Annotated in this window: 43 protein-coding genes (1 of these 43 cut by a window edge); 29 read left to right on the forward strand and 14 right to left on the reverse strand. The window is 62.7% G+C overall.

Annotation, left to right across the window (positions count from 1 at the left end; genetic code table 11):
- On the forward strand, window positions 1-289 hold the 3' end of the coding sequence (gene waaF, locus CHU94_RS03970; RefSeq protein WP_255033832.1) for a lipopolysaccharide heptosyltransferase II. The gene continues 701 nt to the left of window position 1, outside the view; only the last 289 of its 990 coding nucleotides appear in the window; its start codon lies off the left edge, out of view; its stop codon occupies window positions 287-289.
- Window positions 290-598: 309 nt separating this feature from the next.
- Here waaF and CHU94_RS03975 read toward each other — a convergent pair whose 3' ends face one another.
- Complete coding sequence (locus tag CHU94_RS03975; protein ID WP_094476990.1) at window positions 599-1,243, reverse strand: nucleoside/nucleotide kinase family protein; 645 nt, start codon at window positions 1,241-1,243, stop codon at window positions 599-601.
- 133 nt (window positions 1,244-1,376) lie between these two features.
- Here CHU94_RS03975 and CHU94_RS03980 point away from each other — a divergent pair, with 133 nt between their 5' ends.
- From CHU94_RS03980 to CHU94_RS03995, 4 genes are all read left to right on the forward strand, one after another.
- Window positions 1,377-2,363: a sugar ABC transporter substrate-binding protein gene (locus CHU94_RS03980; protein WP_094476992.1), complete on the forward strand. Its 987-nt coding sequence runs from the start codon at window positions 1,377-1,379 to the stop codon at window positions 2,361-2,363.
- A 131-nt stretch (window positions 2,364-2,494) separates the two neighbouring features.
- Complete coding sequence (locus CHU94_RS03985) at window positions 2,495-3,454, forward strand: ABC transporter permease (RefSeq protein WP_094476994.1); 960 nt, start codon at window positions 2,495-2,497, stop codon at window positions 3,452-3,454.
- Complete coding sequence (locus tag CHU94_RS03990; RefSeq protein WP_094476996.1) at window positions 3,454-4,242, forward strand: ATP-binding cassette domain-containing protein; 789 nt, start codon at window positions 3,454-3,456, stop codon at window positions 4,240-4,242. Before CHU94_RS03985 ends, CHU94_RS03990 begins: the two co-directional genes overlap by 1 nt.
- A 64-nt stretch (window positions 4,243-4,306) precedes the next feature.
- On the forward strand, window positions 4,307-5,557 hold the full coding sequence (locus CHU94_RS03995) for an ROK family transcriptional regulator (RefSeq protein ID WP_094477095.1): 1,251 nt from the start codon (window positions 4,307-4,309) through the stop codon (window positions 5,555-5,557).
- A 10-nt stretch (window positions 5,558-5,567) separates the two neighbouring features.
- Here CHU94_RS03995 and CHU94_RS04000 read toward each other — a convergent pair whose 3' ends face one another.
- The 3 genes from CHU94_RS04000 to CHU94_RS04010 form a co-directional block, all read right to left on the reverse strand.
- The gene (locus CHU94_RS04000; protein WP_094476998.1) at window positions 5,568-6,842 is read right to left on the reverse strand and encodes a HAMP domain-containing sensor histidine kinase; all 1,275 of its coding nucleotides are present in this window, start codon (window positions 6,840-6,842) and stop codon (window positions 5,568-5,570) included.
- Between the two features lie 104 nt (window positions 6,843-6,946).
- On the reverse strand, window positions 6,947-7,663 hold the full coding sequence (locus CHU94_RS04005; RefSeq protein WP_094477000.1) for a response regulator transcription factor: 717 nt from the start codon (window positions 7,661-7,663) through the stop codon (window positions 6,947-6,949).
- A 104-nt stretch (window positions 7,664-7,767) separates the two neighbouring features.
- Window positions 7,768-9,108 carry an MFS transporter gene (locus tag CHU94_RS04010; protein WP_094477002.1) on the reverse strand — a complete coding sequence of 447 codons (1,341 nt, stop codon included), beginning with the start codon at window positions 9,106-9,108 and terminating at the stop codon, window positions 7,768-7,770.
- Between the two features lie 18 nt (window positions 9,109-9,126).
- Here CHU94_RS04010 and CHU94_RS04015 point away from each other — a divergent pair, with 18 nt between their 5' ends.
- Entirely contained in the window at window positions 9,127-9,963 is an 837-nt protein-coding gene (locus CHU94_RS04015) for a M48 family metallopeptidase (RefSeq protein WP_094477004.1), read from the forward strand.
- Between the two features lie 27 nt (window positions 9,964-9,990).
- Here the strand turns inward: CHU94_RS04015 and CHU94_RS04020 are convergent, their stop codons facing one another.
- On the reverse strand, window positions 9,991-10,782 hold the full coding sequence (locus CHU94_RS04020) for an exodeoxyribonuclease III (RefSeq protein ID WP_094477099.1): 792 nt from the start codon (window positions 10,780-10,782) through the stop codon (window positions 9,991-9,993).
- Here CHU94_RS04020 and pyrE point away from each other — a divergent pair.
- Both pyrE and CHU94_RS04030 read left to right on the forward strand, forming a co-directional pair.
- Window positions 10,766-11,476, forward strand: a complete 711-nt coding sequence (pyrE, locus tag CHU94_RS04025) for an orotate phosphoribosyltransferase (protein ID WP_094477097.1) — start codon at window positions 10,766-10,768, stop codon at window positions 11,474-11,476. The two genes, CHU94_RS04020 and pyrE, sit on opposite strands and share 17 nt — an antisense overlap.
- Window positions 11,473-12,123 (forward strand): DUF4124 domain-containing protein, encoded by a 651-nt coding sequence (locus tag CHU94_RS04030; protein WP_255033827.1) that lies wholly within the window; start codon window positions 11,473-11,475, stop codon window positions 12,121-12,123. The genes pyrE and CHU94_RS04030 overlap by 4 nt, the downstream gene beginning before the upstream one ends.
- A 38-nt stretch (window positions 12,124-12,161) precedes the next feature.
- On the opposite strand, the gene gatB is transcribed toward CHU94_RS04030, so the two are convergent.
- Genes gatB through gatC form a run of 3 tightly spaced genes read right to left on the reverse strand, consistent with a single transcriptional unit; the run spans window position 12,162 to window position 15,480 of the window.
- On the reverse strand, window positions 12,162-13,649 hold the full coding sequence (gene gatB, locus CHU94_RS04035; RefSeq protein WP_094477008.1) for an Asp-tRNA(Asn)/Glu-tRNA(Gln) amidotransferase subunit GatB: 1,488 nt from the start codon (window positions 13,647-13,649) through the stop codon (window positions 12,162-12,164).
- A gap of 2 nt (window positions 13,650-13,651) precedes the next feature.
- Entirely contained in the window at window positions 13,652-15,169 is a 1,518-nt protein-coding gene (gene gatA, locus CHU94_RS04040) for an Asp-tRNA(Asn)/Glu-tRNA(Gln) amidotransferase subunit GatA (protein ID WP_094477010.1), read from the reverse strand.
- A gap of 11 nt (window positions 15,170-15,180) precedes the next feature.
- Window positions 15,181-15,480, reverse strand: coding sequence for an Asp-tRNA(Asn)/Glu-tRNA(Gln) amidotransferase subunit GatC (gene gatC, locus CHU94_RS04045; RefSeq protein ID WP_094477012.1), 300 nt, complete (start codon window positions 15,478-15,480; stop codon window positions 15,181-15,183).
- A 202-nt stretch (window positions 15,481-15,682) separates the two neighbouring features.
- On the opposite strand from gatC, the gene CHU94_RS04050 reads away from it, so the two are divergent.
- The 4 genes from CHU94_RS04050 to mrdA all read left to right on the forward strand — a co-directional run bounded on the left by CHU94_RS04050 (window position 15,683) and on the right by mrdA (window position 20,242).
- Window positions 15,683-16,726: a rod shape-determining protein gene (locus CHU94_RS04050; RefSeq protein WP_094477014.1), complete on the forward strand. Its 1,044-nt coding sequence runs from the start codon at window positions 15,683-15,685 to the stop codon at window positions 16,724-16,726.
- A 21-nt stretch (window positions 16,727-16,747) separates the two neighbouring features.
- Complete coding sequence (mreC, locus tag CHU94_RS04055; RefSeq protein WP_094477016.1) at window positions 16,748-17,668, forward strand: rod shape-determining protein MreC; 921 nt, start codon at window positions 16,748-16,750, stop codon at window positions 17,666-17,668.
- Complete coding sequence (gene mreD / locus CHU94_RS04060; protein ID WP_094477018.1) at window positions 17,665-18,195, forward strand: rod shape-determining protein MreD; 531 nt, start codon at window positions 17,665-17,667, stop codon at window positions 18,193-18,195. The genes mreC and mreD overlap by 4 nt, the downstream gene beginning before the upstream one ends.
- A 91-nt stretch (window positions 18,196-18,286) precedes the next feature.
- Window positions 18,287-20,242, forward strand: coding sequence for a penicillin-binding protein 2 (mrdA, locus tag CHU94_RS04065; protein WP_094477020.1), 1,956 nt, complete (start codon window positions 18,287-18,289; stop codon window positions 20,240-20,242).
- Between the two features lie 10 nt (window positions 20,243-20,252).
- Here mrdA and CHU94_RS04070 read toward each other — a convergent pair whose 3' ends face one another.
- Both CHU94_RS04070 and CHU94_RS04075 read right to left on the reverse strand, forming a co-directional pair.
- Entirely contained in the window at window positions 20,253-21,017 is a 765-nt protein-coding gene (locus CHU94_RS04070) for a TSUP family transporter (protein WP_094477022.1), read from the reverse strand.
- A gap of 290 nt (window positions 21,018-21,307) precedes the next feature.
- Window positions 21,308-23,014 (reverse strand): GMC family oxidoreductase, encoded by a 1,707-nt coding sequence (locus CHU94_RS04075; protein ID WP_094477024.1) that lies wholly within the window; start codon window positions 23,012-23,014, stop codon window positions 21,308-21,310.
- Window positions 23,015-23,190: 176 nt separating this feature from the next.
- Here CHU94_RS04075 and CHU94_RS04080 point away from each other — a divergent pair, with 176 nt between their 5' ends.
- The 5 genes from CHU94_RS04080 to CHU94_RS04100 all read left to right on the forward strand — a co-directional run bounded on the left by CHU94_RS04080 (window position 23,191) and on the right by CHU94_RS04100 (window position 27,429).
- Window positions 23,191-24,285 carry an ABC transporter permease gene (locus CHU94_RS04080; RefSeq protein ID WP_094477026.1) on the forward strand — a complete coding sequence of 365 codons (1,095 nt, stop codon included), beginning with the start codon at window positions 23,191-23,193 and terminating at the stop codon, window positions 24,283-24,285.
- Window positions 24,282-25,073: an ABC transporter ATP-binding protein gene (locus tag CHU94_RS04085; protein ID WP_094477028.1), complete on the forward strand. Its 792-nt coding sequence runs from the start codon at window positions 24,282-24,284 to the stop codon at window positions 25,071-25,073. The genes CHU94_RS04080 and CHU94_RS04085 overlap by 4 nt, the downstream gene beginning before the upstream one ends.
- Window positions 25,074-25,085: 12 nt before the next feature.
- Window positions 25,086-26,045, forward strand: a complete 960-nt coding sequence (locus CHU94_RS04090) for an MlaD family protein (RefSeq protein ID WP_094477030.1) — start codon at window positions 25,086-25,088, stop codon at window positions 26,043-26,045.
- Between the two features lie 112 nt (window positions 26,046-26,157).
- Entirely contained in the window at window positions 26,158-26,757 is a 600-nt protein-coding gene (locus CHU94_RS04095; protein ID WP_255033828.1) for an ABC-type transport auxiliary lipoprotein family protein, read from the forward strand.
- A 15-nt stretch (window positions 26,758-26,772) separates the two neighbouring features.
- On the forward strand, window positions 26,773-27,429 hold the full coding sequence (locus tag CHU94_RS04100) for an LON peptidase substrate-binding domain-containing protein (protein ID WP_094477034.1): 657 nt from the start codon (window positions 26,773-26,775) through the stop codon (window positions 27,427-27,429).
- Window positions 27,430-27,436: 7 nt separating this feature from the next.
- Here CHU94_RS04100 and CHU94_RS04105 read toward each other — a convergent pair whose 3' ends face one another.
- Window positions 27,437-28,069: a MarC family protein gene (locus CHU94_RS04105; protein WP_094477036.1), complete on the reverse strand. Its 633-nt coding sequence runs from the start codon at window positions 28,067-28,069 to the stop codon at window positions 27,437-27,439.
- 123 nt (window positions 28,070-28,192) lie between these two features.
- On the opposite strand from CHU94_RS04105, the gene CHU94_RS04110 reads away from it, so the two are divergent.
- Entirely contained in the window at window positions 28,193-29,107 is a 915-nt protein-coding gene (locus tag CHU94_RS04110) for an amidohydrolase family protein (protein WP_176451919.1), read from the forward strand.
- Between the two features lie 13 nt (window positions 29,108-29,120).
- Here the strand turns inward: CHU94_RS04110 and CHU94_RS04115 are convergent, their stop codons facing one another.
- A complete protein-coding gene (locus CHU94_RS04115; protein ID WP_094477040.1) occupies window positions 29,121-29,867 on the reverse strand; it encodes an SDR family oxidoreductase in 747 nt (248 codons plus the stop codon).
- Between the two features lie 42 nt (window positions 29,868-29,909).
- Between CHU94_RS04115 and CHU94_RS04120 the strand changes: the two genes are divergently transcribed.
- The 3 genes from CHU94_RS04120 (at window position 29,910) to CHU94_RS04130 (ending at window position 32,355) form a co-directional block, all read left to right on the forward strand.
- Window positions 29,910-30,656, forward strand: coding sequence for an MgtC/SapB family protein (locus tag CHU94_RS04120; RefSeq protein ID WP_094477042.1), 747 nt, complete (start codon window positions 29,910-29,912; stop codon window positions 30,654-30,656).
- 77 nt (window positions 30,657-30,733) lie between these two features.
- Window positions 30,734-31,669 (forward strand): Bug family tripartite tricarboxylate transporter substrate binding protein, encoded by a 936-nt coding sequence (locus tag CHU94_RS04125; protein WP_255033833.1) that lies wholly within the window; start codon window positions 30,734-30,736, stop codon window positions 31,667-31,669.
- On the forward strand, window positions 31,666-32,355 hold the full coding sequence (locus CHU94_RS04130) for a dienelactone hydrolase family protein (protein ID WP_094477044.1): 690 nt from the start codon (window positions 31,666-31,668) through the stop codon (window positions 32,353-32,355). The genes CHU94_RS04125 and CHU94_RS04130 overlap by 4 nt, the downstream gene beginning before the upstream one ends.
- 15 nt (window positions 32,356-32,370) lie before the next feature.
- Here CHU94_RS04130 and CHU94_RS04135 read toward each other — a convergent pair whose 3' ends face one another.
- The gene (locus tag CHU94_RS04135; RefSeq protein WP_094477046.1) at window positions 32,371-33,492 is read right to left on the reverse strand and encodes a magnesium transporter CorA family protein; all 1,122 of its coding nucleotides are present in this window, start codon (window positions 33,490-33,492) and stop codon (window positions 32,371-32,373) included.
- 74 nt (window positions 33,493-33,566) lie between these two features.
- Complete coding sequence (hemB, locus tag CHU94_RS04140) at window positions 33,567-34,580, reverse strand: porphobilinogen synthase (RefSeq protein ID WP_094477048.1); 1,014 nt, start codon at window positions 34,578-34,580, stop codon at window positions 33,567-33,569.
- Between the two features lie 479 nt (window positions 34,581-35,059).
- On the opposite strand from hemB, the gene CHU94_RS04145 reads away from it, so the two are divergent.
- The 8 genes from CHU94_RS04145 (at window position 35,060) to fusA (ending at window position 42,255) form a co-directional block, all read left to right on the forward strand.
- Entirely contained in the window at window positions 35,060-35,488 is a 429-nt protein-coding gene (locus CHU94_RS04145; RefSeq protein ID WP_094477050.1) for a CopD family protein, read from the forward strand.
- An 8-nt stretch (window positions 35,489-35,496) separates the two neighbouring features.
- Window positions 35,497-36,591 (forward strand): VanZ family protein, encoded by a 1,095-nt coding sequence (locus tag CHU94_RS04150; RefSeq protein WP_094477052.1) that lies wholly within the window; start codon window positions 35,497-35,499, stop codon window positions 36,589-36,591.
- A 9-nt stretch (window positions 36,592-36,600) separates the two neighbouring features.
- Complete coding sequence (locus tag CHU94_RS04155) at window positions 36,601-36,951, forward strand: ferredoxin (RefSeq protein ID WP_094477055.1); 351 nt, start codon at window positions 36,601-36,603, stop codon at window positions 36,949-36,951.
- Window positions 36,952-37,020: 69 nt separating this feature from the next.
- On the forward strand, window positions 37,021-37,650 hold the full coding sequence (locus tag CHU94_RS04160) for an alpha/beta hydrolase (RefSeq protein ID WP_094477057.1): 630 nt from the start codon (window positions 37,021-37,023) through the stop codon (window positions 37,648-37,650).
- A 25-nt stretch (window positions 37,651-37,675) separates the two neighbouring features.
- Window positions 37,676-38,860, forward strand: coding sequence for a D-alanyl-D-alanine carboxypeptidase family protein (locus CHU94_RS04165; RefSeq protein WP_176451921.1), 1,185 nt, complete (start codon window positions 37,676-37,678; stop codon window positions 38,858-38,860).
- Window positions 38,861-38,975: 115 nt separating this feature from the next.
- Window positions 38,976-39,353, forward strand: coding sequence for a 30S ribosomal protein S12 (rpsL, locus tag CHU94_RS04170; protein WP_011466063.1), 378 nt, complete (start codon window positions 38,976-38,978; stop codon window positions 39,351-39,353).
- 179 nt (window positions 39,354-39,532) lie between these two features.
- Window positions 39,533-40,006, forward strand: a complete 474-nt coding sequence (gene rpsG / locus CHU94_RS04175; RefSeq protein ID WP_094477103.1) for a 30S ribosomal protein S7 — start codon at window positions 39,533-39,535, stop codon at window positions 40,004-40,006.
- Window positions 40,007-40,152: 146 nt separating this feature from the next.
- Window positions 40,153-42,255 (forward strand): elongation factor G, encoded by a 2,103-nt coding sequence (gene fusA, locus CHU94_RS04180; RefSeq protein WP_094477061.1) that lies wholly within the window; start codon window positions 40,153-40,155, stop codon window positions 42,253-42,255.
- Window positions 42,256-42,407: the final 152 nt, after the last annotated feature.

Raw genomic sequence — 42,407 nt, forward strand, 5'->3', positions numbered from 1 at the left:
GGACCAGGCGATTGCGCTGATTGCCTCGTCCAAGGCCATGGTCAGTAACGATTCGGGCCTGATGCACGTGGCTGCCGCCTTTGGCGTGCCGCAGGTGGCGGTGTTTGGGTCGTCCAGCCCGCTGCACACGCCGCCACTCAGCGACCGGGCTACCGTACTCTGGCTCAAGAACGACCCCAGCTACCAGCCGCCGCTGGACTGCGCCCCCTGCTTTGCGCGCGACTGCCCGCTGGGCCACACGCGCTGCCTGAACGACATCACACCGGCCAGGGTGCTATCGGCTTTATAGCTGCTTGCGCAGTATCCATGAGGGCTGGATGCCAATTTGGCGCTCAAACTGAGCCGAAAAAAAAGCCACCCGAAGGTGGCTTTGTAAAGTCCCCGAAGGGACGTCGTTGGAACCTGTTGAAGGAAACCTATTGGCTGGTTTCGCTTCGATCCTTGTGAACTGTGACAGCAGCTGGGATGAATTTTCAGCCTTGCCCGGAAAAAGCGGTATCCCCCATTCGGGTGAATTTGCAGTCTTTTTTGCAAAAAAATCGCAGTTTTTGGCCTGCGCCGCCGATTTGGGGTCGCCAAATCGCCCCAATCCTGCCGGTCATCCCGAAATTGCAGCATCCGCCCGGTGCCGGCTGGCTTCAATGCGCCGTGCATTGGGTTCGTCGGTCTGCGCCATCCACTGCAGGGCCTGTTCGCGCGTGCGGCCAAACTGCATGTGGCGTGTCAGCAGGCGTTGCTGGCGCACGGCAGGGTCTACGTCCAGGTACCAGACCTCGTCCAGCAGCGCACGTGCGCCCGCCCAGCCATCGTCTTCCAGCAGCAGGTAATTGCCCTCGGCAATGACCAGGGGAATGTCGTGCGCAATGGGAATGGCACCCGCAATCGGCTCTTCCAGGGCGCGGTTGAAGTCGGGGGCATAGACCGTTTCCCCTGCGGGTTGGTGACGAATGCGCTGCAAGAGGGCGATGAAGCCCGCGCTGTCAAAGGTGTCGGGAGCACCCTTGCGCTGGGCGCGGCCCAGGCGTTCCAGCTCGGCCTGCGCTAGGTGGAAACCGTCCATGGGCAGGTACTGGCTCTGACCGGCGTTTTGCGCCTGCAATGCTTGGGCCAAGGTGGATTTGCCGGCCCCCGGTGGCGCCACGATGCCCAGCACCTTGCGCTGCCCGGTGGCGAGCAGGGCGCTTAGGCGCTGCTGGGTATCAGCGGGGGATAAAAAAAGTACCGATGGCTTAGGGTTTTCCATAATTAAAGTAACTTGATTTAAATAAATGAATGGAACTATAGTCCAGCCACGCCGTGAGAGAGCGTACTTTCCCAGGGGCCTGTTCCCCTGACCAACCAGCACAAAAAGGTCGCGCAGACCGAGGAGAACCCTGATGAAGAAGTCCACCCCCCTGATCTTGTCCGCATTGGCTTTGGCCGCATCCAGCGCCTTCGCGGCCGGTGAGCCCGTGATTGGCCTGATCACCAAAACCGAGACCAACCCCTTTTTCGTGAAGATGAAGGAAGGCGCTGAAGCTGAAGCCAAGAAACTGGGCGCCAAGCTGATGAGCGCTTCGGGCAAAAAAGACGGCGACACCGCTTCGCAAATCGCCGCGATCGAGAACATGACCGCACGCGGCGCCAAGACCATCCTGATCACCTCCTCTGGCGATGCCATCCTGCCCGCCGTGAAAAAGGCCCAGGAAAAAGGCGTGCAAGTGATCGCGCTGGATAGCCCCTTTGAAGGCGCTGACGCCCTGTTTGCCACCGACAACTACAAGGCCGGCGAGCTGATCGGCCAATACGCCAAGGCCGCCCTCGGAGGCAAGCCCGCCAAGATCGCCATGCTGGACCTGTTTCCCGGCCACCCCGTGGGTGCCCAACGCCACAACGGTTTCATGAAGGGCTTCGGTCTGCAAGCCAACGACGCCAAATCCAATGAACTGTCCAAGACTGCGGAAACCGTGTGCGCGGCCGATACCGACGGTAATCAGGCCAAGGGCCAAACAGCGATGGAAAACTGCCTGCAGAAGGACCCCGCCATCAATGTGGTCTACACCATCAACGAACCCGCCGCTGCCGGTGCGTACAACGCGTTGAAGAAGGCTGGCAAGGAAAAAGGCGTGTTGATCGTGTCGGTGGATGGCGGTTGCGCTGGCATTGCCGACGTGGGCAAGGGTGTGATTGCCGCGACCTCGCAGCAATACCCGCTGAAGATGGCCGCCATGGGCGTGGCCGCGGGTGTGGACTATGCCAAGGGTGGCAAAAAAGCCTCTGGCTACGTGGACACCGGTGTGACCCTGATTGCAGGCAAGGCCGTGGCCGGTGTGGACAGCAAGGATGTGAAGACCGGCACAGACCTGTGCTGGGGCAAGAAGTAAGTTGTCTCCAGGCTGGCACGCCGGTGCCAGCCTCTGCGGGGTCCGGTGTGCGTTGCGGCGTTCACCGGGCCCTTGCAACCGTTTCGATCTCCCGTTTTTCTGCGCATCTGCGCGCCAATCGGTAACTCCCCATGGCTACGAATTCTTCCAAACCTATCCCGTGGGCCCTGCTGGGGCCTTGGCTGGCCCTGCTGGCAGCTTGCGTGTTCTTTGCCACGCAGTCTGATCGCTTCCTCACAGGAGAAAACCTCTCTCTGGTACTGCAGCAGGTCATGGTGGTGGGCTTGTTGGCCATCGGTCAGACCCTGATCATTCTGACCGCCGGTATCGACCTGTCCTGCGGCATGGTGATGGCGCTGGGCGGCATTGTGATGACCAAGTTCACCATGGACCTGGGGCTTCACCCCGCCGTGGCCGTGCTGTGTGGCATTGGTGTCACCGCGGCCTTTGGTTTGCTCAACGGTCTGCTGGTCACGCGTGTCAAGCTGCCCTCCTTCATCGTGACGCTGGGCACCATGAACATAGCGTTTGCGATCACCCAGATTTACTCCGAAGCCCAAACCGTGGGCAACCTGCCCGAGAGCATGACGGTGTTGGGCAACACCTTTTCCCTGGGCGGCACCTCGGTCGCTTGGGGCACCGTAGTCATGCTGGGCATGTACCTGCTGGCCTGGCACCTGTTGCGCGACACCGCGGCCGGACGCCACGTCTACGCAGTGGGCAACAACCCCGAGGCCGTTCGCTTGAGCGGTATTTCTGTTGAGCGTGTTTTGCTGGGTGTGTATGTCTTGGCCGGCGTGCTGTACGGCATCGCAGCGCTACTGTCTGTCGCCCGTACCGGCGTGGGTGACCCGCAAGCCGGGCAAACCGAAAACCTGGACGCCATCACTGCAGTGGTGCTGGGCGGGACCTCGCTGTTTGGTGGGCGCGGCATCATCCTAGGTTCCTTGGTCGGCGCGGTCATCGTGGGGGTGTTCCGCAACGGCCTTACCTTGATGGATGTGGCCTCGGTCTACCAGACCCTGATCACCGGCATTCTGGTCATCCTGGCGGTGGCCGCAGACCAACTCTCACGCAAGGGAGCCCGCTGATGGCTAAGCCCCAAATCATTCTCAAGGCTTCGGGCCTGGTCAAGCGCTACGGCGGCGTCACCGCGCTGGACGGGGTGGACTTTGAATTGCGTGCCGGAGAGATCCTGGCTGTCATTGGCGACAACGGTGCGGGCAAGTCCAGCCTGATCAAGGCCTTGTCGGGCGCGGTGGTGCCGGATGAGGGCAAGATGGAGCTGGACGGCAAGCCCGTGCAGTTTCGCTCGCCCATCGACGCGCGCCGCCATGGCATCGAAACGGTCTACCAGGACTTGGCTGTGGCACCTGCCATGTCGATTGCCGAAAACCTGTTTTTGGGCCGTGAGTTGCGCCGCCCCGGTGTGTTGGGTAGTGTGTTCCGCTCCCTCGACAAAAAGAAGATGTTGGAAGAGGCCATCAGCCGGATGAATGACCTCAAGGTCGGCATCCGCTCCATGACGCAGGCGGTAGAGACGCTCTCGGGTGGTCAGCGCCAATGTGTGGCGGTGGCGCGTGCAGCGGCCTTTGCGCAGCACGTAGTCATCATGGACGAGCCCACCGCCGCATTGGGCGTGAAAGAGGGCAATATGGTGCTGGAGCTGATCCGTCGCGTGCGCGACAAGGGCCTGCCGGTCATCCTGATCAGCCACAACATGCCACATGTTTTTGAGATCGCAGACCGCATCCATATCCAGCGACTGGGCCGTCGGGCCTGCGTGGTCAACCCCAAGGCGATCAGCATGAGCGACACCGTAGCAGTGATGACGGGCGCCAAAGCAGTGGAAGACCTGCCTGCATCCGCTTTGGCCTGACTCGCAGCGGGCATCCAAAAGTTTTTGGCATGCGGGGGGCTTCATGGGTCAAAATCGCCCCACCATGAACCTTGCTGATAACGCACCCGCCACCCGCGCCGATACGGCAGGGGTGGTATCACCCCCGGTCTTGCGGCCCCGTGGCTCCAACCATGTGGGCATGCGCCAGTTTAATGAGCGGGTAGTGCTCCATGCCATCCGCCTCAATGGCAGCCTGCCCAAGGCCGACTTGGCGCGACTGACAGGCCTGACCGCGCAGACGATTGGTCTCATCACCACCCGGCTGGAAGACGATGGCCTGCTGATCAAGCAGGAGCGGGTGCGCGGCCGCATTGGCCAGCCCTCGGTGCCCATGGCGCTGAACCCGGATGGCGCGTTTGCTTTGGGCATCAAGATAGGCCGGCGCAGTGCGGACTGGTTGTTGGTGGACTTTACGGGCAAGGTGCGTGTACGCGAGACGCTGCCCTATGCCTTCCCGGATGCGGAAGCCCTGCTGCCCGAAGTGCAAACGCGCATGCGCGCCATCCAGGATGGCCTGGGCGCATTGGCGCCGCGGTTGGTGGGTGTTGGCGTCGCAGCGCCTTTCAATCTGGGCGGATGGCACAAAATGCTGGGCCTGTCCGAGGCGGTGTCGGACCAATGGAACCACATCGACCTGTGCGCGCAAGTGCAGGCCATGACGGACGCGCCAGTGAGTTTCGCCAAGGACACCTCGGCGGCCTGCGTGGCCGAACTGGTGGCCGGTCGCGGACGCGACCTGAAAAGTTTTCTGTATTTGTTTGTGGACACCTTTGTTGGCGGCGGACTGGTGCTCAATTCGCATCTGCACGGCGGTATTCATGGCAATGCAGGCGCAGTGGCCTCGCTGCCGCTGCAAGTGGCAGCGGCGGGCGGCGTACCTGAGCAGCTGATTGCCCATGCCTCGCTGTGGGAACTGGAGCAGCACTACCAAGCCGCAGGCTTGGACCCCAGCGCAGCCTATGACGACCGTGCAATGTCGGCTCCCTTTGTCACCTACACCGACGCCTGGATCCGCAGCGCCGCACTCGGTCTGGCCCAGTGTGTGGTCAGTGGTACCGCATTCCTGGACATTGATGCAGTGGTGATTGACGGCTCGTTTTCGCGTGCCATGTTGCAACGCCTGATCGAAGAAACCGGCCAGGCCTTGCGCCGCTACAACTGGGAAGGCCTGTGGCCTGCCACGGTGATTGCGGGCAGCATGGGCTCGGATGCGCGGGCGCTGGGCGGCGCGCTACTGCCCCTGCACGAGAACTTCGCTCCTGACCGGGACCTGTTCCTGAAAGCGGCGTCCTGACGGTCTGATCTCAGCCGGTCATGGACCGTTTCTCCAAAGGCAGGCGAATTTCAAAGCAGGCGCCTCCTTCGGGTCGGTTGCGGCAGCTCACCGTGCCGCCATGGCGTTGGGTGATCGATTTGACCAGAGCCAACCCCAAGCCAACGCCCCCTTCTCGCTCCGAAGCGCCGGGCAGGCGATAGAAGGGCTCGAAAATCCGCTCTTGCAGGGCCTCGGGTACGCCAGGACCACGGTCGCACACTTGCAGGGTGGCGTGTGTCGCATCTTGGCTCAGCACCAGCGTGACTTCACCCGCGCCGTAACGGCGTGCGTTCTCCAGCAGGTTGCGCACGGCACGGCGCAGCAGCTTGGCAATGCCAGGCACTCCCAGTGTGGCGGTGGCCGTGTCCAGGGTGGCTTGGGTGCGCGCGCACTCTTCGGCAGCCAGGCCTACCAGGTCAACCGATTCCACCGTGCCCATATCGGCGTCTTTGGCGTCCAAGCGGCTGGCCAGCAGAATTTCCTCGATCAATTGGTCCAGCTCGCTAATGTTGCGGGCGATCTCGGCTTTGAAGGTGGGGCTGGGGCTGCTGCCCATCAGCTCCATGCCCATGCGGATGCGCGCCAGTGGAGAGCGCAGCTCGTGCGAGGCGTTGGCCAGCAAGGACTTTTGGGACGCCAGCAGGGCCTCGTGCGATTGCACCAAGCTCTGTACCTGCTGGGCCGCGTGGTTGAAGCGGGTGGCCAGGAAGCCCACCTCATCGTCCCCACCCAGCGGAACGCGTGTGCTGAGGTCTCCATCACCCCAGCGCTCCACGCCTTGGCGCAGTGTTTCCAGGCGCCGCGTCAGGCGGCGCACGATCGGGTAGGTACCCAGCGCGACCGCGATGGCCACCAGGCCCAGTGTCCAGAAGAAGCCAAACGGCGCTTTCAGGCTCGATGCGGGAGGGCGTGGCAGGTGCATGTGCACGGTTTGGCCATCCTGCATGTGGACCAGAAATTCCGGACCCCGGCCGAAACGGCCTGGCAGGTCGTCGTCGGGGGGGGCATCCAGATCTGGCGGTGGAGGAGGCGGTTGGCCCATGTTGTCCGGGCTTGCATTGCCCATGCGCTCGCTGCGTTGCTGGGGGCGGCGCAGGCGTGCGTGGCCACTGCCAATGACCTCACCGGCCTCATTGCGCACCACCACTTCGCGCAGCGGGGGCTCGGTGGTCAGGCGCCAGGCCCAACCCACCAGCAGGGTGAGCACGGCCACGGCCAGCACCACGGCCAGCCAGATACGCACATACAGTTTGTTGAAGAACATTTTGGTGCGCAAGGACTAGTTCGCCGCCGGGCCGCCCCAAGGCGAACGGAGGCCTCCTTGGGGGGCAGCGACCCGCGCAGCGGTGGAGCGTGGGGGGCACATATTTAGTCTTGTTGCCGCGCAAACACATAGCCCACGCCGCGCACCGTGAGAATGCGTTTGGGGTCCTTGGCATCGGCTTCGATGGCGGCACGGATGCGGCCCATGTGCACGTCGATGGAGCGGTCGAACGCTTCGAGTTCGCGGCCCCGCACGGCCTCCATGATTTGGTCCCGCGTGAGCACGCGCCCGGCCCGCTCGGCCAGGGCGACCAGCAGGTCAAATTGGTAGGACGTAAGCTCGCAAGGTGCTCCTGACACTGTCACGGTGCGCGCATCGCGGTCAATTTCCAGGCTGCCAAAGCGCAAGGTCTTGCCGCTGGGCGCACTGGCGTCGGTTTTGCGGCGCAAGATCGCGCGGATGCGGGCCAGCAGCTCGCGCGGTTCAAACGGTTTGGGCAGGTAGTCATCGGCGCCGAGTTCCAAGCCGATGATGCGGTCCATGGCGTCGCCCTTGGCGGTGAGCATGAGCACTGGCACGCTGGAGGCGGGCGCGGGCAGGGCACGAATGCGGCGGCACACTTCCAGCCCGTCGATGTCGGGCAGCATCAGGTCCAGAATGACCAGTTCGGGCATGGCCCCGGCGGGGGGCTGGGTCAGGTGGCCCAAGCCACTGAGGCCGTCGCCGCAGTGGCTGACAGCAAATCCCGATTGCTCCAGGTACTCTGCCACCATGGTGGCGAGGCGGGCATCGTCTTCGATCATGAGCAAGTTTTGGCGCATGGTCGCAGTCTATCGCCAGGTCCTGCGTGCCGTATACCGACAGCTTGTCGGGCCGGTAAAGTTAGGTAAAAATCACTACAAAAATGATAGCTGCTTGCGCAGTGTCAACGGGCGTCAGATGCCATTTTGATGCGTGAAGCCAGCCACACCAGTAGTAAGACCGGAAGCCCCAAGCAAGCGGTGGCGGCGAAGAAGCTGGGGTAGCCAAAGTGGTCTACAAACTGCCCCGAGAAGCCCGCCAGAAACTTGGGCAGCAGCAGCATCATGGAGCTGAACAGGGCGTACTGCGTGGCCGAGTACTGCACATTGGTGAGTGAGGACAGGTAAGCGATGAAAGCGGCGCTGGCAATGCCGCTGGACAGGTTGTCCGCCGAAATCACCAACACCAGGGCACTCAGGTCGTGGCCGCGCGTGCCCAGCCAGGCAAACAGCAGGTTGCTGGCCGCACTGAGCGCGGCGCCCAGCATCAGCACACGCATCACCCCCAGGCGCAGGGCTAACGCCCCACCCACGAAGGCGCCCAGCAGGGTCATGACCACCCCAAAGCCTTTGCTGATGGCAGCCACTTCGTCTTTGCTGAAGCCCATGTCCACATAAAACGGGTTGGCCATGATGCCCATCACCACGTCGCTGATGCGGTAAGTGGCAATCAAGGCGAGGACGAGTGCCGCATGCCAGCGGTAGCGGCCTACAAAATCGGTGAAGGGGGCAATCAGCGCGCCTTGCAGCCACTCAGCGGCGTTGCGGGCGGGTGGTAGCGGTGCACGCGCGGGTTCTCGCGAGAACAGCACCGTCAGTACGCCCGGCAACATGCTGGCCGCCATTACGAGGTACGCCGTGCGCCAGGCGCCATATTGGTAGAGCGCGGCGTTGGGGACTTCAGCGCGTGCCGCAATCCACAAGGCGCCAGCTCCCGCCCAGATCATCGCCAAGCGGTAGCCCGCCTGGTAGGTGGCGGCCAATGCAGCTTGGTGTTCGGTGTCTGCGGACTCAATGCGGAAGGCGTCCAGCGCAATGTCCTGCGTGGCGGAGCCAAAGGCCACCGCCACTGCGCAATACACCATAGGGGCCAGTGCGAGGGTTGGGTCGGTCAGCGCCATCATGATCAGGGCCGCCATGATCATGGCTTGAGACAACAAAAGCCAGCTGCGCCGCCGGCCCAGCAGGTGCGTGAGCACGGGAATGGGCAAACGGTCCACCAGCGGTGACCAGACCCATTTGAATCCATAGGCCAGCCCAACCCAGCTCAGGAACCCGATGGTGGTGCGGTCCACGCCCGCCTCACGCAGCCAAAAGCTCAGCGTGCCGAATACCAACAGCAAGGGCAGTCCAGCCGAAAAGCCCAGGGCCAGCATGCGCAGTGATGCCGGTTCAGCATACACCTTGAGGGTTGCAAGCCAAGCAAGGGGTGCTGGGGTAGGGGGCGTGGAGTGCGGCGCAGTCATGCGGGAATAATAGCGGCCATGACCTTGCGTACTTCTCACCACCTCCTGGGGGCCTTGCTGGGCCTGTCCCTGTCTTTGGGTGTCGTCTGTGCCACAGGAGCGCAGACGCGTGAAGGGGTGAATGTGGGGGGCAACTCGGCATTCAGCAAGCTGGTGCCTGCTGCGCAAGTGGAGCAGGCCGCCGCCCAGCAGTATGCCCAGATGCTGGCCAAGGCCCGCGCACAGAATGCGTTGGCCGGCGCCAACGACCCACAGCTGCGGCGCCTGCGTGCGATTGCAGCCAAGATCACCCCATTTGCTGCGGACTGGAACGAACGCGCAAAGGGCTGGAAGTGGGAAATCAATCTGATTGGGGCCAACCAGATCAATGCCTTTTGTATGCCGGGTGGAAAAATCGCTTTCTACACTGGCATCCTCGATGTGCTCAAACTCAGCGATGACGAGGTCGCCATGGTCATGGGCCACGAAATTGCCCACGCCTTGCGCGAACATGCACGCGAGCGCATGGGGAAGAACGCCGCCACGGGCCTGGGCGCCAACCTGTTGAGCCAGGTGCTCGGCTTGGGCGATATCGGCCAGACCGTGACCCAATACGGTGCCCAGTTGCTAACCCTGAAGTTTGGCCGCGAGGATGAATCCGAAGCGGATCTGGTGGGGATGGAGTTGGCGGCCCGTGCGGGCTACAACCCGCGCGCAGCGGTCAGCCTGTGGCAGAAAATGGGCGCTGCCAACAAGGGCGCTCCGCCCGAATGGTTGTCCACCCACCCCTCGGGTAATGCCCGTATTGCGCAAATCGAGGCCCACTTGCCCCAGGTCATTCCCTTGTACGAGCGGGCTCGCAAGACCAAGCCCTAAGCGGCCAGTCCGGCCTGTGCCGCCAGGCTAGAGCGTGAAGGCGTAGTCCAGCGTGATCGGCGCGTGGTCCGAAAACTTCTCGGTCTTGTAGATCTGGTGGCCGCGCGCCAGGCTTGCCAGTGCGGGAGTGGCCAGGTGGTAATCCAGCCGCCAGCCCACGTTCTTGGCATAGGCCTGGCCGCGGTTGCTCCACCAGGTGTAGCAATCGTCGGTGGCCGTGGGCTCCAGCTGGCGGTACACGTCCACCAGGCCGCCGTCCGTCAGCAAGGTACTCATCCAGGCACGTTCTTCGGGCAGGAAGCCGGAGTTCTTCTTGTTGCCTTTCCAGTTCTTCAGGTCGATTTCCTGGTGTGCAATGTTCACGTCGCCACAGAGGATGAATTCGCGCTCGGCGCGCAGGCGCTGCAGGTGCGGGTAGAACTCCGCCAGAAAGCGAAACTTCGCCTGCTGCCGGTCTTCGCCCGAAGATCCGCTGGGGAAGTAGGCGCTGATCAGCGAGAGCTTGCGCTGGGGCGTGTCAAAGCGCAGCTCGACATAGCGCCCTTCCGCATCAAACTCCGCCGATCCGTAGCCCACCCGCACATCGCTGGGCGTGTGGCGCGTGTAAATCGCCACACCCGAGTACCCTTTTTTCTCTGCAAAATGGAAATGGCCTTGGAGGCCACTGAGCTGCTCGAACTTGCCCGCCACATCAGCAGCCTGGGCCTTGACTTCTTGCACACAAATACAATCGGGCCGCGCTGTGGCAAGCCAAGCCTCCAGCCCTTTGCTGGTGGCGGAGCGAATGCCGTTGAGATTGAGACTGCTTAATTTGAACAAGGAAACCCCCATGTCGGACCGTGACCCATTGGCCCTGGAATTTGTGCAATTTGCCGTGGAATGCGGGGTGCTGCGTTTTGGCGAGTTCAAAACCAAAGCCGGGCGCATGAGCCCCTATTTTTTTAACGCGGGCCTGTTTGACGATGGAGCCAAACTGGGGCGTCTGGCGGAATTCTATGCCCAGCGTCTGCTTGCCAGCGGCATTGAATTCGACATGGTGTTTGGCCCCGCCTACAAGGGCATTCCCCTTGGGGCTGCAGTAGCCATCGAGCTGGCACGCCGGGGCCGCAATGTGCCCTTTGCCTACAACCGCAAAGAGGCCAAGGACCATGGCGAAGGTGGCACCTTGGTTGGTGCTCCACTCAAGGGCCGTGTGCTGGTCATCGACGATGTGATGTCTGCGGGCACCGCGGCACGCGAGTCGATTGCCATCATCCAAGCTGCAGGCGCCACGCCGCATGCGGTGTGCATCGCCCTGGATCGCCAAGAAAAAGCCACTGAAAATGGCCAGGATGTGCCCTACAGCGCCGTGCAGTATGTGCGCAAACAGCTAGGCTTGCAGGTGTGTGCAATTGCGAAACTGGGCGATTTGATGCAGTATCTGGCGGCGCGCAATGCCTCGGGTTCGGATGCAGACCACCAGCGTGTGCTGGCTTACCGTGAGCGTTACGGTGTTGATGAAGGAGATGCATGAGGATTTACCACTGTGTGACTGCAGGTGCCATCGTTGCTTGGATGGCATCGGCGGCCTGGGCCCAGCCCGCACCCCTGCCCGGCGGGGTCTATACCTGCGTCGATGCGAAGGGACGCAAACTCACGGCAGACCGCCCCATCGTGGACTGCATCGATCGTGAACAGAAAGTGCTAAACCCCAGCGGCACCGTGCGTGCCAAGGTGGGCCCCTCGTTGACGGCCCAGGAAAAGGCGGAGCAAGAGCAGAAAGAAAAGCGCGAGGCGGAAGAGCGTGGCCGTGTCGCAGAAGAAAAACGTCGCGATCGTGCACTCTTGACCCGCTACCCGAACAAGGGCGTGCACGACCAGGAGCGCGCAGAGGCGCTGGCCCAGATTGAGGCGGTTGCCAAAGCCGCCACCACGCGTTTGCAAGAACTCGCGCGCCAGCGGGTGGCGATTGACGAAGAAATGGAGTTTTACAAGAAGGACCCGAGCAAAGCGCCAGCCTACGTGCGCCGCCAGCAGGAAGAGAACACCCAAAGCCAAAATGTGCAGAAGCGCTTCATTGCCGATCAAGATGCGGAAGCGCGCCGCTTGAATGCGCGTTTTGACGATGAGTTGGTGCGTTTGCGCCAGTTGTGGGCGCAAATGGCGCCCGCCGGAAAATAAAAAAGGCCTCGCAAGAGGCCTTTTTTATTGGGGGTGGCTCACGCCAGCTTTTTGCGCAGCAGTTCGTTCACCTGCTGCGGGTTGGCCTTGCCTTGGCTGGCCTTCATGATTTGGCCGACCAGCGCGTTCAGCGCCTTGTCGTTGCCGGCCTTGAACTCGGCTACGTTCTTTTCGTTCTTGTCGATGACCTGCTGCACGATGGCTTCGAGCGCGCCGGTGTCGTTCATTTGTTTGAGGCCCTTGGACGCGATGATGGCATCAACATCCGTGTTACCTTCCCACAGCGCGTCAAACACCTGCTTGGCAGCGCTGTTGGAAATGGTGCTGTCGGCAATGCGCGTGACCAGTTGCCCCAGAGTTTGCGCAGACACGGGCGATTGCTCGATGCCCAGATCTTGGCCATTGAGGCGGCGTGCCAGTTCCCCGGTAATCCAGTTGCTGGCCAGCTTGGCCTGGCCGCTGGCCTTGGCTGCCGCTTCAAAGTAAGTCGCCAGTGCCAAGCTCTGGGTGAGCTGCGTGGCGTCGTATTCGCTGAGGCCATAACCGGACTGAAATCGGGTTGCCATGTTGCGAGGCAGTTCGGCCATTTGCGCCCGTACTTCCTGCACCCATTGATCCGAAATACATAGCGGAGGCAGATCTGGGTCGGGGAAGTAGCGGTAGTCCGCTGCGTCTTCCTTGGTACGCATGGCGCGTGTCTCGCCCGTGTCGGGGTTGAACAGCACGGTGGCTTGCTGGATTTCGTGGCCGTCTTCGATCTGCTCGATCTGCCAGCGCACTTCATAGTCGATGGCCTGCTGCATGAACTTGAAGCTATTCAGGTTCTTGATCTCTCGGCGCGTGCCCAAGGGCTGCCCCGGCTTGCGTACAGATACGTTGGCATCGCAGCGGAACGAGCCCTCCTGCATGTTGCCGTCGCAGATGCCGATCCAGGTCACGATTTTGTGCAGCTCCTTGGCATAGGCCACGGCCTCTGCGCTGGAGCGCATGTCGGGCTCGGTCACGATTTCCAGCAGTGGGGTGCCGGCGCGGTTCAGGTCAATGCCGGACTGGCCAATGAAGTCTTCGTGCAGGGACTTGCCCGCGTCTTCCTCCAGGTGGGCGCGCACCAGGCGCACCGCTTTCTTTTCGTCGCCGAGGAAGAACTCCACGGCGCCACCTTGTACCACCGGAATCTCGAACTGGCTGATCTGATAGCCCTTGGGCAGGTCGGGGTAGAAGTAGTTCTTGCGCGCAAAGATGCTGCGCGGCGCGATGTGCGCACCAATCGCCAAACCAAACTGGATGGCGCGCTCAACCGCGCCCTTGTTCATCACCGGCAGGGTGCCGGGCAGTGCCAGGTCCACGGCGCATGCTTGGGTGTTGGGCTCGGCACCAAAGGCGGTGCTGGCGCGACTGAAGATCTTGCTGTTGGTGGACAGCTGGGCGTGGGTCTCAAAGCCAATGATGACCTCGTACCCATGCACTAGCGGGCCGGTCGGGCGGCCCTGTTGTTGTGCTTCAAATGTGTTCACGGTCTCGCTCATGGTCAGAATCCTGCGGGCTTGGCCAGGTGGTAGTCGGTGGCTTGCTGGAAGCGGTGCGCGGCGTTGAGAATGCGCGCCTCTTGGCAGTAGTTGCCCAGCAGTTGCATGCCGATGGGCAAGCCCTTGTCGGCTTCTGCACTGGCAAAGCCCACGGGAATGCTCATGCCGGGCAGTCCGGCCAGCGAGCCGGACAGCGTGAAGATGTCGGCGAGGTAGTTGGCCACGGGGTCATCGGATTTTTCGCCAATCTTCCAGGCTACGGTGGGCGCCACCGGGCCGGCAATCACGTCGCATTCCTTGAACGCATTCTGGAAGTCGTCGGCAATCATGCGGCGGATTTTTTGCGCCTGCAGGTAGTAGGCGTCGTAGTAGCCATGGCTCAACACATAGGTGCCGATCATGATGCGGCGCTTCACCTCGTCGCCAAAGCCTTCGGCACGCGTTTTCTTGTACATGTCGGCCAGGTCGCCGTACTCTTTGGCGCGGTGGCCGAACTTCACGCCGTCAAAGCGGCTCAGGTTGCTCGACGCTTCGGCGGGCGCAATGATGTAGTACACCGGAATGGACAGCTCGGTGCGCGGCAAGGTGATGGGGACCAGCTTGGCGCCCAGTTGCTGGTACTGCTTGAGCGCAGTGTCCACAGTGGCGCGCACATCGGCACTCAGACCTTCGCCAAAGAACTCCTTTGGTACGCCAATCCGCAGGCCTTCAATGGAGTCGTTGAGTTTGCGCGCAAAATTCTCGGCCGGCACGTCCAGCGAAGTGGAGTCGCGGTCCGCGTCGGGGCCGCACATGGCGGAGAGCAGCAGGGCGCAATCTTCGGCGCTGCGGGCCATGGGGCCGGCTTGGTCCAAGCTCGATGCAAAGGCCACCATGCCGTAGCGGGATGCGCGGCCATAAGTGGGTTTGATGCCGGTGATGCCGCAGAAAGACGCGGGCTGGCGGATGGAGCCGCCGGTGTCCGTGCCCGTGACGGCGGGTGCCAGGCGTGCAGCCACAGCGGCTGCGCTGCCGCCGGACGAGCCGCCCGGAATGCGGTCGGTGTTCCAGGGGTTGCGCACGGGTACCACAGCCTCTCCACCCATGGCGGCGATGGCGGTGTTTTCGTTGCTGGAGCCCATGGCGAACTCGTCGCAGTTGAGTTTGCCCAAGGTCACGGCACCCGCTTGCGCCAGTTTGTCGACCACGGTGGCGTCAAACGGCGAGCGGTAGCCCTTGAGCATGCGCGAGCCTGCCGTGGTAGCGAAATCGCGGGTCACAAAGATGTCCTTGTGCGCCAGCGGCAGGCCTTCCAGTGCGCCCGCGGTGCCAGCGGCAATGCGTGCATCTGCGGCGCGTGCCTGGCGCAGCGTGGCGTCTTCGTTCACGTCAACGTAGGCGCCCAAGTTCGTGTGGGTGCGGCCACGTTGCAGGAAGTGCTGGGCGGCTTCGACGGCCGACACCTGCTTGGTCTGCAGTGCCTGGGTGAGTTCTTGCACCGAAAGGTCGTGCAAGGCAGTGTGGGAGAGGGGAGTCGTCATGGGGCTACGGATTACTCGATGACCTTGGGAACCAGAAATAGGCCGCGTTCGACCGCGGGAGCACTTTGCTGGTTGGCTTCGCGCTGGTTGGGCTCTCTGACCGCATCGTCGCGCAGGCGCAGGGCGATGTCCTGGATGGCTGCGACGGGGTGGGCCAGGGGTTCCACGCCGGTGGTGTCAACGGCCCGCATGGTTTCCACAATGCTGAAAAAATCATTCATTTGGGTTTGCAGGCGCGCGGTCTCGGCGGGCGCCAGCTCCAGGCGCGCCAAATTGGCGAGGCGGGCGATATCGGAAGATGTCAGGGACATGGGTGTAGAAGAGTTGAAACCAAGGGTAAATCGTGTCTGGACGCAGGCTTTTGCACGAGTTATTCACAGGCGATGGGGTATTATCCTGCCTTTGGTAAAAGTGCCGCGGCAACGCGGAATTTGACGCCAAACTGACAAACTGAACTGAAAAAACCATGGCGACGGACGGCCGAAGCGCCCTCCGTGCCCGAGAGGAACCGTAATGCTTGGAGCTTTCCGTCGGTACTTTTCTACCGACCTGGCGATTGACTTGGGTACTGCAAACACGCTGATTGTGGCGCGCGGCCAAGGCATCGTTCTCAATGAACCCTCGGTGGTGGCCATTCGCCACGAAGGCGGCCCCCAAGGCAAGAAGACCATCCAGGCTGTGGGTGGCGAGGCCAAGGCCATGTTGGGCAAGGTGCCTGGCAATATCGAGGCCATCCGCCCCATGAAAGACGGTGTGATCGCAGACTTCACCGTCACTGAGCAGATGCTCAAGCAGTTCATCAAAATGGTGCTGCCTCGTGGCGTGCTCAAGCCCAGCCCGCGCATCATCATTTGTGTGCCCTGCGGCTCCACCCAGGTGGAGCGTCGCGCGATCCGTGAATCGGCTCTGGGCGCTGGTGCCAGCGATGTGTACCTGATTGAAGAGCCCATGGCCGCTGCCATTGGTGCCGGCCTGCCGGTGTCGGAAGCCTCGGGCTCCATGGTGGTCGATATTGGTGGCGGCACCACGGAAGTGGGCGTGATCTCCCTGGGCGGCATGGTCTACAAGGGCTCCGTCCGCGTGGGCGGCGACAAGTTCGACGAAGCGATCATCAACTACATCCGTCGCAACTACGGCATGCTGATCGGTGAGCCCACCGCAGAAGCCATCAAGAAGCAAATCGGTTCCGCCTTCCCTGGCTCCGAAGTCAAGGAAATGGAAGTCCGTGGCCGCAACCTGTCTGAAGGTGTGCCGCGCAGCTTCACCATCTCCTCCAACGAAATTCTGGAAGCGCTGACGGATCCGCTGAACAACATCGTGTCGGCTGTGAAAAACGCGCTGGAACAAACGCCGCCCGAGTTGGGTGCCGACATTGCCGACCGCGGCATGATGCTCACCGGTGGTGGCGCCCTCCTGCGTGACCTGGATCGCCTGTTGGCCGAGGAAACCGGCCTGCCAGTGCTTGTGGCCGAAGACCCGCTGACCTGTGTGGTGCGCGGTTGCGGCATTGCCTTGGAACAGATGGAGCGTTTGGGTTCCATTTTCACCAGCGAATAAACCACACGACCGGACACAGCGATGCCACTCGGTACGCTGGACAGAGATCCTCCCCCCTTCTTCCGTCAGGGCCCTTCGGCCCTGTCCAAGTTGGCCGTCTGCAGCGCTCTGGCGCTGTTTCTCATGGTGGCAGATGCCCGCTTCAAGGTGATGCAACCCTTGCGCGTGGTCTTGGCCTCTGCGCTGTACCCGGTGCAGTGGTTGGCCCTGCAGCCAGTTGCCCTGGTGCAGGCGACTGCCACCTACTTCACGACCGTGGCGTCTGCCGAATCGGCGCAAGAAGAAGCACGCCGAAAACTCAGCCTGCAGTCCCTGCGTGCCAACCAGGTCGAACAACTGGAGCTGGAGAATTTGCGCTTGCGCAAGCTGCTCGATCTCTCGCCGCGGCTCACAGCACCCGCCAAAGCCGCTCAGGTCTTGTATGACGCTGCGGACCCCTTCACGCGCAAAGTGGTCATCAACAAGGGACTGATGCACCAGCTGACCTTGGGGTCGCCCGTTCTGGATGAAATGGGGGTCATCGGGCAGGTCACACGGGTGTACCCCGCCATGAGTGAAGTCACCCTGATCACGGACCGCGACCATGCAATTCCTGTGTTGAACGCGCGTACCGGGGCCCGCGGGGTCGCATTTGGCGATACATCCACCCACGCCGACGCCCTGGAGCTACGCTACATGGCCGCGAACGCGGACGTTGCTGTGGGTGACCTGCTGACCACCAGTGGGGTGGACGGTGTCTACCCACCGGGTCTGCCGGTGGCCCGTGTGGAGAAAGTCGAACGCCAGGTCGACGCTGTGTTTGCCCGCATTTACTGTGTGCCACTGGCCATGGTATCTGGCACCACCCATGTGCTGGTGCTGGACCCGCTGTCTGACCAGTTGCCTGCCCGGCCCAGTGCCGATGCTTTGGCGACATCTCCCAAAGGGGCGGGCTTGCGATGATCATGCGTCCTGGTCAGCAGCTCTTGCTGCCTGCCAACCCCCTATTCATTTGGGGAAGTTTGGTGGCGGCACTGCTCCTCAACATGGTCAACAACATGGGCCTGTGGGGTCGTGCAGCCTGGGCGCCGGATGTGCTGGCAGTCGTACTGGTATTCTGGACCGTGCACCAACCCCTGCGCGTCAGCATCGGTGCAGCCTTTGTCTTCGGACTGTTGATGGATGTGCACCAGGGTGGTTTGCTGGGTCAGCATGCGATGGCCTATACGGTGCTGAGTTTCCTCGCGATTACCGTGCACCGCCGATTGCTATGGTTTACCGTGCCGTCGCAAGCCGCCCAGGTGCTCCCCCTGTTTGTGGTGGCCCATGCCCTGGAGTTGTTGCTGCGCTTGCTGGGTGGTGGCACATTCCCGGGGTGGTGGGTGTTGTTGGCGCCAGTGTTGGAGGCCGCCCTGTGGCCGGTGGCCAGCATCGTGCTGTTGGCCCCGCAACGCCGCGCGCCCGACCCGGACGCCAACCGACCTCTGTAGAGATGGCCCCCGCGCTCTTCGCCTTGCGTAATTCGCTGCCCCCCAAGGGGGCGTGCACGCCTTGGGGCGGCCCGGCGGCGCGCCATTGCGCATGACGGAGCTGCGCAATGTCCAGGCCGACTTGGCCCGTTTTCGCACCCGTGTGTTCGTGGTCAGCGTGGTGGTGGTGTGCTGCTTTCTGCTGCTGGCCTTGCGTGTGGCGTATTTACAGGTGGTGCGCCATGATGACTTGCGTGCCCAGGCCGAGAGCAACCGCACCTCCATCGTGCCCATCGTGCCCAACCGCGGGCTAATCGAGGACCGCAACGGTGTGGTGCTGGCCACCAATTACTCGGCGTACACGTTGGAGGTCACGCCTTCCAAGACCGGTGGTGTTGAAAAAACCATCGACGAACTGGCCAGCGTGATTGACATCACCCCGCGTGACCGGCGCCGTTTCAAGAAGCTCATGGAGGAGTCCAAGAACTTCGAGTCCCTGCCCATCCGTACCCGCCTGACCGATGCCGAGGTCGCCCGTTTTGCGGCGCAGCGGTTCCGGTTTCCCGGCGTGGAGATCAAGGCGCGCCTGTTTCGCAGCTATCCGTATGGCGAACTGGCCAGTCACGTGATCGGCTACATCGGGCGCATCAACCAGTCCGAGAAAGAAAAGATCGAAGACAGCGAGGACCAGGCGAACTACCGGGGGACCGAGTACATCGGCAAGCTGGGCGTGGAGCAGAGCTTTGAGTCCACCCTGCATGGTGTGACTGGGGTGGAGCGTATTGAGACATCGGCCGGCGGGCGCGCGGTGCGCAAGCTCGCCAGCAATCCGTCCACGCCGGGCAATGTGGTGGTGCTGTCCATCGACATCAAGCTGCAGAAGCTGATCGAAGACATGTTTGGCAGTCGCCGCGGTGCCTTGGTGGCGCTGGACCCCAAAACGGGGGAGGTGCTGGCCTTTGTCAGCAAACCCACGTTTGACTCCAACCTGTTTGTCGAAGGCATAGACCAGGAAAACTGGCAAATGCTCAACGAGTCCATCGACAAGCCCTTGCTCAACCGCGCGCTGCGCGGCACCTATCCGCCAGGCTCCACTTACAAGCCTTTCATGGCGCTGGCTGCGCTGGAGACGGGTGCGCGCACGCCGCAGACCCTGATCAATGACCCCGGCTTTTACATGTTCGGCGGCAACCGGTTTGGCAGCCCAGAAAACGAAAAGGGCGGCATCATGGACATGCGCCGAGCCATCGTGGAGTCCAGCAACGTCTATTTCTACTCCCTGGCCAATGAGCTTGGGGTAGACACGATGCACGACTTCATGAAGCCCCTGGGCTTTGGCCAGCACACCGGCATCGACATCCACGGCGAAGTGCGCGGCGTGCTGCCCAGCCAGGAGTGGAAGCGCAAGTACTACAAGCGTCCCGAGCAGCAAAAGTGGTACGCCGGTGAAACGATCTCGCTGGGCATTGGCCAGGGCTACAACAGCTTCACCATGCTTCAGCTGGCACAGGCCGTGGCCACCGTGGCCAACAACGGGGTGAAACACAAGCCGCAACTGGTTATCGCCACCCAGGACGCAACCACCCGCATACGGACTCCGCTTCCCCCAGAGCCGCCGGTGGACCTGGGCTACAAGCCCGAGAACGTGGCGGTGATCCGTGACGCCATGGTTGGGGTCACGCAAGGCGGAACCGGCACCCGTGTGTTTGCAGGTGCGGGCTATGTGAGCGGTGGTAAAACCGGCACGGCGCAGGCCGTGAGTCTGGGCAAAAACCAGAAGTACAACGCATCGGCCATGGAGGAGCATCAGCGCGACCACTCGCTGTATGTGGCGTTTGCCCCGGCGGCAGACCCCAAGATTGCATTGGCGGTGATTGTGGAGAACGCCGGCTTTGGCTCCGCTTCGGCTGCACCGATTGCGCGCCGCGCCTTCGACTACTGGTTGATGGGCCAGTACCCTAGCGAGGAAGACCTGGCTGCCGTGAGCAAAGGCCAGGCCACAGCCCCCATCGGCAAGCCCCGCGTGGCGGCCGATCTGCCCTGGCCGCCGGTGGCCCCGGCGCGCTGAGCGCCGTGGCCTAAAGGCCGCGCAAGAATGCGTCGTAGCCGGTCTTGAGGATCAAAGCCGACACCACCACGATAAACATGGTGCGCACAAAGCCCGTACCGTGCTTGAGTGCCAAGTGGGTCCCGGCCAGGCTACCTACAACATTGGCCACCGCCATCACCACCACAAAGTGCCACCAAACATGGCCCTTAAGCGTGAACAGGATGAGCGCTGCGAAGTTGGAGGCGGTGTTGAGCAGCTTAGCGCTGGCCGAGGCATTGAGAAAATCGTAGCCCAGCACCCGCACCAGCAGGAAGACAAAAAAGCTGCCGGTACCCGGCCCAAAAAAGCCGTCGTAAAACCCGATGGTGGCACCAATCGCACAGGCCACCATTGTCTCGTGCTGTCCGGCAAAACGCGGGGTGTGGTGGCGACCCAGGTCTTTCTTGGCCAGGGTGTAGGCCAGCACCAACACCAGCACCACGGGCAGGGCCTTGCGCAGATGCTCTGGCGATACCACCGTGACCAGCCAGGCCCCGCCCAGCGAGGCCAGAAAACACACGGCGGCGGCAGGTGCAATAGCGTGCCACTGCATGTGCACACGGCGCTGGTACTGCACGGTGGCAAAGGCGGTGCCCCAGACCGAGGCGCCCTTGTTGGTGCCGAACAGGGTGGCGGGGTGCGCGTTGGGGAAGGTGGCGAACAGGGCGGGCGTCAGAATCAGGCCGCCGCCGCCCACAATCGCATCGACAAAACCGGCCAGCAGCGAGGCCAGCGTCACAACAATCATTTCCATGGGGCCATTGTCGCATCCGGCCTGGCGCTCAATTTGCTATGAATTTAGGAGCTGTTGGCGCAGATTTTATGAACCTTGGAGGCCCCAAAGGCAAAAAAAAGCACCGGCAACGCCGGTGCTTTTGTAAATCTGCATCGTGGTGTGCAGGGTTTGTTGTTGGTTTTAGCCGTCTCCTCGGCGTCGTTTCAAGCTTGGTCTTGCTAGACCTCGCAGTTGCTGTCAGGTCTGCGTTGCTATGCACTGTAGCCGTCCAGCGGAGCCTGCGGCATCGGGACAAACCCTCTAGCGCTTTAGGGGGCCGCATCCTCCGCAATCCATTGCGCTGCCTTCTCGGCAATCATCAGGGTGGGCGAGTTGGTGTTGCCGCTGGTGATGAGCGGCATCACACCGGCGTCCACCACGCGCAGGCCGGCCACGCCACGTACTTGCAGTCGGCTGTTGACCACCGCGCTGGCGTCATCGTCCCGGCCCATCTTGGTGGTGCCAACGGGGTGGAAGATGGTGGTGGCAATGTCTCCGGCCAGTTGGGCCAGCTCGGCATCGCTCTGGAACTGCGTGCCGGGTTTGTATTCCTCGGGTTGGTACTTGGCCAGCGCGGGCTGGGCCACGATGTTGCGTGTCACACGCAGCGAGTCGGCGGCAATCTTGCGGTCTGCGTCGGTGCTCAGGTAGTTGGGCGCAATCGCGGGGGCGTCTTTGAAGTCGTTGGTCTTGATCTGCACCGTGCCACGGCTGGTGGGGTTGAGGTTGCAGACGCTGGCGGTGAAGGCATTGAAGGTGTGCAGGGGCTGGCCAAACGCATCCAGGCTCAGCGGCTGCACGTGGTACTCCAGGTTGGGGTGGGGCTGGCTGGCGTCGCTGCGCGTGAAGGCGCCGAGCTGGCTGGGCGCCATGCTCATTGGGCCGCTGCGTTGGAGCGCGTACTCCAGACCGATCTTGGCCTTGCCCCAGAGGCTGTTGGCCTGGGTGTTGAGTGTGGGCGTATTCTTGACCTTGAAAACCGCACGGATCTGCAGGTGGTCCTGCAGGTTGGCGCCCACGCCAGGGGTGTCTTGGAGCACAGGCACGCCACGCGCCTGCAGCAGTGCTGCCGGGCCCAGGCCCGAGAGCTGCAGGATCTGTGGGCTGGCCACAGCGCCCGCGCACAGCAGCACCTCGGCGCGGGCCGTGGCCGTCACTAGCTCGCGGCCATCCCACACCTGCACGCCGGTGCAGCGCAGGCCTGCCCCCTCGGCTTGCGGCTCCACCACCAGTTTGGCCACCTGGGCGCTGGTCCACAGCTCAAAGTTGGGGCGGGCGTAACACATGGGGCGCAAAAAGGCCTTGGCCGTGTTCCAGCGCCAGCCGGCCTTCTGGTTCACCTCGAAGTAGCCCACGCCCTCGTTGTTGCCGCGGTTGAAATCGTCGGTGGCGGGGATGCCGGCTTGGGTCGCAGCCTGCGCAAACGCGTCCAGCACATCCCAGCGCAGGCGCTGCTTCTCAACGCGCCACTCGCCACCGGCCTGGTGGTGGCGCAGCACGCGGCGGTAGTCGGTGCCGCTGTCGTGCAGCAACGGAGACGGGGTGCCGCGAGCACCATGCATCGCGTCGGCGCCCTTGTAATGGTCTTCGTGCAGCTTGAAATAGGGCAGGCTGTTTTCCCAGGTCCAGTTGGCGTCGCCGGTTAGCTGGGCCCACTGGTCGTAGTCGCGTGCCTGGCCGCGCATATAGATCATGCCGTTGATACTGGAGCAGCCGCCCAGGGTCTTGCCGCGTGGGTAGCGCAAGCTGCGGCCGTTCAGGCCCGCCTCGGCTTCGGTGTTGAACAGCCAGTCGGTGCGCGGGTTGCCGATGCAATGCAGATACCCCACCGGGATATGGATCCAGTGGTAATCGTCCTTGCGGCCCGCCTCGATCAGCAGCACGCGTTTGGAGGCATTGGCACTCAGGCGGTTGGCCAGCAGACAGCCGGCCGTGCCAGCGCCAATGATGATGTAGTCGAAGGTGGTGTCGCTCATACCCCATGGTAATCACGGAATCCTCGCGCAAACTGACGGGGTTTCCCCGGTGGGTCTCTGTCTTGCAACGGCAGTCGGCCGCTGGCACCGATGGAAGGGGCATGTCTTGCGGGTACCATGCGCAACTTACCCACTTACTGATTTCCCCTGTGGAGGACACCACCCCCCGTCTTGACATGCGCACTGCGGCCACCCGGCCAGTGTTGCACGTGCTTGGGCGCTGGACAGCCGACCAACTGGCATTGCCCGCGGTGTGGCAGGGCTTGCCGCAGCAGCTGCAGCAGGCTGTGAAAGACGGATGCAGCTGGGACCTGTGTGGCCTGCAGCGCCTGGACCATACCGGCGCCCAACTACTGTGGAATGCCTGGGGCCACCAATGGCCTGCCGAATTGAATCTCATGCCCGATCAGCGCGCCATGCTGGCGCGGGTTGCGCAGTTCACGACACCCGCACCGGCGCCCCTGCCAACCACCTGGCACACCGCTTACCTAGCCCTGGGGCGGCGTGTCATGGGTGTGGCGCAGCACTTGGGTGGCGCCGTGCGTTTACTAGGGCAGCTGGTGCTGGACCTGTTGCGTCTGGCCCGCTACCCCTTGCAAGGACCATGGCGCGACATTTCGGGCCACCTCTACCGCATCGGCGCCACTGCCATGCCCATCACCGCGCTGGTGGGTTTTCTGATTGGCGTCGTGCTGGCTTACCTGATGTCGCAGCAGCTGCGCCAGTTCGGGGCCGACGCCTTCATCGTCAACATCCTGGGCCTGTCGCTGATCCGAGAGCTCGGGCCAGTGTTGGCGGCCATCCTGATCGCCGGGCGCTCGGGCTCAGCCATTACCGCGCAAATTGGCGTGATGCGCGTGACCGAAGAGCTGGACGCTATGCGGGTGCTGGGCATTGCCAAGGGCTTTCGGCTGGTGATGCCGCGCACCGTGGCGATGGCGCTGGCCATGCCGCTGCTCTCGGTCTGGACCACCTTGGCCGCGCTCTTGGGAGGCATGCTGGCCGCCGACCTGGCCATGGGTCTCACGCCCGCCTACTTCGTCACCGCGCTGCCCAAGACCGTGCAGATTGCCAACCTCTGGCTGGCCCTGGCCAAGAGCATGGTCTTTGGGGTCCTGATTGCGCTGGTCGCGTGCCACTATGGGTTGCGCGTCAAACCCAACACCCAGAGCCTGGGTGAGGGCACCACGGCCTCGGTGGTCACTTCGATTACCGTGGTGATACTGGTGGACGCCTTGTTTGCGGTGCTGTTCAAAGGAGTGGGGCTGTGAACGCGCCGCTGGTGGTGAAGATCCACAAGCTCTGGTCGGTGTTCCGCACCGACGGCGTACCCACGGTCATCCACCAAGACCTAGATTTGCAAATCGCGCAGGGAGAGTTGCTCTCTATTGTGGGGGGCTCGGGCAGCGGCAAGACCGTGCTGCTGCGCCAGATGCTGGGGCTGGAAACACCGGCGCGCGGCAACGTGACCGTGCTGGGCCACCCGGCCGCCGAGCTGGGCCGTGCCGGGGCGGCCAGCCGCGTGGGCATGCTGTTCCAGCACGGGGCACTGTTCTCGGCCTTCACGGTGCTGGAAAACATTGCCTTCCCGCTGCGCGAGCTGGGCACCTTGCCAGCGGACCTGGTGCGTGACGTGGCCATGGTCAAGCTGCAGATGGTGGGGCTGGATGCGCGCCACGCCCACAAGATGCCGGCCGACCTCTCGGGCGGCATGGTCAAACGGGTGGCGCTGGCGCGGGCCTTGGTGATGGACCCGCCGCTCCTGCTGCTGGACGAGCCCACCGCGGGGCTGGACCCGGACAGCGCCGATGGCTTTTGTACCCTGCTGCAAAGCCTGCACCGCGAACTGGGGCTTACCGTGGTGATGGTCACGCACGACCTGGACACCATCTTCGAGCTCAGCACCCGCGTGGCTGTGGTGGCCGACAAGCATGTGGTGGTCGATGCGCCGCCGCGGGAGGTGGTGGGCTTTGCACACCCCTTTGTGAATGACTTTTTCCGTGGTGGGCGCGGGCACCGGGCGCAGGCCCTGTTGCACCCCACCCCGGATGGCGTGTAGAAAGACAGACTTATGGAAAACAAATCCCATGCCTTTGCTGCCGGCGCCTTTGTGCTGGTGGTGGCGGCCCTGCTTGCAGCGCTGGCCGCTTGGCTCACGCGCGATACCGCCGAGCAGCGGGTGTTCGAGATCTCCAGTCCCGAGGGCGTGACCGGCCTGCAGCCGCAGGCCGGGGTGCGATTCAAGGGCGTGCTGGTGGGCCGCGTCACCGACATTGCGCTGGACACCGTGCAGCGCGGCAATGTGTTGCTGCGCATTGCGGTCAACGAGCAGGCCCCCATCACCCAGTCCACCTTTGCCACGCTGGGGTTCCAGGGCGTCACCGGCCTGGCCTTTGTGCAGCTCGATGACAAGGGCGAGCAGCCCGCCGCGCTGGTGGCCTCCGGCAGCACGCCGCCTCGCATTCCCATGCGCCCCAGCATGGTGTCTCGCTTCACCGAGCAAGGGGGCAATCTGCTCACGCAAATGGAGCAGGCTAGCGGCCGGGTCAACACCCTGTTGGATGCGGAGAACCAGAAGGCCTTGATGGGCGCGATCCAGCAGATGGGCCAGGCCGCTGCCAACGTCAGTACCCTGGCCCGACGGGCCGACCAGGTGCTGGGCGTGCAAGCGGATGCTACGCTCAAAAGCATGCAAGCCACTTCCGAGCGGCTGGGCGCCAGCGCAGATTCGGTGCGCACCTCGGCCGCCGAATTCCAGCGCATGTCGCGCCGCATGAACGAGCCTGGCGGCACCTTGGACAAGATCGCCCAAAGCACCGATGCGCTGGCGCACACCAGCCGCCAGGTCAACGCCCAGCTGCTGCCCCGCCTGAACCGCGCCACCGATGACACGGCCCGCACCCTGCGCCAGGTTGGCCGCGCGGCCGATGCTATGGGCGACAGCCCGCAGTCCCTGCTGTGGGGCAAGGGCCAGGCCACGCCGGGCCCGGGCGAGCGCGGCTTTGTGGCCCCGGCGACGGCGGCCCCCTGAGTTTTGGATAAGTTTATTTGCTATGAAATTAGTAGTTGCTTGCGCATATTCCACGGGGTCTAGGGCCCTATTTGGCTTGATTTTGACGGCCGCACTTGCCGGTTGCGGGGTTGTGCCTACGGCCGCTCCGCTGGCTGCTGTGTATGACTTGGGCCCTGGTACGGTGCAAGCGCTGCCCAGCAACCGGATGGCCCCGCTGCCCACCCTGGCGCTGGGGGAGGTGCTGGCGCCCAGCGCGCTGGACACCCTGCCCATCATCTACCGCCTGGGCTATAGCGATGCCCAGCAGCTGCGCCCCTACGCCCAGGCGCGCTGGAGCATGCCCCCGGCCCAGTTGCTGCGCCAGCGCGTGCGCGAGACCCTGGGCCAGCGCCGCGCGGTGCTCAACCTCGCCGATGGCGTGCTGGCTCCGCCCGGCACGCTCACGTTGCGCCTGGAGCTCGAAGAATTCAGCCAGTTGTTTGATGCCCCGGCCAGCAGCACCGGTGTGCTGCGCCTGCGCGCCACGCTGACCCACCCCGCCCATGGCGGCGATGCCCTGCTGGCCCAGCGCAGTTTTGTGCTGCGCGAACCCGCGGCCAGCGCGGACGCAGCCGGGGGCGTGCGCGCCCTGACGGCGGCGGTGGACAGCGCCGTGCAGCAGCTCGACCAGTGGGTGCAGCAAACCCAGGCCGCCCTGCCGCCCCCACCACCGCATCTGTCGCCCCGTTAAGCCCGGCTCACCCCTGTGCCAGACCTGCTCGCACTCACGCAGCTGCCGCTGTTCCCGCTGAACACGGTGCTCTACCCCGGCGGCAGCCTGCAGCTGCAGATTTTTGAGGTGCGCTACTTGGACCTCATGGGCAAGTGCCACAAAACCGGCGCGCCTTTTGGCGTGGTGTCGCTCACGCAAGGGTCGGAGGTGCGCCGAGCCGACCCAGAGGCACCCAGTGGCGACGGTTTTGCACACGAGGCCTTTGTCGACATCGGCACACTGGCCACCATCACCGAGTTTTCCAGCCCGCAGCCCGGGTTGATGGTGCTGCGCTGCACCGCCGGGGAGCGGTTTCGCATCACCCAGCGCAGCCGCATGAAGCACGGGCTGTGGGTGGCCGATGTGCAGACTCTGCCTGCCGATGTGCCTAGCCCCGTGCCGCCCGATTTGCAGCTGGTGTCGCAGGCCCTGCAGAACGTGATTGCGCAGCTGCAGGCCCGGGGCAGCACGTTGCCCGCAGCGTTGCAGCCTCCCCACCGGTTGGACGATTCTGGCTGGGTGGCCAACCGTTGGTGCGAGCTGCTGCAGCTGCCACCCGAACTTAAGCAAAGCCTGATGCAGCTGGACAACCCGCTGCTGCGGCTGGAGCTGGTGGGCGACTTCCTGGGCCGCGCCGGTATCAGCGCCTAAGGCGGCTTTAGCCGGCCAGCGCCGGGAACAGCTTTGTCAGCCCGTCGGTCATCACCTCCACCGCCAGCGCGGCGAGGATCAGACCCATGAGCCGGGTCATCACATTGATGCCGGTTTTGCCCAGAAAACGGGCAATCGGTTCGGCCAGCGAGAAGCACAAGGCTGTGGCCAGCGCCACCACCACACCGTAGCCCACCAGGGTGCTGAGGGCCCAGAAGGTTTTGGCCTTGTCGGCGTAAATCACCACGGTGGACATGGTGGCCGGGCCGGTGAGCAAGGGGATGGTCAGCGGCACCACGGCAATGCTTGCGCCCATGGCGGCCTTCTCCGCGCCGTCCTCCAGTTCGTGCGTGTTGGTTTTGGCCTCGGCGGGTTGTGCGTTGAGCATATTGAGTGCGCTGGTCAGCAGCAGCATGCCGCCACCGACCTGGAAGCTGGCGAGCGAGATACCAAAAAATTCCAGGATGTGCAGGCCTGCCACGGCACTGATGGCGATCACCACAAAGGCACTGAACGACGACACCCACACGGTGTGGCGCCGCTGGGCCATATCGAAGCCCTGGGTGTAATGGATGAAGAAGGGCACGATGGCCAGCGGGTTCACGATGGCCAGCAAGGTCACCAGCGGTTTGAGGTCCATACGGCGTGTCCTGGGGAAGCAAGGGTGGCGGCATGGTACTGCACCTGTGTGCTGCAAGGAATGGGAAAACACGCTACAAACCCGCTGCGTACCGATGAACATCCCTTTTGGCCGGAGACCCCCATGCAGACACCCCCGCGTACTTTCTGGCGCGCACGCCTCGTCGTCGTGTGCCTGCTGGCCGGCCTCTGTGAACAGGCCCAGGCGGCTGACTACACAGGTCCGCTGTTCGACGCCCATATGCACTACAACGTGGAGGCACAACAGCCGCACCCAATTCCTGACGTGCTGGGTCGCATGCAGCGCAGCGGGGTGCGCGCCGTGCTGGCCAACTCCCGGCCCAACGACGGCACACGTGCGCTCACTGAAGCCGCTGCGCAGACCCAGGCCGCTGGTGTGGTCGTGGTGCCGCTGGTACGTCTGTACCGCAACCGCGACGACTATGGCAGCTGGTTCCAGGATCCCACGATCTATGACATGGTGCAGGCCGAACTGGCGCGTGGCACGGCGGCAGGCCCCTACCGTGGCATTGGCGAGTTCCACCTCTACGACAGCGCCAACGCGCGTGGCAAAGTCGCACAGCAACTCATGGCGCTGGCCGACCAGCGTGGCCTGGTGGTGCTGGCCCATGTGGACGACGCGGCCATTGATTTGCTGATGGCGGCCACGCCCTCCGCAGGTAAAACCACGCGCCTGATCTGGGCGCACACCGGCATCGGCGGTGCATCGGTCGAGCGTGTGCGAGGCTTGCTGGCCCGCTATCCGGCGCTGATGGGGGAGCTGTCCTACCGCCCGGGCCTTACCTGTGGCGGTGCGCAGGGTGCCACGGTGTTGTGCCCGGAATGGCGCGCGCTGGTGCTGGAATATCCCGACCGGTTTTTGCTGGGCTCGGACACCTGGATCAACCCGCGCTGGCAGTACTACGAAGCCCAGATGCAGGAGTACCGCAGCTGGCTGGGTGACTTGCCACCGGTGGCGGCCCGCAAGGTGGCGTGGGAGAACGGCGCACGCATGTTCGGCCTGCCTGTGCAGCCCTGAGCTGCATCACGGCTTAGCGCCCTCCGCCCACGTCCAGAATGGCGCCCGTGGTGTAGCTGGCCGCATCGCTCAGCAGCCAGACGATGGCATTGGCAATCTCTTGCGCGGTGCCGGGCCGTTGCATCGGCACCTGTGGGGCCAGGCGTTGTGCGCGGTCGGGCTGGCCGCCACTGGCGTGGATCTCGGTGGCAATGATGCCCGGGCGCACGGCGTTGACGCGAATGCCCTCATCCGCCACCTCGCGCGCCAGGCCCACGGTGAAGCTGTCGATGGCGCCTTTGCTGGCGGCGTAGTCCACATACTGGCCCGGTGAGCCCAGCGTGGCTGCCACGCTGGAGACATTGACAATGGCACCGCCGCTGCCGCCATGGTGCGTGCTCATGCGCCGCACCGCTTCGCGCGCGCAGACCATGCTGCCCAGCACGTTGGTGTTGAGCATGCGTTGCATGCGCGCCACCGACATGGCCTCCACCTTGCTGGCCACATCCACCACACCGGCGTTATTCACCAGTGCCGTGAGGGGCCCCAACTTGGCGTCCACCTTGGCAAACATGGCCAGCACCTCGGCTTCCACGGCCACGTCCGCTTTCACCGCGATGGCGTTGCCACCTTGGGCCCGGATCTGGCGCACCACCTCGTCAGCGGCCAGAGAGTTGTCGCGGTAGTTCACGGCCACGGCATAGCCGGCCTGCGCCAACGAGAGGGAAGTGGCTGCGCCAATGCCACGGGATGCGCCGGTCACGAGTGCGATAGCTTGCATGGCAGCATGGTAGCGCGCCGGGTTTTGCGGTATGTTCTTGCCATGCTGAACAACCAGACCCTTGCCGCGTATTGGTCAGCCCCCGTGGTGGAGGCCAATGTGTTTGTGCTCTTGCACCTGCTGGGGGCGCTGGTTCTGGGACTCATGGTGGGTTACGAGCGGTCGTACCACGGGCGTGCGGCGGGCATGCGTACGTATGGGCTGGTGTGTATGGCGTCAGCGGCGCTCGCCGTCATGGGTGGTTACTCCCACTTCTGGTACGGTGGCATGAGCACCACGCTCTTCAGCAATGGTGATTTGTCGCGGGTGATGCAGGGCATCCTGACCGGCATCGGCTTTCTGTGTGCCGGTGTCATCATGAAAGAAGGTTTCAACATCAGCGGCCTGACCACGGCGGCCTCGCTTTGGGCCTCGTCGGTGATTGGCATTTTGGTCGGCGTGGGTCTGTATGCGGCGGCCATGTCGCTGGCTTTGCTCAGTGCGTTTTGCATGGTCTGGGTGTCCAAGCTGGAGAGTTGGCTGCCGTCGCGGCAGGCGGTCGCCATCCGCCTCACGTTTGACCCCGGCTACCGGCCGGTGGAAGCCGCCCTGCGCGCCATGGCGCATGAGCGGGGCTACGACATCGCCGGTGGCACCATCGTGATCTCGATGGACGAGGGGGCCTTCACCTGGAATTTTGTGGCCGTGGCGCGCAGCCGCAAAAAAATGGCTCCCATTTCCGACTTGGCGTCGGAAATGGGCCAGTTCCCCGGGGTGCAGCGCTTCCATGTGGCGTACGCGCGCAACTGATTTTTAGGTGTTACTTTTTAGGAGTATGTATGGAGATGTCGATGGGTAGCTGGGCGCGTTCGCTGCGCCGTGTGGGGATGCTGGCGGCCATGCTGGCGGCGGGTGTGGTGCAGGCCCAAAGTGGCCCGGTGCGGTTGATGGTGGGGTTTCCGCCTGGCGGCGGCACCGACGCGATTGCCCGCACGCTGGCTGACAAGCTCAAGGACCAACTGGGCATGCCGGTGGTGGTGGACAACAAGGCAGGCGCCGGTGGTCAGCTGGCGGCACAGGCGCTGAAGGCCGCGGCACCGGATGGACTGACATTGTTTCTCTCGCACGACCACACCATCTCCATCCTGCCCCAGGTGGTGAAAACCCCGGGGTATGACCCGATCAAGGATTTTGTGCCGGTAGCCGGGTTTGCCACCTTTGTGAACGCATTGGCCGTGTCGGGCGGTACACCAGCCAAGTCGGTCAACGAGTACGTGGCTTGGGTCAAGGCGCAAGGCGCGGGCAAAGGTACGGTGGGGGTGCCGGCTCCGGCCTCTACGCCAGAGTTTCTGGTCAAGGTGATTGGCCAAAAGTATGGGCTGGATCTGCAGTCCGCGCCCTACCGCGGCAGCGCGCCCATGATGGCCGACATGTTGGGCAACCAGATCGCCGCTGGCACGGGTTCGGTGCCCGACTTCATTGAAAACCACAAGGCCGGCAAGATCCGTGTGGTGGCGGTACTGGGCGGCGCGCGCCAGGCCATCCTGCCCGATGTGCCCACCTTTGCCGAGCTGGGGCTGGCCGGGTTTGAAGACCTGCCGTACTACGGCATCTTTGCCCCCGCCGGCACGCCCAAGGCGAGCATCGACAAGTTCTCTGACGCCTTGGCCAAGGTATTGGCTCAGCCTGATGTGAAGGAGCGCCTGACCGCCATGGGCCTGACGGTGGGCTTCATGGACCAGGCCACGCTGGCAAAGCGCGAGCAGGCTTATACCAGGGTGTGGGCCAAGCTGATCAAGGACAGCGGGTTTGTGGCGCAATGACGGGAGCTAGCGTGAACCTGACGGCGGCCGATGGCTTTGTCTTTCCCGCCTATGTCGTCCGCCCTGATGGTTCGCCGCGCGGGGGCATCGTGGTGTTGCAGGAGATCTTTGGCGTCAACGCCCACATCCGCGCCGTGGCCGATGGTTATGCGGCGCAAGGCTACCTGGCCATTGCGCCCTCCACCTTCTCCCGGGTGCAGCCCGGCGTGGAGCTGGGCTATACGCCCGAAGACGTGGCCGCCGGGGTCCGGCTCAAGGCGGCGGTCGAGGGTTTGCCCGCGCCCGGTGTGTTGCAGGACGTGCAGGCTGCCGTGAACATGGCGGCCGAGGCGGGGCCTGTGGGCGTGGTGGGCTACTGCTGGGGTGGCTTGTTGACTTGGCGTGTCGCCGGCCTGCTGGCGGGCATCCACGCAGCGGTGCCCTACTACGGTGGGGGCATGACCACACCGACCGAAATCGCTCGCCAGCCGCGCTGCCCGGTGCTGGCCCATTTTGGCGACCAGGACCACGCGATTCCGTTGGAAGGTGTGCAGGCCTTTCGGGCCGCGCATGCCGGGGTGCAGGTGGAAATTTATAACGCCCAGCATGGATTTAACTGCGACCACCGCGCGGCCTTTAACGCGGACGCTGCCGCGCTGGCACGCGAACGCAGCTTGGCATTCTTCGCGCAGCATCTGCAGCGCTGAAGGAGGGCTTGGTGGTCAGCGTACGGAGCGCGCCAGGTAACGTTTGCGCCAAAAAAAGACCGCGAGCAGCACCGCTGTGAATGCCATGCTGCCGATGGCCCACCAAAAGCCGCTTTGCTGGTGCAGCAGGGGGATGAAGTCGAAGTTCATCCCGAAAATACCCGCGATCAGGTTCAAGGGCAAGAAGATGGCAGTCAGTACAGTGAGCGTGCGCATGATGTCGTTGGTGCGGCTGCCTTGCACGCTAAAGTGCATCTGCACCGCAGTTTCTACGCTCTGTTCCAGTCGGCGCACATGGTGCACTACGCGTTCAATGTGTTCCAGCACGTCGCGGCTGCGCACCTGCAGCAGTTCACGCTCGCGCACCTCGGCCGGGCTGTCTGGCTCGGGCCAGGTTTTGATCGCCTCAATCCAGTCCTGAACGCTGGAGCGCTGCTCCTCGCAGACGTCGTCCAATTGGTGCAGCGCCATGCGCGCGTCCAGCAGCGAGCCCCAGTTGCTAAAGCGGGTGCGTGGGCTCAACAGCTCGGTTTGCCAGTGGTCCAGCTGCTGGGTCAGCTCTTTGCGCAGGGCCAGGTAGCCGTCCACCATGTGGTTGACGATGCGCAGCATCAGGTCTGCCGGGCTGGTGGGTAGCCGGGCACCCGCTGCGCGTGATTCGCTGCTGGCGGCTTGCAGCAGCTTGGCGGCGTAGGCATCGCGCACCGCGCAGTCCGTCGGGTGCACGGTGAGCAGCACGCGGTCGAACACCGCGAATCCGACTGGGCTGGTGTCGATGCGCCGCAGGATGGGCGGGCCGCCGCGTTTGGGCGCCACATTCAGGGGCTGGCCGGGCTGTTCCAGGTCGGTGGGGCGGTTGCCCGCGGCCAGGCGGCGGAACACCAGCAGGTCGTACTGCGAGGTGTAGTCGTAGTGCGAGGGCAGCTGGTTGTTGATCAGGTCGGAGATGTGCAGGTCCACCAGTTGCACGCCGCACAGGGCTTGCAGCGTCGTTTGCACCTCAGCCTGCGCCACCTCGAACTCGCGCCGTGCGCACGCTATCCACACGTAACTTTCGGGTGGAATGCCTTGGGCCGCGAGCTCGGCCAGGCTTTGGCCCTCGGTCACGCCATGGGCTTGGATGTGAAAGATGCGCATGGATGTCCAGAATATGGATAAAAGTGCCCGCAAAGTCCGTGGGTTGTGCGCAAACAGCTCCTGTTTTTATAGCATCATGGACGCAAGGCTTTGGCCGCGTCGATCGCAAAATAGGTCAGGATGCCGTCCGCCCCCGCGCGCTTGAAGGCCAGCAGGCTTTCCAGCATCACGGCGTCGTGGTCCAGCCAGCCGTTTTGCGCGGCCGCCTTGAGCATGGCGTATTCGCCGCTTACCTGGTAGGCGAAGGTGGGTACCTTGAACTCGTCCTTCACGCGGCGCACCACGTCCAGGTAAGGCATGCCGGGCTTGACCATCACCATGTCCGCGCCTTCGGCAATGTCCATGGCCACTTCGCGCAGCGCTTCGTCGCTGTTGCCGGGGTCCATTTGGTAGACCTTTTTGTTGCCTTTGCCCAGATTGCCGGCCGAACCCACCGCGTCGCGGAAGGGGCCGTAGAAGGCGCTGGCGTACTTGGCGCTGTAGGCCATGATGCGGGTGTGCACCAGCTTCTCGGCTTCCAGCGCGGCGCGGATGGCACCAATGCGGCCATCCATCATGTCGCTGGGCGCCACGATGTCCACGCCGGCGCGGGCTTGGGTGAGGGCCTGCTGCACCAGCTGGGCCACGGTTTCCTCGTTGAGGATGTAACCGTTCTCCTCGGGTCGGGTGTCGGGCAGGCCGTCCTGGCCGTGGGTGGTGAATGGGTCCAGCGCCACATCGGTCATCACGCCCAGCTCGGGGAATTCTTTCTTCAGCGCTCGCACCACGCGCGGTACCAAGCCATCGGGGTTCAGCGCCTCGGCGCCGTCATAGGTTTTGAGCGACTGGTCCACCACCGGGAACAGCGCCATGACCGGAATGCCCAGCTTCACGCATTCTTCGGCCACTGGCAGCAGCAAATCCAGGCTCAGGCGCTCCACGCCGGGCATAGAGGCAATCGGCACCCGCTGCTTCTGGCCGTCCACCACAAACACCGGATAAATCAGGTCATGGGCGGTGAGGGCGTTTTCGCGCACCAGGTTGCGGGTGAAGCTGTCGCGGCGCAGGCGGCGCGGCCGGCCGGCGGGGAAGGGGGCGTAGGTGGTCATGGGGAAAATTGTGCCTGAATCCGTGGGCACCCCTGTGGCCGCGCCAGAGGGAAAATTCGCGTGATACCACAGCACTTCACGGGGGATTTACAAAAAAATGCTTGTCACACGGCCGCAACATTGCTAAATTCGACCCCGGATAGCTTGCTATCCCCCGCTTTTCCTCCCTGAGCGGGGCCTTGATGTGTGACAGCAAATAGGCTTACCACCCCAGCCCACGTGCTGGGGTTTTTTTTGCCTGTACTTTTTGCGCATCTTCTTTCGCTGGTGCGGGACGGGCGGGTGTTTTGCTCCGTGTCCCCCGGCTTTCGGCCTCCTCCTTGACCTGCGCAAAACGCCCACCCATCCCGCATCGGAAGTGTTGCGCGCGCAAGTACCAGCGACTGCACAATTTGCCGCCGGGCCGCCCCAAGGCAAATTAGCCCCCTTGGGTGGGCAGCGACCCGCACAGCAGTGGAGCGTGGGGGCTACACTTGCTCATGCTCTGGGTCAAAGCCTTCCACATCGTCTTCGTAGCCAGCTGGTTTGCTGGTTTGTTCTACCTGCCCCGCATTTTTGTGAACCTGGCGCTGGTGCCACCGGGCTCCGAGGCCGAGCGTGCGCGTTTGTTGCTCATGGCGCGCAAGCTGATGCGCTTTACCACCTTGCTGGCGGTGCCGGCCATCGTGCTCGGAGGCTGGCTCTGGTTGGGCTATGGCATTGGGCGCGGCCCGGGCAATGGCTGGATGCATGCCAAGTTGTTCATCGTGCTGCTGGTGCTGGGCTACCACCATGCCTGTGGCGTGTTGCTGCGCAAGCTGGCGGCGGGCACGCTGCAGCGCAGCCATGTGTGGTTCCGCTGGTTCAATGAGATTCCGGTGCTGATGCTGACGGCGGTGGTCGTGCTGGTGGTGGTCAAACCTTTTTAAGGGCGCACATGCACAAATCTGCCGCGTGGCCCTTGGCTTGGCTCTATGCAGGTTTGGTGGTCTACGCGAGCTGCTACCCGTTTGTGGACTGGCGGGACCAGGGCATTGCTCCTTGGGAGTTCTTGTTTGCGCCCATGGCGCGCTACTGGACTGGGTTTGATGTCGGTGTGAATGTGGTGGGCTATGTGCCGCTGGGCGCACTGCTGGCCTTGGGGGCTTTGCGCACCCGGCGCAGCCATTACCCGGTCCTGGGTGCCGTGCTGCTGGCCACGCTCCTGTCGCTGCTGATGGAGGCCTTGCAAAGTTACTTGCCCGCCCGCATCCCATCCCGCGAGGACTTTTTGCTCAACACCCTGGGGGCTGCCATCGGGGCCTGTGGGGCCTTGCTGCTGGAGCGCTGGGGTGCGATTGACCGCTGGAGTCGGGTGCGAGCGCGCTGGTTTGTGCCGCATTCTCGGGGCGGGTTGGTGCTTTTGGCCCTGTGGCCGGCGGCGCTGCTCTTCCCTGCGCCCGTGCCACTGGGGCTGGGCCAGGTGCTGGAGCGCGTGGAGCTGGCGCTGGCCGACTGGCTGAGCGACACGCCCTACCTGCACTGGTTGCCCGCCCGTGATGCCGAGCTGACGGCGCTGGCGCCAGGTACTGAAATGTTGTGCGTGGCCTTGGGGTTGTTGATTCCGTGTTTGCTGGGCTTTTGCATTGTTCGTCCCTTGTGGCGGCGGCTGGTGTTGGTGGCGGGCTTGGTGCTGGTGGCGGTGGTGGTGACAGCGCTCTCGGCCGCCATGAGTTGGGGGCCTCTGCATGCCTGGGCCTGGCTGGATTTGCCGGCCCAGTGGGGCCTTGTGGTGGGTGCTTTGCTGGCCCTGGGTTTGGCGTTTATGCCCTGGCGCGGTGGCGCGGCCCTGGCATTGGTGGCTTTGGGGCTGTATATCAGTGTGTTGAACCAGGCGCCTGAGAGCCCGTACTTTGCGCAGACCTTGCAGCATTGGGAGCAGGGGCGTTTCATCCGTTTCCACGGGCTGGCCCAGTGGCTGGGCTGGCTCTGGCCATACGGCGCCCTGGTGTATTTGTTGGCGCAACTGGGGCGGCGCAGCGATGAAACCTAAAATCCGGCCATGACCGACGCCACCGCACCCCAGAGCTCGTACTACGAGCGACACATCTTTTTCTGCCTGAACGAACGTACCAACGGCGAGGCCTGTTGCGCCCAGTTCCAGGCCCAGGCGGCGTTTGACCGCTGCAAGCAGCAAGTCAAGGCGGCAGGCCTGGCCGGCCCGGGCAAGGTGCGGGTCAACAAGGCAGGCTGCCTGGACCGATGTGCTGCAGGGCCCGTTGCGGTGGTCTACCCCGAGGCTGTGTGGTACAGCTTTGTGGACGTACAAGACATTGACGAGATCGTCGAGTCGCACCTTAAGAACGGTAAGGTGGTGGAGCGGCTGCTGACGCCGCCTCACTTGGGTCGCTAATTTCAAGCCAAATTGGCCTCTATCCTTTATGGATACCGCGTGAGCAGCTATTGTATTGATAGTAATTGAATGAATGCCTTGACCCAGAAAATCAGCCTGACCGGGCCTGCGGGCGCCTTGGAAGCCCTGCTGGACCTACCGCCAGAGGGTGTTGCGCCGCGGGGTACGGCGGTGATTGCCCACCCGCACCCGCTGTTTGGCGGCACCATGGACAACAAGGTGGTGCAGACTCTGGCACGCGCTTTTGTGCTCTCGGGCTGGCGCGCGGTGCGGTTCAATTTTCGCGGCGTTGGCGCCAGCGAAGGCGCCTACGACGAAGGCCGTGGTGAGTTGCAAGACCTGCTCGCCGTGGTGGGCCACAGCGCGCCCGACGGTCCTTTGGCGCTGGCAGGCTTCTCGTTTGGCGCTTTTGTCACCAGCCATGCTGTGGCGGCCTTGGCTGCTCGTGATCCGCAGGCGGTAGTGCTGGTGGGCACGGCGGCCAGTCGCTTCACTGTGGCGCCTATCGGTCCCGACTTGCACGAGCGCACGCTGGTGCTGCACGGCGAGGCTGACGACACCGTGCCACTGGCTGACGCCATGGCCTGGGCCCGTCCCCAAACCCTGCCAATCACGGTAGTGCCCGGGGGTGGCCACTTCTTTCATGGACAATTGCCGCTTTTGCGCAGCTTGGTCGTGCGCCATCTGCGCGCGGTGTGAGTTTTTCCTCTCTTTTCTACCTCCCATGAAATCTTTCATTGCGGCCTTCTTGGCCTCTGTGTGCTTGGCCGTTTCCGCCCAAGCCCCCCAGCCTCCTGAAATTGCAGCCCGCGCCTACATGTTGGTGGATGTGACGGCCAATCAGATCTTGGCCTCCAAAGACATGGACATGCCGGTGGAGCCCGCATCCCTGACCAAGCTGATGACGGCGTATTTGGTGTTTGATGCCTTGCGCAGCAAGAAGATTGACTTCAAGCAAGCCCTGCCGGTGAGTGAGCGCGCCTGGAAGATGCCGGGCTCCCGCATGTTTATTGACCCCAAGATGCAAGTGCCGGTGGAGGACCTGATCAAAGGCATGATTGTGCAGAGCGGCAACGACGCCACCATGGCGCTGGCCGAAGGCGTGGGTGGCACGGCGGAGCGTTTTGTCCAGATGATGAACGAGCAGGCCAAGGTGCTGGGCATGAAAAACTCGGGCTTCAAAAATCCCGAGGGCTTGACCGAGGCGGGCCACACCACCACGGCGCGCGACTTGAGCATTCTGGCTACCCGTCTGATGTCTGACTTTCCTGAATATGTGCACTTTTATGCCATCAAGAAGTACCGCTACCCCGGCACCCCTGCGGCCAACGACAGCAACCGCAATCTGTTGTTGTTTCGCGATCCCTCAGTAGACGGGCTAAAAACGGGTCACACCGACGCTGCGGGTTACTGCCTGGTGGCCACCGCCAAGCGCGACTTCCCCCATTTGGTCTCTGCGGGTGCGCCCGCTGGGTCTGCCGCGGCATCGGGAAGCCGCCGCTTGCTGTCGATTGTGCTGGGCGCAGATAGCGAAAATGCCCGGGCCAACGAATCCCAAAAACTTCTGAATTGGGGCTATACGGCCTTTGAGGCGGTCAAGTTGTTTGATGCCAACCAAGCGGTGGTGACGCCCAAGGTCTGGAAGGGTAGCGCGTCCGAGGTTAAGGTGGGCAAGACCCAAGCCTTGATTGTGGCTGTGCCTGCGGGCACCGCTAGCCGCCTGAAAACCGAAGTGGTGCGCAATGAGCCGGTGGTTGCGCCGGTTGCGGTAGGCCAGCAATTGGCCACTTTGCGAGTGCTGGCGGGTGAACAAACCGTTGCCGAAGTGCCTCTGGGGGCCTTGGAGCGGGTGGACCAAGCCGGGATTTTTGGGCGAGCCTGGGACGGCATTCGTCTCTGGATTCGATGAGCAACTTGCGCCTGCATTGCGCGTAAAACCTCAATCTGGTACATTAGAAGGCTTTTCGGAAATTCCGAAGGGATTCACGTTTTCGTAATATTCAAACGTTTAGGGACGTTTTTCAATGCCAACCATTAACCAACTCGTGCGTCAAGGCCGTGAGGTCGAGACCATCAAGTCGAAGAGCCCTGCGATGCAGAACTCTCCGCAGCGTCGCGGTGTGTGCACCCGTGTGTACACCACAACGCCTAAAAAACCTAACTCCGCTCTGCGTAAAGTCGCCAAAGTGCGCCTGACCAACGGTTTTGAGGTGATTTCCTACATCGGCGGTGAAGGCCACAACCTGCAAGAACACAGCGTGGTGCTGGTTCGCGGCGGTCGTGTCAAGGACTTGCCCGGTGTGCGTTACCACATCGTCCGCGGTTCGCTGGACTTGCAAGGCGTGAAAGACCGCAAGCAGTCGCGCTCCAAGTACGGTGCGAAGAAGCCAAAGGCCAAATAAATTGGACCGAACCCAAGGTTGCAAACCCTGGATTCGGCAAAGTAAAAGGTGTTTGTTTGCTGCGTGGCGCAGTGAATAAACGAAGTGACCCGCTGTTTGGGTCGAGTAAGTGAGAGTCTTATTGATTAACTCTCAAGGTGGCCATCCATTGGCGCCAACTGAAGCAAAGAGGTGAAGAAATGCCACGTCGTCGCGAAGTCCCTAAACGTGAAATCCTGCCGGATCCCAAATTCGGCAACGTCGAGCTGTCCAAATTCATGAACGTGATCATGGAAGGCGGCAAAAAGGCTGTTGCAGAGCGCATCATTTACGGTGCCCTCGAGCTGATTGCCAAGAAGCACCCTGATAAGGACCCTCTGGAAGCCTTTACCGTTGCGATCAACAACGTCAAGCCCATGGTGGAAGTGAAGTCCCGCCGCGTGGGTGGTGCTAACTACCAGGTGCCTGTCGAAGTGCGTCCTGTCCGCCGTTTGGCTCTGTCCATGCGTTGGATCAAGGAAGCTGCCCGCAAGCGCGGCGAAAAATCCATGGCCCAGCGCCTGGCCAACGAAATGTTGGAAGCCACTGAAGGCCGTGGCGGCGCCATGAAGAAGCGTGACGAAGTGCACCGCATGGCTGAAGCCAACAAGGCCTTCTCCCACTTCCGCTTCTAAAAGCGGACCCCGCGGCTTTCAAGTGGCGGGGTGGTTCTGGCGGCGCAATAGCGCTGTCATGCAGGCCATCCACACTTGGAGAGCCGCACGCCATACTGCGTTGTGCAGCTGGCGGTTTACAGAATTTGATCAAACAAGGATCCATCATGGCTCGCACTACCCCCATTGAGCGCTACCGCAATATTGGTATTTCTGCGCACATTGACGCCGGCAAAACCACCACGACCGAGCGTATTCTTTTCTATACCGGCGTGAACCACAAAATCGGCGAAGTGCACGATGGTGCGGCCACGATGGACTGGATGGAGCAAGAGCAGGAGCGCGGAATTACTATTACCTCCGCTGCGACGACTTGCTTCTGGAAGGGTATGGACACCTCCTTCCCCGAGCACCGCATCAACATCATCGACACCCCTGGACACGTGGACTTCACGATTGAAGTGGAGCGTTCCATGCGCGTGCTGGATGGCGCTTGCATGGTGTATTGCGCTGTGGGGGGCGTGCAGCCCCAGTCTGAAACCGTGTGGCGTCAGGCTAACAAGTACAAAGTGCCGCGTTTGGCCTTTGTGAACAAAATGGACCGTACCGGTGCCAACTTCTTCAAGGTCGTGGACCAGATGAAGCTGCGCCTGAAAGCCAGCCCGGTGCCTATCGTGATTCCGATCGGTGCCGAAGAAAACTTCACTGGCGTGGTCGACCTGCGCAAAATGAAGGCCATCATTTGGGATGAAGCCTCTCAAGGTATGAAGTTCACCTTCGAAGACATTCCTGCTGACCTCGTGGCGACTGCCAACGAGTGGCGCGAAAAGATGGTGGAAGCTGCTGCTGAAGCCTCTGAAGAGCTGATGAATAAGTACCTCGAAGAGGGTGAGCTGACCGAGGCGGAAATCACTGCCGGCCTGCGCGCTCGAACCATCGCTGGCGAAATCCAGCCTATGTTGTGCGGTACTGCGTTCAAGAACAAGGGTGTGCAGCGCATGTTGGACGCCGTGATCGAACTCATGCCCTCTCCTCTGGATGTGAAGGCCATCAAGGGCTTCGATGAAGAAGAGAAGGAAGTCACCCGCAAGGCCGACGACAACGAGAAGTTCGCTGCGCTGGCGTTCAAGCTGATGACGGATCCGTTTGTGGGCCAGCTGACCTTCGTGCGCGTGTACTCCGGCGTTCTGAAGAAGGGCGACACGGTTTACAACGCGGTTCGCGGCAAGAAGGAGCGTATTGGTCGTATCGTGCAAATGCACGCTAACAACCGCGAAGAGGTGGATGAAATCCGCGCTGGCGACATCGCAGCTTGCGTGGGCTTGAAGGATGTCACCACTGGTGAAACCCTGTGTGATCCCAATGCTGTGATTACGCTGGAGCGCATGGTGTTCCCCGATTCTGTGATCCGCCAGGCTGTGGAGCCCAAGTCCAAGGCTGACCAGGAAAAAATGGGTCTCGCGCTGTCTCGTCTGGCTGCCGAAGATCCATCTTTCCGCGTGCAAACCGACGAAGAGTCGGGCCAGACCATCATTGGTGGTCAGGGCGAATTGCACCTGGAAATCATTGTGGACCGCATGAAGCGCGAATTCGGCGTGGAAGCCAACGTGGGTAAGCCACAAGTGGCCTACCGCGAAACCATTCGCAAGCAAGTGACCGACGTCGAAGGCAAGTTTGTGCGCCAGTCCGGTGGTAAGGGTCAGTACGGTCACGTGGTGTTGACTGTCGAGCCCAACGAAGCCGGCAAGGGCTTTGAGTTCGTCGACGCCATCAAGGGCGGTGTGGTTCCTCGCGAATACATCCCCGCGGTGGAGAAGGGCGTGATCGAAGCCCTGAACCAAGGCGTGTTGGCCGGCTATCCTGTGGTGGACGTGAAAGTCACCCTGACTTTCGGTTCTTACCACGATGTGGACTCGAACGAAAACGCGTTCAAGATGGCGGCTATCTTCGGTTTCAAGGAAGGTTGCCGCAAGGCCAACCCCGTGATTCTGGAGCCAATGATGGCCGTGGAAGTGGAAACACCTGAAGACTATGCTGGTAACGTGATGGGCGACTTGTCCAGCCGCCGCGGCATGGTGCAGGGCATGGACGACATGGTCGGTGGTGGCAAGGCCATCAAGGCTGAAGTTCCCCTGTCTGAAATGTTCGGCTACTCCACCACCCTGCGCTCCATGTCGCAAGGTCGTGCTACCTACACGATGGAATTCAAGCACTACGCGGAAGCTCCGCGCAACGTGTCTGAAGCCATCATGGCTGCGCGCGCCAAGTAATTTGTATTTGTCTGCGACAGTGTGCCGCTCTGTGCCCGTGCGGAGCGAATCAGCAACATTGTGCAGACATAAAACCAACACACGGGTATAGCTCTTTTGGAGAATTGAAAAATGGGTAAGGAAAAATTCACACGTACCAAGCCGCACGTCAA

The organism is Rhodoferax sp. TH121 (assembly GCF_002251855.1).
In the GTDB taxonomy this organism is placed as follows: domain Bacteria; phylum Pseudomonadota; class Gammaproteobacteria; order Burkholderiales; family Burkholderiaceae_C; genus Allorhodoferax.

Coding starts and splice junctions, on each gene's coding strand:
- CHU94_RS03985 (WP_094476994.1), top strand. CDS start 2,495: ATGGCTACGAATTCTTCCAAACCTATCCCGTGGGCCCTGCTGGGGCCT.
- rpsL (WP_011466063.1), top strand. CDS start 38,976: ATGCCAACCATTAACCAACTCGTGCGTCAAGGCCGTGAGGTCGAGACC.
- gatC (WP_094477012.1), bottom strand. CDS start 15,480: ATGTCCCTGACATCTTCCGATATCGCCCGCCTCGCCAATTTGGCGCGC.
- CHU94_RS04125 (WP_255033833.1), top strand. CDS start 30,734: ATGCTGGCGGCCATGCTGGCGGCGGGTGTGGTGCAGGCCCAAAGTGGC.
- gatA (WP_094477010.1), bottom strand. CDS start 15,169: ATGACGACTCCCCTCTCCCACACTGCCTTGCACGACCTTTCGGTGCAA.
- mreC (WP_094477016.1), top strand. CDS start 16,748: ATGCCACTCGGTACGCTGGACAGAGATCCTCCCCCCTTCTTCCGTCAG.
- CHU94_RS04120 (WP_094477042.1), top strand. CDS start 29,910: ATGCTGAACAACCAGACCCTTGCCGCGTATTGGTCAGCCCCCGTGGTG.
- CHU94_RS03975 (WP_094476990.1), bottom strand. CDS start 1,243: ATGGAAAACCCTAAGCCATCGGTACTTTTTTTATCCCCCGCTGATACC.
- mreD (WP_094477018.1), top strand. CDS start 17,665: ATGATCATGCGTCCTGGTCAGCAGCTCTTGCTGCCTGCCAACCCCCTA.
- hemB (WP_094477048.1), bottom strand. CDS start 34,580: ATGACCACCTACGCCCCCTTCCCCGCCGGCCGGCCGCGCCGCCTGCGC.
- CHU94_RS03995 (WP_094477095.1), top strand. CDS start 4,307: ATGAACCTTGCTGATAACGCACCCGCCACCCGCGCCGATACGGCAGGG.
- CHU94_RS04050 (WP_094477014.1), top strand. CDS start 15,683: ATGCTTGGAGCTTTCCGTCGGTACTTTTCTACCGACCTGGCGATTGAC.
- CHU94_RS04130 (WP_094477044.1), top strand. CDS start 31,666: ATGACGGGAGCTAGCGTGAACCTGACGGCGGCCGATGGCTTTGTCTTT.
- CHU94_RS04150 (WP_094477052.1), top strand. CDS start 35,497: ATGCACAAATCTGCCGCGTGGCCCTTGGCTTGGCTCTATGCAGGTTTG.
- CHU94_RS04115 (WP_094477040.1), bottom strand. CDS start 29,867: ATGCAAGCTATCGCACTCGTGACCGGCGCATCCCGTGGCATTGGCGCA.
- CHU94_RS04015 (WP_094477004.1), top strand. CDS start 9,127: ATGACCTTGCGTACTTCTCACCACCTCCTGGGGGCCTTGCTGGGCCTG.
- CHU94_RS04010 (WP_094477002.1), bottom strand. CDS start 9,108: ATGACTGCGCCGCACTCCACGCCCCCTACCCCAGCACCCCTTGCTTGG.
- mrdA (WP_094477020.1), top strand. CDS start 18,287: ATGACGGAGCTGCGCAATGTCCAGGCCGACTTGGCCCGTTTTCGCACC.
- CHU94_RS03980 (WP_094476992.1), top strand. CDS start 1,377: ATGAAGAAGTCCACCCCCCTGATCTTGTCCGCATTGGCTTTGGCCGCA.
- CHU94_RS04075 (WP_094477024.1), bottom strand. CDS start 23,014: ATGAGCGACACCACCTTCGACTACATCATCATTGGCGCTGGCACGGCC.
- CHU94_RS04165 (WP_176451921.1), top strand. CDS start 37,676: ATGAAATCTTTCATTGCGGCCTTCTTGGCCTCTGTGTGCTTGGCCGTT.
- CHU94_RS04105 (WP_094477036.1), bottom strand. CDS start 28,069: ATGGACCTCAAACCGCTGGTGACCTTGCTGGCCATCGTGAACCCGCTG.
- CHU94_RS04090 (WP_094477030.1), top strand. CDS start 25,086: ATGGAAAACAAATCCCATGCCTTTGCTGCCGGCGCCTTTGTGCTGGTG.
- CHU94_RS04080 (WP_094477026.1), top strand. CDS start 23,191: ATGCGCACTGCGGCCACCCGGCCAGTGTTGCACGTGCTTGGGCGCTGG.
- CHU94_RS04110 (WP_176451919.1), top strand. CDS start 28,193: ATGCAGACACCCCCGCGTACTTTCTGGCGCGCACGCCTCGTCGTCGTG.
- CHU94_RS04030 (WP_255033827.1), top strand. CDS start 11,473: ATGAGGATTTACCACTGTGTGACTGCAGGTGCCATCGTTGCTTGGATG.
- CHU94_RS04145 (WP_094477050.1), top strand. CDS start 35,060: ATGCTCTGGGTCAAAGCCTTCCACATCGTCTTCGTAGCCAGCTGGTTT.
- CHU94_RS04155 (WP_094477055.1), top strand. CDS start 36,601: ATGACCGACGCCACCGCACCCCAGAGCTCGTACTACGAGCGACACATC.
- CHU94_RS04160 (WP_094477057.1), top strand. CDS start 37,021: ATGAATGCCTTGACCCAGAAAATCAGCCTGACCGGGCCTGCGGGCGCC.
- CHU94_RS03990 (WP_094476996.1), top strand. CDS start 3,454: ATGGCTAAGCCCCAAATCATTCTCAAGGCTTCGGGCCTGGTCAAGCGC.
- CHU94_RS04005 (WP_094477000.1), bottom strand. CDS start 7,663: ATGCGCCAAAACTTGCTCATGATCGAAGACGATGCCCGCCTCGCCACC.
- gatB (WP_094477008.1), bottom strand. CDS start 13,649: ATGAGCGAGACCGTGAACACATTTGAAGCACAACAACAGGGCCGCCCG.
- fusA (WP_094477061.1), top strand. CDS start 40,153: ATGGCTCGCACTACCCCCATTGAGCGCTACCGCAATATTGGTATTTCT.
- CHU94_RS04000 (WP_094476998.1), bottom strand. CDS start 6,842: ATGTTCTTCAACAAACTGTATGTGCGTATCTGGCTGGCCGTGGTGCTG.
- rpsG (WP_094477103.1), top strand. CDS start 39,533: ATGCCACGTCGTCGCGAAGTCCCTAAACGTGAAATCCTGCCGGATCCC.
- CHU94_RS04135 (WP_094477046.1), bottom strand. CDS start 33,492: ATGCGCATCTTTCACATCCAAGCCCATGGCGTGACCGAGGGCCAAAGC.
- CHU94_RS04070 (WP_094477022.1), bottom strand. CDS start 21,017: ATGGAAATGATTGTTGTGACGCTGGCCTCGCTGCTGGCCGGTTTTGTC.